Source organism: Legionella sp. PATHC039 (assembly GCF_026191275.1).
In the GTDB taxonomy this organism is placed as follows: Bacteria; Pseudomonadota; Gammaproteobacteria; order Legionellales; family Legionellaceae; genus Legionella; species Legionella pneumophila.
Window position 1 is genome coordinate 2072672 of sequence record NZ_JAPHOP010000001.1, and the last position, 57671, is coordinate 2130342.

Consider the following 57671-nt stretch of genomic DNA (forward strand, 5'->3'; position numbering starts at 1 on the left):
GGAGCCTCTGTGAATTACTGTATTTGCACCGATTTGAGTTCTTTGGCCAATTACAACTCCACCAAAGTTTGGTGCTTGTTGCCAGACACCATGTTCCTTGTAGCAATTAAACGGGGCAGCACCAACAATACAGCCAGAATCAATAATTACAGATTGGCCCAAAACTGTACCAGAATGAATTATTGCTCCAGAACCCAGCTGACTTCCTCTGCCAATCAGTACTGAAGATTCAATGGTCGTATTAGAACCAATAGATACGTAATCATCCAATTGTACATTTTCACCAATCACGCTGTTAGCGCCAACTGATACGTGTTGACCTATTTGGGCAGATTTGTGGATTTGAGCTGTAGGATGAATTCCGCAAACATTGGTAGCAAGGTGAGGCAGGATCTTTGCTGCTTTAAACATTGATTCTGACGGATTGGGAACTACAATATAGTTCACAGGACACCAATCTTTGTGCTCGGGCTTTAATAAAACAGCACCTGCTCTGGTAGAGTTTAAGACAAACTGCAATAAGGGATTATCAAAATACGCAAGATCCTTAGATGAAGCTCGAGCCAACGAGGATATACTAAAAATGGCGTGATTGGCATTGCCATGCCAGACGCCATTTAAATAGTTTGCCAGTTCCTCTAAGGTTAGCAACGCATCCGCCGAATTAATTAATTGCTTTGATAACTTTATCTGTTACATCAAGCGATTCGCTGCTGAAGGGCGCTGCATCTTTCTGAACAATAATATCGTACTTCTCATCCTTGGCAATTTTGGTAATGGCAGTACGAACCTTATTATACAAACCTTCCATAGCTTCATTATGAGCCGTGCTCAATTCTTGCTGATATTGTTGTCCATCACGTTCAAACTGTTGTTGTGACGCAACAATTTTCTTTTCCAATTCTTTCTTTTGGCTTGCGCTCATTATAGCACTATCACGCTTAAATTTTTCCATGTCGCTTTTCAAGCTTGCTTCCATTGCGACAAGCTTGTCTCGACGAGGCTTAAATTCTTTTTCCAACTTCTGTTGGATTTCCTTCATTTGATTTGAGGTTTGCATGATTTTTTGTAAATCAACTACGCCTATCTTTGCCCAATCAGCAAATACAGTCGTGCCGAACAAACCCAAAAATAATGCGACTAGCACCGCACCCAGACGTTTCATAATGATCTCCTAATTTAAAGTTTGAAATGCTATCACAATTCGAAAAAGGTTGCGATATATACAGCACTAGTTTTTAAAATACTAAAATCCGCTTACTCTAATCCATAATACCTCTAAAAACCTGATGAAAGAGCAAATTGGAAGAGTTGAGTCTGATCCAATGGCTGTGGATTCAATGCCTTAGCCAAGCTAAAAGACAATGGACCAAAAGGTGAGCGCCATTCTAATGACACACCAGCAGAATAACGCATCGGACCTGCCGGAGTTCCACGTAAAGCAGGAGGTGTCCCGGAAGCAAATACATTACCCGCATCAGCAAAAATAGTCGTTCTTACATTATCTCGACTCAATGGGTATGGTAGTATCAGGCCTACACTTCCATTCACAAGGAAATTCGCACCCATTGCATTCCCAAAATTATCTTGCGGGCCTAAAGAATAACTATCGTATCCTCGAACCTGGCCTGGTTGAACTGGACCACCGGCATAGTAGTTTTCAAAAAAGGGTAACCCGAAATTATCAAAAGTATTTCCATACCCCACATTACCCAGAACAGAAAAAATCCAGCCACGGGTTAGAGGATAATATAAATGCGCCTGATAAGAGCTCTTATAGTAAGATAGAGATTGCGATGTTGCTGGCAACGCGACCATAGCAATAGCTTGTTGATTAAATCCCTGGTTAGGATAAGGCATTTGATCATAGCTGTTTCTACTCCAACCGGATGTCAACCTTATTTCCTGAAAATGATTACCGTTTAAAGCAACAAAGTTGATTATGGGGAGTACGTAACCCACTGACTTAATATTGATATCTTGATAACCATATCCCAATTGAAAACTGCTTTTCTCACCTAACGGGAAGTTATAGCTGATGTCGCCACCATAGCGATTAGAACTGTATGTACTGACATTTAAATTTTTAGGATCAATCCTTGAATAATATAAGCTTCCTCCCCGGCCTACCCCAGTATCGGTATAGAACGGATTATAATAGTTAAAAGAGTAGTCTTGCCCCCATTGACTTGCATTGAAAGCAGCCCCCATGGAACGTCCACTTCCCATAAAATTGCGTTGGTTAACGGATGCATTAAATTGATAACCGTTTGTACCATATCCCATGGATGCGCTTGCTTCTGCTGAAGGAGCTTCTTCCACATTAACATCCAAATCGACCTGATTATTGGTTCCTGGAACAGGCGTCGTTTTGACATCAATATTTTTTAGATAGCCCAACATTCGTAACTGACGCTCAGATTCCTTGATGTTATGTAAAGACAGTAACCCACCTTCATCCTGACGAATCACATTACGCAGAACATAATCTCCTGTCTTTGTATTACCATGAAAATTAATACGTCTCACATAAACATGACGGCCCGGCTGCACTACAAAAGTAATAAATACTGTTTTATTATTTTCATCTATTCTAGGTTCAGCATTAATCGCGGGAAAACCATATCCTACATCCCCTAAAGCTAACCCTATTGCAGAGATGGATTCCGTAACCTTCTTACGAGAAAAAATATCGCCTTTCTTAACCTGGATCAGTGAATCAATTTTTTCTTTAGATAATATCGTTTTTCCAACCACATCATAACCTGAGAAATGATATTGAGGTCCTTCTTCTATATGAATATTGATGTAGACGTCTTTTTTATCAGGCGATAGCAAAACTTGCGAGGAGACAACATTAAATTTCAAATATCCCCTATCTAAATAAAATGAACGTAATGCTTCTAAAGAAGCATCCATTCCTGCTTTGGAATATTGATCTTTTTTAGTAAAATAAGTAAACAGATTGCTTGTACTTAACATCAATTCAGGCAATAACTCATTTGCTTTAAAATCATGGTTACCAATTATTTTTATTTCTTTAATCCGTGAAACTCGACCTTCTGATACAGTAATACTAATGGCTACTCTATTTTCAGTAAGAGGGGTTACTTTAGTTTCAATACGAGAATTATACTTCCCTCTGGCTGTATAGGCCTGTTTCAGCTCCTTCTCCAAACGCTCCAAGGAAGATCTTTGAAATACTCTGCCTTTGACCAGCCCCATTTCTTTAAGAAAAGCTTTCATTTTATCAGAGGGTATTTCCTTATTTCCTACTACGGTAATAGAGCCAATAGTTGCTCGCTCTACCACATTGACCACTAACACATTCCCTTGGCGTTCAAGCGAAACAGACTGGAAAAATCCTGTCTCATAGAGAGCGCGGATAATTTGAGCTGTTGAGCTGGAGCTGATTTCCTCACCCACTTGCACAGGCATATAGTTTAATACCGTACCTGTCGAAACCCTTTGTAATCCGTTAACTCTAATCCCTTTGACAATAAAGATATCAGAAGAAAAGGTTTGGGATGACCAAGCTAAAAGAGTAGAACAACAAACACCTAATATTAATTTATTACTGACTTTTTTCATTATTATTTTACGTCCAGCACTACGCGCACTTATGAAGTTAAAAACCATTCAATTGTACAAAAAATTGAAACCCTTTTATAGGAACTAGAAACTACTGTCAAGTTTCTTTGTCGCTAAAACATCATTTCATTCATTAATCATACAGAAATTAGAATTACTCTCGCCAAATCCTAACTGGTTAATCTTGATATATCATTACTAAGAGCAACAAACATTAAGGCAACCAACAGTAATAATCCAAAATAGATCCCGACAGATTTAGCTCCGTCCGATAATGGCTTTCTTCTTATGATTTCCAAGACATAATACAAAAGATGACCGCCATCCAGCATAGGGATTGGTAATAAATTAAGCGCTCCCAGGCTAATGCTTACTAAAGCCAGAAAAAATAAATAGGATACCAATCCTCCGCGTCCGGAGTCGCCGGCCCCCTGGGCTATACCGACGGGACCGCTAATACTGTTTAATCCCAATTTTCCAGTCACTAGTCTTCCCATTAAGATAAAAGTTGTGCCTGTGAGTTGTACTGTTTGCTTAAAAGCCGTACCGAGTGCTGAAATTGGCGGCTGTTGCTCCAGCCGTAGCCAATGAGCAGGCCAATCTACTTTCTGAGATCTAACTCCTATTACCCCCTCTAATTTTCCATTATTATCCTGACTTCCAGTGTGTACCGTTATCTTCAGCAATTTACCTTGGCGTTTAATATCCAAATTGATTTGAGAATTGGGCCTTTCCCTTACATAGCTGACTAAATACAACCAATCATTGAAATGCCGACCATCAACACTAATAATTTCATCCCCTATTTTTAAGCCTACTTTTTCAGCGGGAGAATCGGGAACCACTTCACCGACTATGGGTGGAATAGTGGGTATAAAAGGAAGGATGCCCAGGCTTTTAATAGGATCAGGCTTTTTATCATCCAACTGCCACTTATCCAAAGGCAAATACAACGTACTTTCTTCACCATTTATCATTGACTTTACAGTCAAGCTCACTGTTTCCTGGGAACCGATAAGAGGCATTATTTCATATTGAAAATCTCGCCAACTATTAATTTTAACTCCATTAAGAGCAAGGATTTCCTGCTTGGGGGCTAAGCCAGCTCGTGCAGCAATACTATTTGGTTTTACTGACTCTATCATCGGTGCCAAAGAGTGCATACCGATAACCAAAACCAACCACAACGCTACAAACGCAAAAATAAAATTGAATAAAGGTCCTGCCACTACAATAGCTATCCTGACAAGAACAGATTGATTATTGAATGCGAAAGGCTTTTCTTTTTCAGAAACTTCTCCTTCCGTTTCATCAAGCATTTTGACATAGCCACCCAAAGGAAACAAAGACCAGGCATACTCTGTTCCTTTCTTATCATAAAAACGGGCAAGAATCTTTCCAAAGCCAAATGAAAATCTTAACACTTTCACACCACACCAGCGCGCTACTTGAAAGTGGCCGTATTCATGTATGGTGACTAACAATACCAATGCTAATAAAAAGTACAGCAACGTTGAAAGCATATCGTTATCCAAAGATTGATACGACCAGAAAATTAAATTCCCAGTGGTATGTAAGTTAATCCAAAGTAAAACCATGGTAACGCGGCAATTAGACTATCCAGTCGATCTAATATACCGCCATGACCTGGAATAATATTTCCAGTATCTTTTAATTGACAACGCCGTTTTAATATACTGATGAACAAATCACCAAAAATTGAAATAACTACAGTAGACAATGCTAAACCAAACCATATATAAATTGAGTAAGGTATAAAGTAATAATAGCCCAAAGTCGCGACTATCATGGCTAAAATAACCCCACCTGTAACACCTTCCCAAGATTTACCAGGGCTAACTTTAGGGATTAATTTATGTTTTCCCCATTGTTTTCCAGTGAGATAAGCACCAATATCAGAAGCCCAAATTAAAAAAAGCAAATAGACAAGTAATTCCTTTCCTTGTTGTAAAAAAGAAATTTGAATAAGACTTTGAGTAAATAACGGTAGTAATATCAAAGAAGCTATGGCAACAACGATTGGATAACCCCAATAATTTTGTGAACGCGGATAAGTAAGAATTGCTAACCCATTTAATAACCAAACCAATAAGCCCACACTCAACCAATAGGGATAGAAATAGCCACAGGCCCAAAAGCACATCAATAAAAATATCAAAAAACAAGCCTGTACAGTTAAATTATCAACAGGAATCAATTTAAAACATTCCATTCCTGCAAGCAGGAGTATAACTAGAACAACGCCCCATAAAATCCAGGAAGGAGCATAAAAAATAGCTAGCAAAACCAGGGGCGCTAATATTAATGTCGTGATCAATCGTTGCATAAACATGGTTTTACCTTTATTCAGATTGTGAAATTTGCCCAAACCTTCTTGCCCGCTTGGCAAAAGAAGTCAATGCCAATTCAAACTCATGCTCATTAAAATCAGGCCAATGAACATCAGTAAAATACAGCTCAGTATAAGCTAGCTGCCAAAGAAAAAAATTACTTATCCTTAATTCACCACTAGTTCGAATAAACAGATCAGGTTCCGGCATGCCATTCGTATCAAGAAATTGAGCGAATACTGCCTCATTGATTTCATCATATGCCAACTTCCCGTCCAAAACCGTGCGTATTAATTTTCTAGCCGCCGTCACTATATCCCATTTCCCACCATAATTCACAACAACATTGAGAATTAATTGTTGATTATTCTTGGTAAGAGCTTCCGCATCACACATCTGCTTTTGTAATACTTGAGACAAAGGTTCTCTATCGCCAGTAAACTTTAACCGTATTCCATGCTGGTTTAAATCGTCTATCTCTTTTCGCAAAGCCTCCAAAAACAATTCCATAAGAAAATTGACTTCTGTCACTGGTCTTGACCAATTTTCAGAACTAAATGCAAACAGGCTTAAGCAGGAAATTTTTTTTTCCAGGCAACAATTGATGATCTTTTTAACTGAGTCAAGGCCCGCTTTGTGTCCCTCTACACGGGGCAAACCGCGGCTTTCAGCCCAACGCCCGTTTCCATCCATGACAACGGCAATGTGTTGAGGTAATTTATGATTCAAAACAACTTATCCGACTAATAAAAATGATGCATAGTCTAACCTCTTTGAGATAAAAATTTAAGTACTACTTAAGAAATCAATTGACCTTGTTTATGAAACACCTCATTATTAAACCTGAATAAATCTTCGTAACGAGTTGTCACTTTTCATCATGAATACCCAGAAAGGAGATAATTCCCATGACCTATAACGCTATAAGTCGTTTTTGGTTACGGTTATTTGTACAGACTCCATTAATACCTATGCATTATCTCGGGACGAACCAATGCATCAATATTTCATCTCAAATGTTATACAATACGCTATTTCTCACTAAACCCAATGATCAATCCCTGTTGATGAGGACATAATGAAAAAATCTATCCATCGATTAGTAAAGCCTCGGTTATTTGCAATGAGCATTAGCTTGTTGGCTTTTTCCTCTATAATTTATGGTGAATCGAACGGCAGTTTTGCTTTGTCCGAGCATTGGTCCATGGGGCAACAAATCAAACTACGATTTGACATAAATGAGGTTCCCCAATCGGGTGCTGTATTACATTTAAAAAATGGATTGGCACTAACAGCCGGCGATATCATAAGTCTGGGTGATCTGTATGGAATTGTAGGAAAACCAATTAGTCATGGCTTAACAAAACTGGAAAAACAAACTCGTTTTAAAGAGGTTTTCAACAGTTTTGCCAGGAATGTTATTGCAGTTAGTGAGGTAGAAGATCTTAATTCCGTTATCAGAGCAGAAATGCGCGAAGTCGAATCAGGGATTGCAAAAGGAGAAACTTCTGAAGCCATTTATAAACGAATTGGGAATGAAGTAGGTCGCCAAATCAACTGCATCACGGGAGGTGGTTGTAATAGCCTGACCTGGTGGTTAAATCCTGGCAGATATCTAAAACTAGCCATAGAAAACTATGATCACTTTACGCCAAATAATCTGATAGCCTATAAAAGTGGCCACCATGTCGCACTGCAACAGGCATTAAAAGCAAAACGAACAGGAAAACGCTCTGATTTGGAAATCGCCTATGCGATGGATGCTTTTGCCTGCCACTATTTATCAGATCACTTTGCTGCCGGCCATTTGCGCACTCCTAGAGAAGAATTATCAGCCATTATCACACCAACAGTCCTTGGTGCGTTGTTATCCAATTATATGCATAATGAAGAAAATAAGTACGGAATTCATGTGACGAATAATCTGGGAGAACAATGGATGGTTTATGGTGATTATTCTTACTTTAATCCTTTTAATCAAACCAACCAGCAGATGCTCTTAAAAGCCTTGCAAGCTTCCGCTGATGAAATATTTGAAGCTTATTACTCAGGCGTTCTACCAGAAAAAAATCAAATAGAGGACATGATTCCACACATCACCAAATTAAATGATGAAAATAACATGGATATTGCTCCTATGTTCTATTGGGATAAAGAAAACAAACAGTTGTTAAGAAGAACCAATTTGACAAATCCTTATGACAGGCATTGGACAAACAGTTGGTGGGGCTGGAGTACTTTATTATTGTTAAAAACGCAATATGGGATAACCTCGACTGTGCAATTGAGTTTAAGCAAATATTTGTCTCAATATGTACCGGAAGAATTGCAAGATAATCCTTTGGTATAGTAGCAGAACCATAACAAGAAACTATACTCTTATTATCGCATAATACGGGGCATAAAATTAAAAAGGAGTTCACATCATGAGTAGGGATACTAGAAACATGATTCTCAAAGCAATTATTTTATTTATTAGTTTAACTGCTCTTGTTAATCATGCCATAGCGTTCAATCTATTAGGGATAGGACCAAATCCAAAAAATCTACCCAAAGACAATGATGTAAGAGCCACTTTTAATCATTGTAAATCCTGTGATAAATCAACTACTCCTCCTTTAATTATTACAACTCCTGTACCTATTATTTATTACCCTGGGTGTCGACCGATCCAGTCATGCGATGCTTATGGTCACTGCGAACAAAAAGAAGATTGCTACTAAATTTAATAACAGCGAACTCTTACTGAAACTATATACCTCTTACTGCCGCGAAGGTATAATTATCATTTTAGCCCTTTCATTGTACAATTTAGGATTTAGGTCATGTCGCATAATGCTCCCCTGGTACTCATGATTCTTGATGGCTGGGGCTATAACGAAAATGATAGATACAATGCTATTGCAAAAGCCAATACCCCTCAGTGGGATGAATGGTGGCAAACCTGCCCTCATATTCTTTTGAAAGCCTCCGGCTTGCCTGTTGGTTTACCTGATGAGCAAATGGGTAATTCAGAAGTTGGGCATATGCACATTGGCGCGGGTCGAGTGATACAGCAAGATTTTACTCGCATTAATGAAGCGATAAATAACGGAAAATTCGCTAAAAATGCTGTTTTCCATGAAGTAATTGACCAATTAAAGAAAACAGAAAAATCTCTTCACATCATGGGGTTACTCTCTCCCGGCGGAGTGCACAGTCACGAACAACATTTGTTTGCTTTACTTGCCCTTTGTAATCAAAAAAAATTCAAATCCGTCCATCTGCATTTGTTTCTTGATGGCCGAGATACCCCACCACAAAGTGCTCTTGATAGCTTGAAATGCCTGAATGAAGAACTGGCTAAACACCCTGTTGCAACCATTAATTCAATTTGTGGCCGATATTATGCGATGGATAGAGACAAGCGTTGGGAGAGAGTAGAGCCTGTTTATAATTTGTTAACACAAGGCAAAAGTGAGCGCCAATTTCCTGATGCAGAAACTGCAATACATTTTTATTACAAAAATAAAATTTCTGATGAGTTTGTTCCACCTACTCTTATAGGGAAAGAGCATTCTATACAAGATGGTGATGCTGTCCTGTTTTTCAATTTTCGCGCTGACAGAGGAAGGCAATTAACCTCTTCATTTCTTGATCCTTTGTTTAAAGGATTTGAAAGAAAAACACTGCCAAAGCTGTCCTATTTTGTCTCCATGACCCAATATGATAAAAATTTATTTACCACGACAGCATTTCCACCTGTTCCTTTAAATAATACCCTGGGTGAGGTCTTGTCTTCTCATGGTCTCAGTCAATTACGCATTGCTGAAACTGAAAAATATGCTCACGTTACTTTTTTCTTTAATGGCGGATGTGAAAGTGTTTTTACAAATGAAGAACGCATTATGGTACCCTCTCCGCAAGTGGCAACTTATGATCTGCAACCAGAAATGAGTGCGCATGAATTAACTAAAACTCTAATAGCCGCCATCAATAGCCGAGATTATCATGTCATTATTTGTAATTATGCCAATGCTGATATGGTGGGACATACGGGAAATTTTGAAGCTACTGTTCAAGCTATTGAGTGCCTTGATCAGTGCATGCAGCAGGTTTGGCAAGCCCTTAAAAACAATGGGGGTAAATTATTGATCACTGCTGATCATGGAAATGCTGAGGAAATGTTTAGCGAAGCGACAAATCAAGCTCATACAGCACATACCAGTGAACCGGTTCCTTTTCTTTATGTAGGTGGAGGGTGGCACTTCACTCATTCCGAAGGAAGTTTAATCGATATAGCACCTTCTTTGCTTGCATTACTAGGGATAACCCCGCCTCCGGAAATGACTGGTCGTATCCTTCTGGAAAAAAACCATGCGCATGCCTAGCCTATCCCACTCTTTATCCGGTGCTTCTCTTGGTTTGGCACTTATGGTCATTCTATTTTTTTGTAATGGCCTTGAGGCAAAAGCTGCTCCAAATTCTATAACTCAAGCACAAACCAAACTAAAACAGTTAGATGCCAAGATTAACAAACTAAAGCAAGTTTTAGCCAATGCACAGGATAAACGGACTGTGCTAAACCACGAGCTGGGCAGCACTGAAAAACAAATTGGAGAAGGAATACGCAAGTTAAGAATCATACAAGCAAATATGTCCACAAAAGAAAAAAGCATTGCCGAACTGCAAGGGAAAATAAATCACTTAAATAAACGATTGCAATCTCAGCAGGAAATGCTGGCAAATCATGTCAGAGCACGTTATCAGATGGGGGAGTATCAACCTTTGAAATGGTTGATTAACCAAGATGAGCCTTTTAAGATCAACCGAATTTTAACTTATTATCAGTATATAATAAGATCACGTCAGCAGTTGATTGATGAAATTGCTCGAACCCGACAAAATCTTAACGACAGTAAAACCAAGCTTGGAAATGAACTTGCAGAAAACAAGCAGCTACAATTTAAGTTGTCACAAAATCAAAAACAGCTAGAACAAAATAAAAAATACCATAGCACACTGATTCAATCCATTGATAATGACATTCAAAATAATCAACAATCATTAAAAGATTTTCAAAAAGATAGAGACAGCTTATCTCATCTCATGAAGTCATTATCTCAACAAAGTGTAATTCAAAGCGGCAAACCGTTCACGGGAATGCGCAAAAAATTGCCGTTACCTGTCCAAACCACCCATAGATCTTTACGCAGGATGAATCAAGGAGTGACATTTTTTGCCGATGAAGGCTCCATAGTTACTGCCGTTTACCCAGGCAAAGTTGTGTTTAGTGATTGGCTAAAAGGTTATGGTTTGCTTCTGATTATTGACCATGGCCAAGGGTTTATGACTTTATACGCACACAATCAATCTCTCTTCAAACGCAAAGGACAAATCGTCCAACAAAACGAGCAAATTGCAAGTGTAGGCCATACCGGTGGAATTAAGCAAAACGGTCTATACTTTGAAATAAGACAAAGAGGAAAAGCGGTCAATCCGTTAGACTGGTTGTCTTAAAGCTTAGCCGCTGGCATTTAAATTGCATAAAAAAATACGCAGGTGGCTAATTTCATGGCCTTGCATCTGAGGAGATCGCTATGGTTATTAAGAAACTTTTTTCCAGTACTTTGGCATTGATTTATGCCCTAACTCTGATGCTGCCTTTGACCGCATTTTCGGCTGAAGAAACCAATTCAAATTATTCTAATGCAAAACGAATTCCGTTGGAAGATGTGCAACGGTTTTCCAATGCCATCGGTGAAATAAAGAAATACTATGTCAAACCAGTTGATGATAAAGAATTATTTGATAACGCAATTCGCGGGATGCTAACCGGCCTTGATCCGCATTCCAGTTATCTCAATGAAGAGGAATTCAAGGAGTTGCAAACATCAACCAGCGGTGAATTTGGTGGTTTAGGTATCGAAGTGACCATGGAAGAAGGTGTTGTTAAAGTAATCACTCCTCTTGTAGACACTCCAGCATTTAAAGCGGGAATCAAATCTGGGGATTATATTATTAAACTGGGTAAAGAGTCAGTTCAAGGTCTTTCTCTTAAAGACGCTGTCAATTTAATGCGCGGTAAACCAGGCACTACCATAGAATTAACTATCTTGAGAAAAGGTGTAAACAAACCTTTAACTTTTGACTTAATTCGCGAAGTTATTCAAATAAAAAGTGTAAAAAGCAAAATGCTAAGCGAAGGTTATGGTTACATTCGATTGACTCAATTTCAGGCTTTAACTGGAAAAGACATGATTAAAGCAATCGAACAATTAAAACAACAAGCAGGCGGCAAATTAAAAGGATTAGTATTGGATTTAAGAAATAACCCCGGGGGCTTACTTGATTCAGCTATTCAGGTATCTGATGCTTTTCTTGGCAATGACAAGGCTGGTAAGCAAGAAATGATAGTCTATACGGAAGGCAGGCTACCTGGCTCTAAATTCACTGCCCTGGCTAATCCAGGGGATGTGTTGGACAATGCGCCTATCGTTGTCTTAATCAATAATGGTTCTGCCTCTGCTTCAGAAATTGTCGCTGGGGCATTAAAAGATAATAAAAGAGCTATAATCCTTGGTACAAAGAGTTTTGGAAAAGGATCCGTTCAAACCGTGTTACCTCTTGATGGCAAAACCGGAATAAAACTAACCACAGCACTTTATTACACCCCATCAGGAGTCTCCATCCAAGCCAAAGGAATAATTCCTGACATTGTTGTAGAAGAAGTAGACGTTCCTAAAAATGCGGTCAAAAAAGACACTCTGGCTGGGTTTACTGAAGCTGACCTGAATGGGCACTTGATTAACAAAGACAATTCAGAAAACACCGAATCCAAAAATAACCAAGCTCAAACAGGAGATTTAATACACGAGGATTATCAGTTATATGCGGCACTCACCGTATTGGAAGGAATGGCGTTAGCTAACAGGTAATGACCAATTAGTCACTCCCACCTGAAATCATCGATTCACAATGAACTGATGATTTCAGGTTTTATTTTCTACCTAGACAGTATGAATCTCGCCATTTTTCACAGTTTTCACTTCAGATTTGGTAAATAAAGAACCCTTACTATCGAATACCATAGTTCCCATGACACCTGTTCCATTGGCAATGTCATGGAGTTGATGAACCACTTCCTGGCTTGTAGGAGAACCTTGTGTTCTTATCGCCATTACTATGCTTTTGTTCAAAAGCTGAAATAAATCAAACGCGTAACCCGCCTCAGTTACAGGATAATTTAAATAATTTTTTTTAAATTCATTAATAAAATCAGGCTGCATCTCATGAGAATCAACATACCATTGACCTTCAAATACCTTTACCACTTCTGGAGTAGCACGCTCAACTATACTGGTAATTGGTACATGTTGTTTATCTGCCTCCATTTGTTCTTGTATTAATTTAATATCCTCCGGTGATGCCATTACCAAATACATATCTGCATTTTTTCTTTTAATTCTATTAGTTAATCTTGAAAAATCCTTATTTCCAGGTTCAAAAAACTCGGAGGCAGCCACATCAATATGAGAATCACCCTGTAATTGTTTTATAACACTATGCGTCAAAGCGATTGAGGAAGGTTGATTTGCCGTAATAATTCCCAAGTGATGGACTTGCTGAAGTTTTAGCTCGTTAACCAAAACCTTGGCTTGGTCATAAACTGGACTCCAGACAATAAAATTATTTCTGCCGTCTGCAACTTTAGTATTGTTAGTCAGACTAAAATGAATCAAATTGTTTTTCTTTGCTATGGGAGCTGCTATTAACCCGGTTTCTTTACCTCCGGTCACCAACACATTGATATGATGGGTATCAATAAATTTTTGCAGCACAAGACCAGCATTCTTATTTTTAGGAAGTTGATCGAGAGTATAAAATGAATAATGAATATCAGAGGACTGTAACCGTTCACTGCCCATTTCCATTGCAGCCAGAATATTTCTTCCAATAAAAGCTGAATGACTGGAAAACGGAGCATAGATACCTATGTGAACATCTACTTTATGTTTATTTTTTGAATCAGTTTGAAATTCATAGGCATAGGAAAAATTTATAAAAATAAGTGCAATAACGAATACAAAAAACAAAGGCGCTGATCTTGTATAGAAATAGGGCATTTTTTTCTTCCATGTGTTAAACCTTAAAAACATTCTGCAATGAATAATAAAAAAATACAATCATTATCATTTCGTAAAAAATCATAAGAGATTGCATGATAAAACAGATATTCTGTTGGGAATCGTGCAAGATTATGAGATAATACCTGACCAATTAATGATCACATTGAAATTATGAACATTACCAAATCACTCGCATTTTTTACCAGTTTATTCCTTTTGTGCCCAATTTATGCCAGTGTTGATTCCTATTTTAGTCATATAAAAAAGGATTCCAGTGCCCTTTATGCCTTTTTTAAAACAATGCCCAAGGGTGGCGAGTTACATTATCATTTGGCTGGAGGAGCCTATCCTGAGACCATGCTGGCACTTGCCGCAAATGGCAGCTATTGCCTCGATAAACTCTCATTTGCCGTAAGTAAAGATTCTTCTCATTGTGAGGGAGTTAATGTTAAGGAGGTTTTTAACAATCCTGAACTCTATTCCAACATAATTAAAGACTGGTCTATGAAAGACTTTATACCTGGTAAAGAATCTGGCCACGATCATTTTTTCAATGGATTTGTCAAATATATGCCCATAGTTTTTGATTATAGGCCTCAATTGCTTGCCGATATTGTTCAGCGAGCAGCACAGCAAAAAGAGCAATACATGGAAATTATGATAATCCCGGACAATGCCCACTCATTAACTTATGGGGATTTAATCAAGGACATTCCATCATATGACCAGAAAAGGCGCCTGCTATTAGCGAATAAAGATTTTCAAAGCAACATAAAAAATACTGTTTTGGAAAGTGACCGAATTCTTACTAAAGCCTCTCAAGAATTAAGTTGCAAAGATAACCCTTCTTCCGATTCCTGCCTTGTAAAAATTAAATTTATTTATTATGTACTCAGAGAGCAGCCCGTTGATAATGTCTTTGCCCAAGCCTTGAATGCCTTTGAAGCCGTCTCCAAGTCTAAGGGGAACTTAATCGGCGTAAACCTCGTGCAACCCGAAGATGGAATTATTTCTTTGCGTGATTACCATAAGCACATGTCCATCTTTGAATATCTGCATCGAATATACCCGAATGTTCCTATTACTTTGCATGCCGGAGAATTATCACCTCAGGCAGTGACACCAGAAAATCTAAGTAATCATATTCGCGATGCACTGCTGATTGGGCACGCCCAAAGAATTGGCCACGGTGTGGATATCGGTTATGAAAACAATGCAGAAGATACCTTAAAATACATGGCTAACCATCACATACCCGTTGAAATCAATTTGATTAGTAATTTAAAAATTCTGAATATATCTGGCCGCAATCATCCTCTTAATTATTATCTTACTCATAATGTACCAGTCGTTTTATCCACTGATGACGAAGGAGTGCTAAGAACGGACTTAACCCAACAATATGTAGAGGCAGCCAAAGAGCATGGTCTTAATTATCAGCAATTAAAACAAATTAATAGAAATACATTAACTTACTCCTTCTTACCTGGAAAAAGCATATGGGCTAATGCGGATAAAGCTGAATTGATTTCTGATTGCCATAACCTTGGAAGCAAAAGCTGTCAAAAATTTATCGAGCACAACGAAAAAGCAACATTGCAATGGAGCCTAGAACAAAAATTAATCGCCTTTGAGAAAAATTACTAAATTAATTTGCAAAAATAATGAGCCCATATCAGGCGGAATGCGCAATAGCGTTTATTATGCACAAATATGGGCCTCATAATCCAAGGCTCTATTGATCCAAAAATAACATCAAGGCCTTTTGTACATGCATTCTATTCTCACTCTGCCTAAAAATGATAGATGACGCGCTGTCGGGTAAAGTAGCAGAAACCTCTTTTCCCCTTTCCATAGGCATACAATGCATAAACACCGAATTGGGTTTTGCATGAGACATTAATGTCTCATTAACCTGAAACCCTTTAAAAATCTTGCCCGCTTCAGGATTATCAAATCCCATACTTGTCCACACATCGGTATAAACGGCATCCGCTTGCTTCACAGCTTCCTCTGGTTTATCAAAACAATAAATCATTTGTTTCCCTGTCTTGCTTTGGGCTTCCTTAACAATAGCCTCATTAGGCTGGTTTGATTTTGGGCAACAATAATGCACAGTGACACCTAACTGCGGTGCCAAAAGCATCAAACTATGCAAAATATTATTGCCATCCCCTATGTAAGTGAGGGTTAATCCTTCCAAAGCACCAAATTGTTCTTTAAGGCTTAACAAGTCAGCAAGAGTTTGACAAGGGTGATGCAATGCGGAGAGGCCATTAATAATAGGGATTTTGGAATATTCGGCCATTTCTTGCAAAAAACTGTCCTCATGTGTTCTGACCATTACAAAATCAGCATAGCCATTTAAAACTCTAGCCATATCAGCTGGAGTCTCCTGCTTTCTTGAGTTAGCGATGCTTTCAATAACGATCCCCCCCATACTCTGAATCGCTAAAGCAAAACTCAAACGGGTTCTAAAGGAAGGTTTTTCAAAAATCATTACCAAACTTTTATTAGCAAGTGCCTGATTATATAATCCCGGGTTTTGTTTTAGAGAGCTAGCCTGGCTTAAGATAAACTGAATTTCCTCCCTTGCTAACTCTGTGCCAGTAAGAAAATGTCTTGGTTTGTATTCACCGGCAGGAAATGGAAAGCCTGTATTCTTATGAGAATCAAAATCAACAGCCTCACTACCCGTCTCCAGGCCAAAAATAGCTTGTTGTAAATTAATGACAAAAGTATTGGTCTTCACTTCATTAATTGCAGATGGGTTATTCTGAGATTGAATTTTTTCAAGGTCATCGTCTTGAATTTCAATTGGAGTCAAATTGGTTGAGGTGGAAAAAGACATTCTTAGCCTCCTTTTAATAATTCATTCAGGGAACATTGTTTTTCTATCGCTTCTGCAATCCATGCCCCAACTTGATGGTGTGCATCACGAAAAGGCATACCCTCCATCACTAATGACTCCAGAATGGCAGTCGCATCAAGGTAACCACTTTGAGCTTTGGTTTTCATTAACAGGGTATTAAAAGTCAGACTTTGCAAGAAAGGAGTTATCATTTGCAGGCAAACGATTATCGTATTAATCGTATCAAATAATCCTTCTTTATCCTCCTGCATGTCTTTGTTATAAGCCAGGGGCAATCCTTTCATTACCGTTAAAATGGCCATTAGATGACCATAAACTCGTCCTGATTTGCCACGAATCAATTCAGGAACATCGGGATTTTTCTTGTTAGGCATCAGTGAAGAGCCTGTAGCAAACGCATCATCCAATGTAACAAAATTAAATTCCTGGGTAGACCATAGAATCAAATCTTCACATAATCTGGAGAGATGCATCATAATCATTGCAGCAACACTACATAACTCGATGACAAAGTCCCTGTCACTGACTGCATCAAGAGTATTAGGAATGATCCCTGCAAATCCCAAGGATTCGGCTACCCATTCTCTATCAAGAGGCAAGGTACTTCCAGCCAATGCCCCGGCGCCCAAAGGAGAATAATTCATGCGTTTAAACCAATCTTCCAATCTGCTTTTATCTCGGCTAAACATGCATTGATACGCGTTAAAATAAGCCCCTAACGTAACAGGTTGGGCTTGCTGTAAATGAGTATAGCCTGGCATTAAATCCTGTTGATGTTTACTGGTTAGATCATCTAGACAATCGATAAGCCTTGTCAAAAGCTCATTAATCAGACAGCCTTTATCTCTGGTATATAAACGAAGATCCAAAGCCACTTGATCATTACGACTACGGCCAGTATGTAATTTCTTACCCAAATCACCTATTTTTTGAATCAGCAATTGCTCAATAAACATATGTATGTCTTCTTCATCACGTTCATTAAATGAATATTGGCCTTGTTTTATCTCGCTTCTGATTTCTTCAAGAGCAGAATAAATCGCCTGGCTTTCAGCTTCTGTTAAAATCTTCTGTTTAGCTAATTGCTTCACATGAACCTGACTGCCATTAATGTCTTGGTCAAAAAGCACATGATCAAAAGACAATGACGCATTAAACTGGTTGACACCGCTATCCAAAGATTTCTTAAATCGCCCTCCCCATGTCTTATTAGTCATAATTCCCCCCCTGATGTACCTGGCTATAGATTTTAGCGGATAAAGAAAAGAGGTTGATAAATCCTTCAGCATCCTTTTGGTTGTATACATTATCCTCTTCAAAAGTAGCCAATTCGGGATGATGCAAGCTATAGGGAGAATGCATACCGGCAGGGATAATGTTTCCTTTGAATAACTTTAACTTCACACAGCCCGTGACATGCTGCTGCGTCACATCAATGAATGCATCCAAAGCCTGTTTGGTTTGAGAAAACCATCTTCCTTCATAAACCAAATTGGCATAAGTTTGCTGCAAAGATTGCTTCAGATGTAACGTAGAACGAGTGAGACATAAACTCTCCAAAAGTTTATGTGCCTTATAAAGCACGGCAGCAGCAGGTGCTTCATAAATCCCTCGAATTTTCATTCCAACTAATCGATTTTCAACAATGTCCGCCACTCCAATACCATGCTGCCCTGCTTTTTGATTTAATGAATTTAAGAGATCCACTGGAGAAAGTTCTTGTCCATTTAAGGCGACTGGAACCCCCTTTTTGAAATCAAGAACAATCACTTCCTCTTCATCAGGAGTCTGTGATACAGGAGCAGTCATTAATAACACGTCATCCGGCATTTCCTGAGAAGGATCTTCGAGCACACCACCTTCATGAGAAATATACCAAATGTTATGATCTCTAGAATAAGGCGCTTTGGGAGTCACTGGTACCTCAATGCCATGCGCTTTAGCATACACAATTGCTTCCTGTCTTGATTTAATATCCCAAGTTCTCCAGGGAGCAATAATTTCAAGCTGAGGTGCAAGTGCCTTAATCGAATATTCAAAACGCACTTGATCATTCCCTTTACCGGTGGCTCCATGTGCAATGGCATTTACTTGCTCCGTCAAAGCAATTTCAACAAGCTTTTGAGCAATTAGTGGCCTTGAAATAGTGCCCAAAATGTACTGATCTTCATATAAAGCACCTGATTTTACCAAAGGCCAAAGATATTGAATGGCAAACTCATTCTTGACATCGACTAGATACGCTTTGGAAGCGCCGCTTTTTAGCGCTTTATTTTTTATGGCATCGAGATCTTCCTGTTGCCCTAAATCACAAATCACAGCGATTACTTCAGCATGCTCATAATGTTCTTTAAGCCAAGGGATCATGATGGAGGTATCCAAGCCACCTGAATAAGCTAATGCGATTTTTTTAATAACCTTTTTCATAATATTTCCCCTTGGTAAAACTGCTGTAGATATAAAATAGGATCAGACACCTCTTGGGTATTAAAGTCAGCAATTAGTTGCCCTTGCTTTACAACCAACAATCGCTCCGCAATATTGGATAAAAAAAACAAATCATGAGAAGCGATAAGCATAGTGATTTTTAGAGTCTTCACTGTATTTAACAAAGCAATGACATCATTAGTAGTCGCCATATCTAGACCAGAAGTCGGTTCATCACAAAGCAATAAATCCGGTTTCATCATTAAACTTCTAGCCAAGGCCACGCGTTGTTTTTGTCCACCAGACAATCCTTGTGGGTAAGAATGAGCTTTGTCTGACAAACCTAACATAGCAAGTAAAGTCCACGCGTTTGCTATATGATCAGCAGTTTTATCGTGAAGACTTGGTGCATAAATTAGGTTATTGAGTACTGTCATGTGCGGAAATAATTGAAAATCCTGAAACATAAATCCGCTTTTTCCTTCGCACTGGATAGAGCCTGAATCGATTGACTCCAATTGTTGTATGCATCTCAGTAAAGTTGTTTTTCCACTACCAGAAGGCCCTACTAAACCAACAATACTGTTTGCTTGAATACTTAAATTAATCTCATTAAGTACTTGGGCATTGCCGATTTTTTTCGATGCGTTAATGACTTGCAGCATAATGCCCCCTTTTTTCGATTTTTTTACCTAGCGCTTCAAGGAGTAAGACCAAACTGTAGTAATAGAAACCCGTGATACATAAAGGCATAAAGTAAGTAAATTGTTGTGCTGCCAATGTTTGAGCCTGGCGCATTAAATCCATGCCTCCAATAGTGGAAATCAAGGCCGTTTCTTTTAACAAGGCGATCATTTCATTGATCATTGCGGGAAAAATATTTCTTATCACCTGAGGTAAAATAATATCTTTCCATAAGTAAAAGGTAGGAATTTGCAGAGTAAGGGCTGCTTCAAATTGCCCTTTGGGTAAACTCTCAATTCCGGATCTTAAAATTTCAGCGAAATAAGCTGAGCTATTCAAACCAAAAGCAACAATTCCAGCCACTAAAATACTTGGTCGTATACCTAATAAAACAGGCACTGCAAAATAAATAAAACTTAATTGTAAAATGAGTGGTGTGCCTCTCAATATGGATATGAATCGGTTTATAACAAAGCAAGCTACTCCTTGATGTCTGCAAATTGACAAGAGAGTTCCAAGTAATATTCCAATCAGTATACCTCCTGTCAATAATTGCATAGTTAAAACTATTCCTTTGCCAATGAAAAACAGATTTTGCACTATCTCCGTCATATTGACCCCTTTATCCAAATAGATTCCAATTTTTGAATTTCACCCTTCGCTTTAAGATTTTCCAATGCGGAATTGATTTCATCCCTTAGAGGAGAACCTTTTTTTAAAACCAATCCATAACCGTCATTAACTTTCACCAGGATAGAATAAGACAGTCCTGGATATTTCTTGCTATAAACACCCCCTTGTGCTCCATCCATAAGGACCACATCAACATGACCTGCGATTAAAGCTTCTATCGCTTGGTTGTTATTATCCAAAGCCGTAATTTCAGCTTTAGGAAAGTTTTGATGAAGCCAAATTTCCATAACACTACCTAGCTGGACTGCTATTTTTTTTCCTGTTAATTGCGAGATTTCTTTCACGGGCTGTGAAGTATCAAAAACTGCAGCCATCCCTTCAAAATAATAAGGTTTGGAAAAATCAAAATTTTTCTTACGTTCCTCTGTAATAGTAATTGTGGCAATCGCAAGGTCATCCTGACCTGAATTCACTGCAGGCAAAACCGTACTAAACTGCATGTTGTCAAAAACTGCTTCTTTACCTAACTCTTTAGCGATCAATTTTGCCAAATCAATGTCAAATCCTTTTATTTCTCCGTTTTCAATATATTCAAAAGGTGGATATTCTGCTGAAGTAGAAAAACGCAGTGTATTTTGATTTTTTTGCTCACTACAACTGGATATAAATATAATTGAGCTAATTAACAATAAAATAAAAACTTTTCTCATTGAATATGTATCCTATATTTATCCATTTTTTGAATATACATGATCAAGATTTGTACTGTCAAGAAAAAATGGATATAATTTCAATTTCAGTAATATATATTCAACCAAATTAATAGCAGGGAGAAAGCAATTGACTCATGATGCCTTATTGGATGATTTGATTTTATCGATAGTACAAACTGAAAGTATTGCGGAACAAAGTGATTTGCAGAACAGCTTAAAAAAAAGAGGGTATGAGATTCCTCAAGCAACGCTTTCTCGTCGCTTAAAAAAAATGAAAATTGCAAAAGTATCCGGTTATTACAAAATCATTGATTACAATCAGCCTGGATTACCTCTGGTTCTAAATATCCAGAGTTCTGATTTTGGTCTAATCATTCTACAAACTCATCCCGGTAATGCAAACAGTCTTGCTTATTATATAGACCGTAAATACGTTTCCTTCAGTATAAAAGAGTCTTCGAACTCAGGAATTTTAGGAACTATTGCTGGAGACGACACCGTCCTGCTTATTATTAAAAGTAAGTTTGATCAACAAAAAGTCCATGATATTTTAATGAAAGAATTCCCATATTTATTTGCTTCGTAGCTACAATTTTAATTTTGACAAAACTTATGAAAAACCCAGGGTTGAGGCAAAAAATGTGTTTTAACGAAGAGTTTCATTTCCATATACAAGTCTTGTGTGAAGAAACAGCAATTTGCTAGGCTTGCTAGTGTAGTAACAGTGATAAATATCAACCTAACTATAATTTACTATAAATGGTTGCATCAAATTGTTAACGGGATCGTACTGATGGCGACCTGTATAATTCAAATTTTTTCCATAAACATGCAGTGAAATTGCTACATCACCTGATTCATTGATTACACTGTGAATATCATTGGGCAAAAAACCAATTACTCCGCCAGCAGGACGTATAATAGCTGTTTTGTCTCTTATGATCTTGGCATACCCTGGCCTTGAACCATCATCCACTCTTTTCCAAAAATAATTCTTTTCAATACCTATTATACTACCCACAACCCCCCAGGTCTGATGATCATGCGGAATAATTTCTCGTCCTGACTGCCAGGCAACTATATTAACTGCCAAAGTATGATCTTTTTCTTCATGAATTAACCAGGAACTAAACCCAATATCCGGGTCAACGTAGTAAAATCTTTCATCTAGCCATTCTTTCTCTACAACCCAGTGTGCTAAAATTTCTGATACGAGAGCAATATTAGTATTATCATCTTGTTGTAGAATATTAAGCGCTTTGAGTTCGGTTATAAAAGGAATCAATCCTTTGGGAGTTAGGTATTCCATAATTCACCATTTTATTGTGTAAACATTCAGATAAGAGATAATTTATCTTTTATGTACACTAACTTTAGCATGAAATGAAATTTAGCGATGCAAGAATTGCTTGCGGCCCCCAAGTAAATAGCTTGCTAAAACACAGAACAATAATACTTAAAAGGCGAAAAGTGTCATATCAAGAAATCCTTGCATGACACTCATAGTGGTTACAAAACTTTATCTTTGTATCAAAGAAAAGGACCTCGTAAAGTAATTGTTGAATCCCTTTCAGGTCCTGTTGATAGCATATCAATAGGAATTCCTAATATCTCTTCTATTCGCTTTAGATAAGCCCTTGCATTAGCAGGTAAGTCGCTCATCACCGTCACATCAGCAGTAGATTCCTGCCAACCAGGAAGCTCCTCATAGACTGGTAACAAATCGTTGAAATCATCAGCTGCCAGAGGAGGTCGAGATAATTCATTGCCATCCCTGTCTTTATAAGCCACAGCAATCCGTAATACCTCTAAACCATCAAGCACATCCAATTTGGTAACGCAGAGTCCAGAAATGCTATTTAACTCAATCGAGCGTTTTAATAAAACAGCGTCAAACCACCCACAACGTCTGGGCCTACCAGTTACTGCTCCGAATTCCTGTCCTCGTTCCGCAATGCGTTTTCCAACGTCATCAAGTAATTCAGTGGGGAATGGGCCACCGCCAACTCGAGTTGTGTAAGCTTTTGTAATGCCTAACACGTAATCAATATAGCGAGGACCAAACCCCGCACCATTAATTACAGATCCCACACAAGTATTTGAAGAAGTTACGTAGGGGTATGTTCCATGATCAATATCTAAATAAACACCTTGCGCCCCTTCGAATAAAATGTTTTCACCTTGTTTTCTATGTTCATGCAAACAGGCAGAAACATCGCAAACCATTGGTCTTAATTCTTCAGCCCATTGTAATGACTCATCCAATAGGGATTCCAAATCAACAGCTGGTTGTTTGAAATATTGTGTTAATACAAAATTATGATAATCCAATAACTCTGTTAATTTACTGGCAAATCGGTCTCTATGAAATAAATCACCTACTCTTAAAGCACGCCGAGCCACTTTATCCTCATAAGCAGGACCTATGCCGCGGCCTGTTGTTCCGATTGCAGACTTGCCCATATGTGTCTCACGAGCCTTATCCAAAGCAATGTGGTAAGGGAGAATCAGGGGGCAAGCCAGGCTAATGCGTAATCGCTCCCTCACATTAACGCCATTACCCTCAAGCTCCTTAATTTCACTAAGCAATGCCTGAGGTGATAAGACCACACCATTTGCAATATAGCAGGTTACGTTAGGGCGAAGCATCCCGGATGGAATTAAACGAAGTACTGTTTTTACTCCATTGATTTTTAATGTATGGCCTGCATTATGGCCCCCTTGATAACGGACAACCACTTGAGCATCTTGTGTCAGCAAATCAACAATTTTGCCTTTGCCTTCATCTCCCCATTGTGTACCCAAAACAACAACATTCTTACCCATGATTTACTCTTTGTTTGCATACCTGTAAAAATTAAAAATGCAGTTGCATTTTACGAGAAACCCAACTGCATTTATATTAGATGGATGATGCTAATAAATATTGAACCTGATTACAGCAAAATTTCACATTATAATTACTTTTTAGCCGCTGTACCATCATTTTTTGGCGTAGCTTGTTTGAAATAATCAAAAAATGAACTGCTTTGGTCCAGTATTAAAATATCTTTTTTACTATGAAAACTGGCTTCATAAGCTAGCAAGCTCTTGTATAATGCAAAAAAATCAGGATTTTGAGTGTATGCTTTGGAATAGATAGCCGCTGCTTCCGCTTCACCAACTGCTCTAATTCGCTGAGCATTACTTTTAGTTTTAGCCAATAAAACCGTGACATCAGCATCAGCTTTTGCCTGGATCTGTTCTGCGGCAGCTTGTCCATCAGCTCTATGTCTGTTTGCAATTTTTTGCATATCAGCTCTCATGCGTTGATAGATGGCATTACTGGTATTTGAAGGCAATTCAATACCTTTAATACGAACATCAACCACTTTAATACCTAATTCACCAGCTTGCTTCTCAGCAGCATTACGCAGTATTTCCATAACATCATCACGCCCTCCTGAAACAGCATCGGATATGGTACGCTTACCAAATTGGGCTCTGAGCAAGGTATTTAACTGTTGTTCTAGCAAAGTTTCAGCTTTAAATTCATTTCCACCTGTTGATTTAAAATACTGGGCCAAATCTGAAATTCGCCATTTCACATAATAGTCAACCATGACATCTTTTTTCTCTTTGGTCACAATACGGGTCGATTTGATATCCATGGTTTGGATGCGTGTATCGAATATGCGTACACTTTCGATAAAAGGGGTTTTAAAGTGGAGCCCAGGATTTAACACTTTCACTGCGTCAGTTTGAGGATCTTTTACCAAACGTCCTAAACGTAAAATAATACCCTGCTGTCCTTGCGTGACAGTAAACATAGTGGTAAACAAAAGCACTAGTACCAAAAAGATTAAGACACCCAATGTCGTTTTAAATGCATTCATTCTCAATCTCTCCCTTGACTATAAGTTGGTCTTGTGAGATCTCTTCCAGAAAGAATCAAGTTGTCCTCCTCATTACTGACATTCGCACCGTTTTTTATGGCTTTTAGATTTTCAGATTGCGGAACGTATTGATTACCAAGTAGTTTGTCTAAAGGTAGATACAATAAATTTCCTGCTTTACTGTCAACAATAATCGTACTGCTCTTATTCATTACTTTTTGCATAGCTTCAAGGTACATCCGTTTAGCCGTAACTTGAGGAGCCGCATTGTATTGAGGAAGTAAGGCTAAAAATTCCGCTACTTCTCCCTGTGCCCTTAAAACAACTTGCTTTGAATAAGCTTCTGCTTCCTGTTGAATACGACTCGCTTTACCTTCTGCAATGGGCACTACTTTTGCTGCATAAGCATAAGCCTGCTCCTTGAAACGTTTTTCATCTTCTTGAGCTTTAATCGCGTCATCAAAAGCATCCTGAACACTTTCTGGAGCTCTGGCAGGTTGGGGTGACACATTAACGATTAAAATTCCGGTCTTATAGCTTTCTAAAGTTTTCGTCAGAGTTTCTTGTACTCTACCACCCCAAACTTCTCGACCTTCAGTTATTATCTGATCCAGGGTTGTCGTGCCTACAACCTGCCTTAAAGCGCTGGAAGTTGCCTGTTGTAAGCTTTCCTCAGGATTTGCGACATTAAACAAATATTCACTCAAATCATTAATGCGGTACTGGACAGCCAAAGAGACCGATACTAAATTTTCATCACTGGTAAGCATTTGAGCAGAGTAGGAGTAATCTAGCACCCTATCCACATTCATAACAATCTTTGATGAGATAAAACGAGGAATCCAATGAGGACCAGGGCCAACTGTTTCTGCATATTTACCAAAGCGGAGTATCACAGCTTGCTCTGCAGGATCGACAATAAAAATACCAGAAAGAGCCCAAAGAATAAAAGCTATTAATAAAACTGTGACAGCAAGCAACCCGCCACTGGAACCACCTGACGAATTATTATTTGATTTGCCCGTGCCTCCAAAAAATGTTTTCTTCAATTTATCCTGGATACGTTTAAGAGCTTCATCCAAATCCGGAGGTTGATTTTTACCCGACCATGGATCTTTGCCCTTCTCTGGCTCATTCCACCCCATGTACTACTCCTAGCAATTTCAAATGAATTTAGGATTTTATGGGGTATATGAAGTTTAAGCAAGTAGATACTTCAAGACTTGTATACAGGGCAAAATCATACTTTGCCCTGAATTTGCCCAATCAAGAGTTCACTTCTAAATTTATCAGACCACATAGCCTTTTTTAATTTTCCCTTCATGCTATTTTTCTGAGGATGAAGTCGAGCCAGATTGAGTGCAAACCTACGAAGCAAGGCTAGATTTTCTGCTGCATTGTCTCTGCGTATTCTTGAGTCATCTTCTTTGTAGGTCACATCCAACACCCAGTGAGCTTTGTTTTCGACTGCCCAATGCTCTCTGATAGCATCTGCAATTTGTTTAGGCTCTAAGGGCAAGGAACTGATATAGTATTGTACTTCAGTGCCGGTTTTTTCTTTTATTTCACGTGTTCGCGTTACTTCAATTACGGTTTGTAATCCTTGCCAGTCGGCGTAACCTTCAATCCATGGACTAATTACGATTTGCCGGCATGTTCTTGTTTCTATGCGTCCATGGCCTGCGTCCACTTCTTCGAAGTAATTTTGTGACCAGATTTCTCGATGGTCTCTTTCCATGATATGAAAATAATCCTTAATTTCATTCAATAGTTTTTTATGGTTGTTTTTAACACAAAGCACATAGTCTCCGCCTTTATCATGTATTTTTTTAGCTATCTTCTTTTCTGTATTCATAGCATCGGCAGTAACAATTGCTCCCTTAAGCTCCAAGAGGTCTAGCATTTCTAACACACTGGCTTTTTCGTTTGCTTTTCCATTAGAGCGCATTTGAGCTAATATCAACCCATTTCGTTTACTCCATGCAGTAATGCTATGTAAGGCTGTGGTGCGGTCACCTGTATATGAGCGGCGTAGAGTTTTTCCATCTATTGCTATTTGTTCTCGACCATCTTTCGAACGAAGTTCATTCACCCAATTTACAAAACACAACGTGAACTGCTCTGAATCAAGAGCACTAATTACACGAGCTATGGTATCATCGGCTGGTATCCCATGCTTAAAATCCCGATATTGTCTTAGCCAATCAAGCTTTTCTTCTCCAAAATCCTTTATGTCTTTCCATCCCTCAGCTCCAGACATCACCGCAGTACCTGCTAAAAATAAGATATCTAGCAGATTATGGCGCTGATTTATTTCGCTACGAGGATCTTTAAGTATGGAAAAATTTTCTACAAAACTCATTTCTTGTCATCCAAAAAATGAGTATTTGATCACAAATCACTGAAAAATCATACTAAATGATAATTACTGGTCAAAAAGGTATGATCTTGCCCTGGACTTGTATATTGAAATGAAGCAAAAGACTATCTGTACTTGGCAATCATCTGGAAATACTCAAGATGTTTTATAAACCTTCGCAGACCGCCGAGGTGTCTGTCGAAGGTTCAAGATCAAAATATTGACATAAATTATTTTAGGACAACTCGTGGAGAATTCTGTTGAGACTCAATATCCTCATGTACCCTCGGTATCGGGTTAAACATTTCATTCAACACAATCCTGGTACGGCTCGTTGGATGATTTTTCGAATACCGAACTACTGTATCCCAATCACAATTTCCTTCGGCGATCATCCAGCGCATGGTACTCCAACGATTGGTAATCATTTGGCTATCATATGCTTGCGTGTATCGCCTGACAAATTCGGCATAGAGTTTCAGTGGGTTCCTCTCTGAACGTAGATTTTCCGTAGCAGTAGTTGATAATGACGAAACATTTTCGCTGGCAAAGGAAGGATCACTGTATTTTCTCGTTACTAACTCTTCAACAATAAGGGCCGCCTCACTGGGAACACCGAGTAAATGACGAATAGAACTCCCCCATGAATGATCGGCATAAACTATATTATGTAAAGCACTTTCTCGTAGATGACAACGCTCTACAAAAGCATCGACCAATTGAGGCTTATCTGCCAAATAGGTACTGACCGCTTTTAAGAAGGCAACCCGGTTGCTGCTTAATAAATTTCGCATTTTTTCATTACGAGGTGGTTCAGCGCCACGGCATATTAGCATGGCAATCCCACGAAGAGCATCTGCTTTATCATTCTCATTGGCCATGCGTTCACATAGCTCTTCCACTGCTGTATGGCCAGTTTGTTTGTCTTCGAATAAATGATTGTTTTCGGATTCAAGAGACAAACTTTGAGTTGGTAACTCCAGTAAAGCCGCCAGTGCATTTATTTTCCCCAAACGAGCGGCCAAAATGACCGGAGTGTCTCTCATGCTACCCAGGGGATTTGTCAATTGCGCCCCCATGCCGGCCAATAAGGTAATGCCCTGCGCATAATCCAAAACAACAGCCTGGTGAATAGGCTGGAAAGGAACATAGGCTGAGGATCTTAACGTTGTCGCGTGTACAATGGGATTCCTGGCTAAAATGGCAATTAATAATTCCTGGCGTTTGGTATCTAATGCCAAAGACAACAAAGTGCGCCCATAACCATCCCGTTTATCCACATCAAAAAAACATCTTTTAACGTGGTTAAAAGACTCTTCGATTTTTTTCCTTACTTTAGACAAAATACTCAAAACATCCGTTTTTTCACTCTCCTCGGGTGTGAAATTATTTTCATCCACTCCCAACAGATGGAGTGCCAAGGAAATTTTTCCAGCAACAATTGCCTGGTGCAAGGGCTCACCAACATTCACATCTTTAGCCTCGTGAAGGACAAAATCTATTTTGGCAAGCAAATCCCTATTTGCATCGTCTATACCAAGCTTAGGCTCAGAGTATTGTTCGATCAAATAATTTAAAACAGTCATTTGAGAACCATTCGGCAACCAAAATAACTTTTCTAAATAATTTTTATCTTCTTCCAGCTTCTTTTGAATAAATTCTTTAAATTGCTCTAATTCCATTTGTAGAATCTTATTCATTTCACTTACAAAATCCATAATGATACTTCCTTTATTTATAAACTATTTATAGGACACCAATATTACACAATGGACAATGGAAGATCAAAATATTGTTAACTCTTTTTAATCTTGTCAACCACTTCCTGATTCAAATTCTCAGCAATCAACCTCAACAATTTAGCTGTATTATCGTAATCTCTTTTATCAAATATCCCGGCATGTTGGTGTGCATATCGAATAGGGATACCTATGTTGACGACAGGAACGCCCATGCCTGATGCCTGAACCTTCGAACCATCTTCACCATATCCTGGCTCCACCTCAAGTTGTAGCGGGATATTATTTTTATTAGCAAGTTCCATTACCCAGTTAATTAACTCCTGATTGGGAATCATTGATTTGTCATAAACAAACAAGGATGGTCCCTTCCCCAAACCAATTCGACCTTTTCTATCAGCCAGCAGCATTGGATAATCATCAGCGATTCCCACTTCAACATTAATTGCAATATCTGGATGAGTCGCTTTATATACTGTACTGGCACCCCGCATGCCAACTTCCTCTTGCACTGCGGCAGCAAGATATAACTGATTGGGTTGTTGTTTTACTGCTCTCAGAGCATCACTAATGACAGCTAATCCTAGGCGATCATCCAAGGCCTTGCCTAAAAATCTGTTCTTGCTTAATTGGCTAAATTCACTTACTGGTGTGACTTCAAGGCCAGGTTGGATTGCAAATTCTTTCTGGGCTTGTTCTTTATTCTCTGCTCCGATATCTAAAAACAGGGCATTGATATCAGGGGACCCTAACATTTTCTTATCACCCAATAAATGCGGAGAATCCATGCCAGAATAAGCTAACACAGGTCCTTTGGGTGTTGAAACTGTCCAGCGTTGAGCATAGATGACCGAGTTTGCGATCCCGCCTAAAGGGATCACTTTCAAAAAGCCATCAGGTGTTATGGATTCCACCATAAACCCCGTTTCATCAAGGTGTGCCATGAAGAGTAATTTCGGTCCTTGCTGATTATCTTTCCGCTGGCCGATCAAATTACCCATACCATCGATCTTTAGCTCCGCCATATAGGGTTGCCACTGTTTTTGCACCAAATGACGAACATTTTTTTCGTACCCAGAGGCACCAGGTACCTCCGTCAATTGGGCTAAAAATGACATTTCAGCTGCTGAAGCTAAAAAGGAAACAATCAATCCGCTAATAAGAGTTGCATGCTTTATCATTGGTAACTTCCTTATTTTTTTATAAAAACCAAATCCCATACCCCATGGCCTAGACGCTCACCACGCTGCTCAAATTTTGTTAACGGCCTTGAGTCCGGGCGAGGTGAGTATCCGCCATCTTTTTGTTGGTTAAACAAGGCGGATTCTGAAGATAAAACATTTAAAATGTGCTCCGCATAATCTTCCCAATCAGTAGCACAGTGAATAAACCCCGATGGCCTGATTTTTTTTACTAACATTTGAATAAATTCGGATTGAATCAGTCGTCGCTTATGATGACGCTTTTTATGCCACGGATCGGGGAAGAAAATTTGAACCCCGGCAAGTGAGTTTTCTGGTATTTTGGTTTGTAATACTTCTACTGCATCATGCACTACTACCCGCACATTAGTTATCTGGCACTCATGCAAATCTGCTACCAGACTACCAACGCCTGCTTTATGTACTTCTATGCCCAGATAATTACATTGAGGGTTATTCATTGCCATGGTAAACAACGAGGTACCCATACCAAAACCAATCTCTACAATAGTATCCGCATCATGACGGCCAAATTCTTTTGCAAAATTCCAGGGAGTGGGACTATCAAATTTTAATTCATAGTCTTCAAGCCAAAGATCTAATCCTTGTTGCTGTCTGTTACTGATTCGCCCAGCGCGCAACACGTAACTTTTAATCTTACGTTGCATCACAATAACTCAATATAAAATTTCAGGATTATACTGATTTTGATTAAATATTCTACTTTTACCAGATACCTGTTTGGACAATAGCCCTGAAAAATCAGTTTTTAATGAAAACAAAGTAAAAATATTGCAATATTTGGGTTTTTTTGTTATAAAACCGCTCTTGTATTTCATATCTGGTTATTTTTTACAACGAAAGCCCGCCAAAATAAACACCACTGTAGTGCATTGGTAAGGGCTGTTAAAATTTTTTTTATCTTGGAGTAACACAATGTCTAGAGTATGTCAGGTAACTGGCAAGCGACCCATGGTTGGTCATAAAGTGTCGCACGCTAATAACAAAACCAAAAGACGCTTCCTGCCTAACATTCAGAATCATAAATTCTGGGTTGAAGAAGAAAATCGATTTGTCACCTTGCGGTTAAGTACTAAGGGTATGAGAATTATTGACAAGTTAGGCATAAAGGTAGTTCTGGATAAAATCAGAGCTAAAGGCGAGAAGATATAACAAGGGGATAAGCCATGGCAGCTGTTACAATTAAAGTGAAAATGGAATCCACAGCAGGAACTGGATACTATAAAACCACTACCAAAAATCCACGTAACCATCCTGAAAAGATGGAATTAATGATGTACGACCCTAAAGTACGAAAGCACGTGCTTTTCAAAGAGAAAAAAGTAAAATAAATTGATAGGCCCCTGTCTTTGGGGCTTACGTCCTATCATTATCCACTTTAAAAACCAATTTGTTATATTTCAAAACAAGCCTATCATTTTATTAAAAATATAGGTAATTCCATTACTTTTAAATTCAAATTAACGACCGTAAGCACTGGATAATCCTTGTGGATCGTTTAAACTGATAGTTAAAGACAGTGAAAAAAAAGAGGATTTGAATGAAACCGACATTGCAGATTGGTATTGGTCAACATCTCACGTTAACCCCACAACTGCAACAAGCCATAAGACTGCTGCAATTATCCACCTTTGATTTACAACAAGAAATTCAACTCGTTGTTGAATCAAATCCTTTGCTTGAAGCCACTCCTGTTGAAGAAAAAGAAGACGCCCAAATAAATACCAATCAGAACCATGATGAATATTCAGATTTTCAATGGTCGCAACTGTATAATAACTTCAACAAGCGCAATAATTTTGAAGAAAACGATTACAATTTCGATAATTTACACTGCACTACCACCAATTTACAAGATCATCTTAACTGGCAACTTGACCTGACGCCTATGAGCGATATTGACCGAGTCATTGCTACAACAATTATTGATGCGATAAACGATGACGGCTTTTTAACTATACCCGTTGCTGAAATTCACTCCAGCTTAAATAGCGATGATTTCCCTCTGGATATAGAAGAAATAGAAGCAGTGAGACACAGGCTTCAATTATTTGACCCCGTAGGATGCGCATCTGTTAATTTAGCAGAAACACTCGTTTTGCAATTGGAACAACTTCCACTGGAACCCAAGCTTTTGGCTACTGCCAAGAAAGTCATTCTTGAAGACATTGAGTTGCTCGGGCAACATAACTACAGACAACTCATGAAAAGTCATCAAATAAGTGAAAAAACAATTCATGAAATATTACAAGTCATTCATAAATTAAATCCAAAACCAGGAAGTTTGATCCATCAAGATAATATTGAATATGTTATTCCCGACTTAACTGTTAAAAAGATAGATAATCAATGGAAAGTTTTTTTGAATCAAGATATTCTTCCCAGGCTGAGTATCAATAGCCAATATGCCGCTTTAATCCAACGCGCAAACAATAGCCTGGATAATCAATTCTTAAAGCATAATTTACAAGAAGCACGTTGGTTTTTAAAAAGCATTCAAAGCCGTCAGGAAACACTTCTAAAAGTAGCAACCTGTATCATGGAATACCAACATGGATTTCTGGAACTTGGTGAAGAAGCGATGAAACCATTAATATTGAATGATGTAGCTTCTGCCTTGGATATGCATGAATCAACGGTATCAAGAGTGACAACTCAAAAATTTATTAACACTCCTCGAGGTGTTTTTGAGTTAAAGTACTTCTTCTCCAGCCATGTCAATACTGATAGCGGAGGAGAATGCTCTTCCACTGCAATCCGAGCGGTAATAAAAAAATTAATTTCAGCAGAGAATAGAAAAAAACCTTTGAGTGATAGTAAAATTGCCCAACTAATAGGTGAGCAAGGCATTAAAGTAGCAAGACGAACTGTTGCCAAATATCGCGAAGCAATGGGGATTCCCCCATCCAATGAAAGAAAGGTTATTAGTAGTTAATTAATCGGTCAACGAAAGGAGGTTTTATGCAAATCAACATTACTGGACATGGTATGGATGTCACTCCTGCACTAAGAGCATTCACTGAAGAAAAATTTGATAAGCTTGAGCGTCATTTTGATCACATCAGAGCAATTAATGTAGTATTTGATGTCGAAAAAGTAAGGCAAATAGCAGAAGCGACCGTATTGGTTACCAAAGGTGAGTTGCATGCCAGTTCAGAATCAGAAGACATGTATGCTGCTATTGATACTTTGGTGGACAAATTAAATCGACAACTGATTAAACATAAAGAAAAAATTTTAGCCCATAGAGACAGGGATTAAATGTTATTTTAAATACAAACTCTTTTAATTTAATTTAATATCAACACCTTCTCAGTGCTCATGTAAGCTGACATAAAACAAATAAACGTTTTTTAGATGAGGTCATAGCACTGAGAAAGAGGGTTGATTACTAAAATCACTTATTTAATCACTGTACCTGATGCCAGAGTCATGATACATTGTATGTGCTATGATCAAGACCAAAATAAAGATAATCAACAGACTCGGTTTACATGCTCGTGCCTCAGCGAAATTTGTCTCAACAGCAGCAAAATTTCAAAGCCATATTGATGTAACCAAAGATACTCAGACCGTTAATGGCAAAAGCATTATGGGTGTGATGATGCTTGCTGCTAACAAAGGTAGTGAGTTGACGTTGGAAATTGACGGTCCAGATGAAGAACGCATGAATGAAGCTTTAGTCGAATTAATCAATAATCGATTTGGGGAAAGTGAATAAAGAATACTAACCAACGCTGTTTACCTCTGCTCCATATCTTTTTGCGACACCCAGAGATTCCTGTTCTCCATCAATCTTCCTCTCAGTTCTTGTAACATCTTTATTATGATCAACCTGTGATTCAATAAACCAACCTAAGATCTCAATACACCATAATTGATACTAATCTGAAGAAATCTACTGTTCACATGTCTGGGCCACAGATTTACATAATAATTCATCAAGAAAGACCAATCCATGTCATTTGCTCATATTTCTTCTTTGTTTCCTCATTTTATGTAATGAAATCACCGTCAACATAGGGCCTGACAAAGCATAAATACCTGAACTTGCAAAAAGCACTATTGAAGGATTTGCAGCAATTGCAACAAACAAAAGAATCATCACTAAAACATATAAAAATGGAACCTTACCCTTATAATCTACTTCTTTAAAACTGTAATAGCGTAAATTACTCACCATCAATACGGAAACAATCAAAGCCAGGACAGCTGTAAATAAAGATACAATCAAATTTGCCCATTCATTTTGAAAACAGATCCAAGCAAAAGAAGCCATTACTGCTGCAGCCGGTGGGCATGGGAGGCCCTGGAAATAACGTTTATCTGATTTTCCAATCTGAGTATTAAACCGAGCGAGACGCAACGCAACAGCCGCTGTATAAATAAATGCGACCAACCAGCCAAATTTTCCTAATTGATGCAGAGTTAAATTATATAACAGCAAGGATGGCGCTACTCCAAAAGTAACCATATCAGACAAACTATCGTATTGAGCACCAAACTCAGTTTGTGTATTGGTTAACCGGGCGATCCGTCCATCAAGACTGTCAGCGATCATTCCTATAAACATAGCGACAATAGCAGCCTCATATTGTCCCTTTGTGGAAGCCACTATTGAATAAAATGCCGCAAATAAACTGACAGTCGTTAATAAATTTGGTAACAAATAAATCCCAGAATGATTTTCTTTATTCATTCGCAATCATACCTCATTCATTTTTAAATCAAGGACATGCTATCATAAGTAGAACTAAATCTACTATGGAAACTTATGCTTAGTCATAAAGACAGCATGCAATTTTGACTAATGATTGGCAATGACTAAAGCGAAACAGCTATTTATTGCAATAAAATAATTAATTTTCCCTGCAGGCCCAGCATGATGATGATATAATTATCATACTGTATTTAATATGCATAGAGTTATGTCTAATCGAAAAAATAAAACTATTGTCATTGAGGGTGTTACTTCACAAGGCAAAACATTTCGCCCAAGCGACTGGGCTGAGCGTATGAGCGGTTCTTTAGCTGTTTTTAAAAATAGTAGAATTTATTATTCTCCGCTCTTGCAGCCAAGTGTTAATAGTGAGGGTTATAAATGCGTTTTACTTGATCCCAAACTCAAGGAATCAAGCCCACAAGTTTATCAGGCAATTATGGATTTTGCTAAAGCTAACAACTTGAAAATCTGTGGTGAAGAAGACTTATAACATTCCAAAGGATTGCCCTCCAGTTTTATTTTCTCAGGACTTAGGAAAAACTAGAATCCCGCTGCGGCTTTTACTGATAAGGTTGCTTTGACAAAATAATCTAAAGCAGAATTAATCATGGCAATCGTATTATCAAAATTCATTGCAAAAACGCCTGCAATAAGAAATACCAATCCTTTTAGCCCTTGTTGAGTACCTGGCTGGCTAGAATGAGCGACAAGTACACATCCACGTATAAACCACAGAACACCCGCCGTGCGAATTAAAAACCCCATTGAACTGTAGATATTGGCGGGATTATAATTGGAATAAGTTAATACATTACCGACACCAAAAGCGGTGTTTGCCATAAGATCCATACCCGAAGGCAAGTAGATTAAAAGTGCCCCAACTAATAAATACATCATTGGAGTAAACATTTTTTCCTGCGAGGAGGATTGAGCCCGATGATCCCCGATTTTTTTTAACTTGCCAATTGCCGTTAAAAAAAATAAGACACCCAATATATAAGCTCCTCCTGTGATAAGTTTTTGCACAGGATAAAGGGATTGGCTAATATTACCTAATATAGTGATTAAATCTATCGTGTTCATATGTTAATTATATGCGCTTAGCTCTTGCAATGCATAATTTTTCCCCTATATTAATCATTTTAGAATAAAAGTTGATATTCCTTATGCAAATAAATACTTTCCCCATCACTCTAGAAGAGTCTTTCATGATTTCTCCCAAGGTAAAGCACTTTATATTCAATTGTGAATTATCACCCCCTTTTGAATATTTACCAGGACAATTTATCACTATTCATTTTGAGCATGATGGAAAAAACTTAAAGCGTAGTTACAGTATTGCCAATGAACCCAAAAAGGATAATCGCATTGAATTTGCTGCCGGGTATTTCGAAGGAGGGCCAGGCACAGAACTACTCTACAATTTAAAGCCAGGTGATGTGATCCACATTAATGGACCTTTCGGTCGTTTGATTTTTAAAGATGAAACTCCAGGAAGATACATATTGGTAGCGACTAGTACTGGTACCACACCTTATAGAGCCATGCTTCATGAGCTTGGTCAAAGAATAGAAAAACATCCTGATTTGCAGGTAGTCATCCTTCAAGGAGTGCAACGCAGCGAAGAGATTCTCTATCCAGATGATTTTCAAGCCTTTGCAAAAAAATATCCTCAAGCAAGTTTTCGTCCCTATTTAAGCCGTGTGCAAAAACAAGACTTGAAAAATAATGAATACAGTGGTTATGTACAACATGCATTTCCAGAGCTTAATTTAAATCCAACTCGCGATATGGTTTATTTATGTGGAAATCCAGGTATGATCGACGAGGCATTTAATTATTTAAAAGAACATGGTTTTTCCATGCAACATATTGTACGTGAAAAATATATTTCACGCTGAAATATCGCATCAAAAACCATTGTTAATCAGTGTTATCCTTTCGGTAAATAACCCGGATTTGACAAAAGATGACTGATCGTTATTTAAATTTAATAGGTGCCAAACCACTTCGAAAGGTCGACACCCGATAATTAGGAGATAAACACGCTATGAGTTATGAAGAATTATCAAATACCATGGAGCAAATGCTGCATGAAGGAAAAGGTATTTTAGCTGCAGATGAAAGCAACAGTACAATTGGCAAGCGCTTTGCGTCAATCAATACAGAAAATACCGAGGAAAATCGAAGAGATTATCGCTTGTTACTAGCGACCACTCCTGATTTAGAACAGTATATCAACGGCGTCATTTTATTTGAGGAAACTTTTACTCAAACTAATAAGCATGGAACACCAATTCCTGAGCTTTTTGCTAATAAAGGCATTATTCCTGGAATTAAAGTAGACAAAGGGCTTGTTGATTTAGCCAATACAGAACATGAAAAAGTCACCCAGGGATTAGATGGTTTAACTGAGCGTCTGCTTCATTTTAAAAAATTAGGTGCAAAATTCGCAAAATGGAGAAACGTTTATTCAATTTCTGAATACACTCCCAGCCTAACTGCAATCAAAACAGGAGCTGAAAATTTGGGCCGTTACGCTGCTGCTTGTCAATCAGTCGGCATCGTTCCAATTGTTGAGCCCGAAGTATTAATGGATGGCAACCATAGCATAGAACATTGTGCTGAAGTCTGTGAAATGGTTCTCCATGAGCTGTTTCATACCTTGTTTATCCATCAAGTGGAGTTGGAGCATATTATACTTAAACCGAGTATGGTTACCTGTGGTAAAGAAGTGACCCCGTTTAGCGATCCTGAAGAAGTGGCTGACTACACCATTAGTGTATTTCGTAATAATGTTCCAGCGTCAGTACCTACTATTAATTTCCTCTCTGGCGGCCAAACACCCCAACAGGCTACCGCTAATTTGAATGCAATCAATCAAATTGGCCACCAACCCTGGTTATTAAGTTTTTCATTTGGAAGAGCATTACAAGAGGATTGCTTAAAGGAATGGTGTGGAAACAAAGCAAATATTGCCAAAGCGCAAGAGGCTTTAATTAAGAGAGCCCGCTTAAACAGTATGGCTTGTTTGGGTGAATACCAAAACGACATGGAGTAAAGTTGCAATAGCGACAGAACCTTCTCTCGACCAGGAAGACTGTCGCTTTAATCTTAATCATACAAGGCTTACTAAAAACCCCAAGGTCAAGGCAAAAAAATTTTAAATGAGGGAGTTGGAATAAACCAAATGACCGCATTAAAAATCTTTTCAATAAAGAGACTGGAGGTAGCCCTGTCATAATAATTCAAAACGTGCATACAAGGGTAAATGATCAGATAACATCCGCCAAGGTTTACCCTGTAAACAAGCAACCTCTTGAACTTTCATCCCGCGAAAATACACCCTGTCGACACACAAAGCAGGTTTTATGGCAGGAAATGAACGGGCATGTTGTCCTTCAAGCGCGACAAAAGCTTCTTCAATCCCTAAGTTTTCAGCAAGGATTTTAGAAATAACATGACGCCAATCATTAAAATCTCCTGCCATTATCAAAGGCTCATTTTTAGGCACAACATCTTTAATACGTTGTATCAATGCCTTACATTGCTCAGTACGCTCTGCCTTAAATAGGCCTAAATGAACACACAAAAGATGAATAATATTATTCTCCAATTTTAATTGGGTATGAAGTATACCTCTTGATGCTCTGTTCATGTTTGAAAGATTAATACTTTCAAAACTCTCGAACGGGTATTTGCTTAAAATAGCATTTCCGTGGTGACCAGATTGATATACTGCATTCTTTGCATAAACGTAATGTGGCCATATATTCTCAGCAATGTACTCACATTGAGGGGAATCAGGCCAACTGACAATTCTTTTTTCGCGTTTTCTATGTTTACCTTGCACTTCTTGTAAAAAAACAAAGTCCGGATTTAATCCAGCGATAGCATCTCGCATTTCTGGAAGCAAAAACCTTACTGCACCTACTCCAAAACCTTTATGAATATTATATGTTATCAGCGATACGCTGCGCGCCTCGGGTTGCATAGATACTCTATCTCTCATTTAGGTTTCTATAATCAGTATAATGGTAATAGGATTAATGTATTGCTTTATAATTATAACCCACATTTTGAAAAGAATTTGTCATTAAACATGATTAGCTCGGACTCAGAATTATTTTTATTTATCATAATATTGGCCCTTCCTCAAAAACCTGTAAAGCCACTTATTTTGTGATCTTTTATAGTTTGTTACAAGTAAACCCAATAGTCGACTTACTTTATTGCTTTTTGTCTATTTCAATTACTATCAAGACTCGCGAAAAAAACCAAGATCAAAGCAAAAATTGTTTTTAAATAGGGAGTTTAAATAAACTAAATAACCGGATTAAAAGCATTTTTTGGCGAAGAAATTGTTTTTTTCGCAAGTCCTGACTATTTTAAAAACTGAATTTACATCCCTGTGTATAAAGTAATAAGCTATAACTATTACCTACAAACCAAAGAAAATTGATGAAAACAAAGATTTTAAGTATCCCGGGACTATCTATAGCATGCAAAGTATGGGGAAATCCTGACAATCCGCCAATTCTTGCCTTGCACGGGTGGTTAGATAATGCTAATAGTTTTGATGATATTGCCGAACATTTACAGAATGATTACTATTTTATAGCCGTAGATCTGCCTGGACATGGTCATTCTTCACACTTACCCCCAGGGTGCATATATCATTTTACTGATGGAATATTTACTGTTGTTGAAATTATTAATGCCTTGGGACTAAATAAGCTTCACTTGCTAGGGCACTCTATGGGAGCCTGCTTGGGAAGTCTTGTAGCAGGGGTTGCACCGGATCGTTTTCTTTCATTAAGCTTAATCGAAGGTTTAGGCCCTTTTTCTCACCCGGCAGAAACAGCATGCCAGCAACTGTCAAAATACCTGGACTATCTATCACAAAAACAATCAAAAAAAGCAAAAGGCTACAATAAGTTTGAACATGCTGCTCTTGCCCGCTCCGTTAAAGGATATGTTTCTCTGGATATTGCCAAGTCACTTTGCGAACGCGGAATTCAACAAGAAAATGGTCTATATTATTGGAGACACGATCGCAGGCTATTAGCCCCATCTCCATTACAAATGACTGAAACCCAAGTTCTGTCGTGCCTTACAGAAATAAAAGCTCAAACTTACCTTATTTGGGCCAGCAAAGGATTTTCATTTGATTCGGATAAGATGAAAGCAAGGATTCAAGCAGTAAAAAATATTAAAATTGAGAGGTTAGATGGTGGACACCATATTCATATGGAAAAGCCAGAAGTCATCAGTCGACTTCTGGCTAAATTTTATCAATCAATAAAATGAATTAATCGACATAACAAGATTGATAATTTATAGTCACTTCGCTCAATGACTTCTTAATATCATCGAGATTGTAACCTAGGTCTTTAGCAGCACTCAACATACCGCAACCACCCTCATCAAATGTTGAATAAGGCGTCCAATAATCCATATTGGCTTTCACCATGACATCAAAAGCCATACGAAGATTCCAATTAGGTTGATTGGCTAATATGTAGAATAAATGGTTGTACACTCCACTAGAGTAATGAACATCTAACCCGCCATAATAATCATCAGCTACATCAATAGACATACCATCACGGCTTGGTTTATCCATGTAACGCAATGCGTCATAACCACTGTCTTCTTTCATTATTTCCGGGCCGATCTGCCAGCTGTTTTTTCCAACTGAATAATATTCAGCAGCTTGAGCAGCCATATCTGAAAACGACTCATTCATGCCACCAGACTGACCGAAATATTCAAGTCCAGAATGTTGTTCAGTGAATCCATGGCTAACTTCATGACCACCTACACCAAGAGAAACCAAAGGATACATCATGGTGTCACCATCACCAAAGGTCATTTGTTTGCCGTCCCAGTAGGCGTTTTCATAGCCTTGACCATAATGCACTCGCATAACTAATTGCATTGGCGATCCATCTGATTTAGTCAAAGCCTCTACACCATACCAATCGTGGTACATGTGTTTAATAACATAACCAGCATACAATGCGTCATTGGTAGGAGAAGCGGCTCCATTATCTCTATCATAACCATCAGCCGAATATCCGGTATAATAAGTTTTAGTAGATTGAGTATCGGGAGTCTCTTTACAAGTAAATTGCATAGGTTTGTTATTTGAATAGTACTTATGTCCCATGTCCACTACTTTAACATCGGTATTTTCCATAAAGCACATTTCAACACTTGAATCACGTGTGATTTCTAATAATGGCAAGTCCTTGCCAAATTGATATTCACCAATTTTACGATTTCCACCAAAGCCCATCCCTTTTGCTTGAACTTTTTCCGTTTTTACATCATCCCATTGAACAAAAGGCTTATTGGTTTCTGCATCAATAATTGCTGTTGGTCGCTCAGGAATTCTATCGTCATGGATAACTAAAACGCTGACTTTGTAAGCCCAATGAGCTTGATGTTTTTCATCAATATAAATCATTGGGGTTACTTGATCTTCACTAATTTGTTTGTTCGCGTATTTATCCTTAAATTGTTGTAATGCCAAAGAAGCATTTTTCACAAATGAAGGTTTAGGCTGGCCTAATTCTGCTTGCAACCCATCATAAATCACACCATTCATTTTCACATCAGATTTTGCCGTCGCTAAACCAGGAGTGGCATTCTTACTGTGCAGGATAGCGTAACCACCAAAAACTGGAAACCCAGCATATTGTTGCTGCATACGAACATGCGTCACTTTATTCCCGTCAGTATGCTGTCTTATAAACTGCAAACTATTCGTTGAAACTACAGCACCTTTCATAACACCAGGCAAAGTCAACTGAAATTTTTGTGTGACTTCAGAAAAAGATGACTTTTGTAAAGGGATCGGGTCGGCTGCCTTCACAGGTGAAGCAATCCCTAATGCTATAGCTACAGCTAAAGGTGACAAATAATAATTTGGGTGCATTGATTCTAACTCCTTAAACTAAATTCTCATACAGCAACTCTTCCTGGAGTGCCCAGGTTTGTTATATTCCCCTATAATTTTTCAGTTAATTTTTTAGCGTAGACTAATGCTCAACTGCAAAATTAAGGATGATCCAAATCGGGACAATACTTAAGATAATAAAAAAGCATTTTCCTTTTTAATTCAATTATTTGGATAGTATCCTAATATTTCTAGGCATATAACCAACTACCATTTTCAAAATGCAAGAACTCTTTTCCAAACTTTTCCAAACTAGCACAAATTTATTATTTTTGAAAATACTAATTTTGCTCAAATGCAAAACTTGAGTTTATCCGACATTTTGAAAAGCCACAGACTGATGGACTTGGGCTCTCTAAATAATTTCCAAAAAAATTGACCTAAGTGGTGCAATTTTAACCTAATAAAATAATAAAGCAATTTCTTTTTAAACCTAAAAGGTTTCTAATTAACCTTGTTGTTATTTTTAATAACATAAAAATTCTTACATAATGTTGGAATAGGTAAAAACAAGTAGTGAAAATAATACACTTAACTACCCGTTAACTCACCTCCACTCTGATTAATACTTGCCCTGGAGTCACTTTGTCTCCCTTTTGACATAATATTTCTGCAACCACCCCATTTGCAGGTGCTTTTATTTCTGTCTCCATTTTCATTGCTTCAATAACCAGTACAGCTTGCCCGGCCTTGACTTCATCACCAGCAGAAACATGAATTGCAATAGCCTAACAAATTTTGACCTCTTTACAGCACAGAGAGTTGAGTATTCGGTAACACTTGGCGAAGTTGACGCAATCTTGAGCAGGGATCTTCCTTTAAAAATCGCAAATAGGCATCAAAAGTAGCGCCTCCCCAGACTTCCATAGCCCAAAATCCTACATCATCCATTTTATTACAGATTGGCAACATATCTTCAGTGCGCATTCTTGTAGCGATTAAGCATTGATAGGCATCACGCAAGGTGACATCTGTTATAAACGTTTTAGACATAAGCTCTTCCTGGCTCAAGAAATAAATAAAAATATCATAATCCTAAAATTGCTACACTCTTTAAGTACAATCCTTTGCTTTTTACCAAATATAAAATTTCTTGCTAAACTTGCGGAGATCTTGCCGATATCCTCGCAGATATATAGACATGTTCATAAAGTTCAGGCAAAATCTGCAAATCTCAGACTATACTGATGTGTAATGAAAAAAATTCTAGTATTACATGGTCCTAATCTAAACCTTTTAGGCTCCCGAGAACCGTCCGTTTATGGACATGCTTCGTTAACTCAAATCAATGGTGATTTAATCCAGGAAGCAGACAATGCAGGGATTCGACTCAGCTGCTTTCAAAGCAATGCTGAAGCAGAGTTAATTCAAGCTGTCCATCAGGCTGGAATTGATAAAATCGATTACATTATCATAAATCCTGCAGCATTTACTCACACAAGCATTGCTCTTAGAGATGCCTTAAGTGCGGTTGCCATCCCATTTATTGAAGTTCATTTAAGTAACATTTTTTCCCGTGAAACTTTTCGTCACCATTCCTATTTCTCAGATATTGCCGTTGGTGTCATTAGCGGTTTGGGGACGAAAGGGTATTTACTGGCCTTACAAGCGATTATCAAAGAATTAAAGTAGAGAGAAAAAACAAATGGATATTAGAAAAATCAGAAAACTTATTGAACTCCTGGAAGAAACTGGTATTTCAGAGATTGAAATCAAAGAAGGAGAAGAGTCGTTAAGACTAAGTCGGCATAGTAATATAGTAGCAGAAACAGCTCCTCAAATTCATTATGTGGCTCCTTCTGCTGTGAAGCAACCGGCCCCTACTCCTTCTTCCAATACTTCCACCACCGAACCTCATGTGATTGAAAATAAACAAGTTACTTCAGCCTCCTCAGGTCATAAAATTCGTTCACCAATGGTTGGAACAATGTATACAGCGCCATCTCCTGAAAGCCCACCTTTTGTAACAGTGGGACAATCTGTTAAAGCAGGAGATACTCTATGCATTATTGAAGCAATGAAAATGTTCAATGAAATTGAAGCCGATCGTGCTGGGAAAATTGTTGAAATCTTGGTAAAAAACGGGGATCCTGTTGAATATGACCAGGCCTTGTTTATTATAGAATAGAGGGGCCTGTTTATGCTCAGTAAAATAGTTATTGCTAATCGAGGCGAAATTGCGCTTCGTATACTGCGTGCTTGTAAAGAACTCGGCATTCAGACTGTTGCTGTTCACTCTGATGTCGACAAAGATTTATTGCACGTTCGCCTGGCTGATGAAACCGTATGCATAGGCCCTGCACCTGCCCAAAAAAGCTATCTCAATATTCCTGCAATTATATCTGCGGCAGAAATTACTGATGCAGTAGCGATACATCCAGGTTATGGGTTTTTATCAGAAAATGCAGATTTTGCAGATATTGTTGAGCAAAGCGGTTTCCGTTTTATTGGCCCACGCGGCGACTCCATTCGTCTTATGGGAGATAAAGTTTCCGCGATTGCTGCCATGAAAGCGGCGGGAGTACCCTGTGTTCCCGGTTCAGACGGTCCTTTAGGAGATGACGATAACAAAAATCTGGAGTTGGCGCGAAAAATTGGTTATCCAATCATTATCAAAGCGGCCGGAGGCGGTGGTGGACGTGGCATGAGAGTCGTTCATAGCGAATCCAATTTAATTAGTGCTATTGCGTTAACCCGAAGCGAAGCAAAAGCCGCTTTCAATAACCCGATAGTTTACATGGAAAAATTTCTGGAAAATCCTCGCCATGTTGAATTCCAAGTCCTTGGTGATGGGAAAGGGCATGCTATACATTTGGGTGAGCGTGATTGCTCGATGCAAAGACGGCATCAAAAAGTCGTAGAAGAAGCCCCAGCTCCAGGAATCACTCCTGAATTAAGGGAAGAAATTGGCGCGTCAGTGATTAAAGCTTGCAAAGAGTTACAATACCGAGGTGCTGGAACCTTTGAATTTTTATTTCAAGATGGTTGTTTTTATTTCATCGAAATGAATACGCGCATTCAGGTTGAGCATCCGGTAACTGAAATGATCACTGGTATTGATTTAATTAAGGAACAAATCAAAATTGCCAGCGATATTCCTCTGACATTAACCCAAAAAGATATTAAATTACACGGCCATGCTATTGAATGCCGAATCAATGCGGAAGATCCGAGGAATTTTATGCCCTCTCCTGGAACCATAAAATTACTTCATCAACCAGGAGGCCCAGGCATTCGTTTTGATTCTCACATCTACAGCAGCTATGTTGTTCCACCTAATTACGATTCCATGATAGGAAAATTAATAAGTTATGGGGCAACAAGAGCAGAAGCGATTGCCAGGATGCGTAATGCTCTTGATGAAATTATAATTGATGGCATAAAGACAAATATTGAATTACACCAACGTATTCTTCATGACAAATCTTTTATGGAAGGTGGCACAAACATTCACTATCTAGAAAAAATGCTTAAGGATTCATAGCGTGTGGTTTCAACTAAAAATAGAACATTGTCCTAATGACAAGATTGAAGAAATAACCGAGGAACTCGAAGAATACGGTGCCTTGTCCATCACACTCACGGACAAAAATGACAACCCCGTTCTTGAACCAGAGCCAGGGACAACGCCTTTATGGCCTGAAGTAATCATTCATGCCCTATTTGCCCAAGCAGAAGAAGCGCAATACGTAAGAGAACAATTGGTTGCTAAAAGACCATCTCTGCATTGCAGTTTGGAACTGCTCGCTGATAAAAATTGGGAAAGAGCCTGGATGGATGATTTTCGACCTCAACATTTTGGTAACCGCTTATGGGTCTGTCCTACTTGGCTCCCTCCCCCGGAACCTGATGCAGTTAATTTAATCTTAGATCCTGGGTTAGCATTTGGTACAGGCACACATGCGACAACTTCCCTATGCCTAACCTGGCTGGAGCAGGCTGATTTAAAAAATAAATCAATAATAGATTATGGTTGTGGTTCAGGGATACTCTCACTCGCGGCAATCAAGTTAGGAGCTAAACATGTCTATGCTGTTGACATAGATAGTCAAGCGTTACAAGCCACTCAAAGTAATGCGCATGCCAATCATATCACTGAGAGCCAACTCTCTATCAGCTCCCCAGAAGCATTGCAAAATCCTGTGCATTTAATTATCGCAAATATTTTGTTGGCCCCATTAATCAGTTTAAAGGAACGTTTTCATCAACTACTCCCGTCAGGCGCGCATTTGGTAACATCAGGAATTCTGGAAGAACAAGCCCCTTTGCTGATTGACGCTTATGATTCCGCATTCACTCATATTGCAACTGAATATTGTGAAGGATGGTCGTTGCTGGTTTTTACAAGCAAATAATAACTATATCACTAAGGTATATGTAAATGGCGAAAAAACAAATTTACTCTTCTTTCAAACCACGACGAGCGCTACTCAGTGTTTCCGATAAAAGAGGAATAAGAGAACTCGGTCAGGCCTTACATGACCAAGGAGTGGAATTGATAGCTACAGGAAACACAGCTGTGATCTTAAGGGAACATAAATTACCAGTTACCGATGTCAGTGAGTGCACGGGATTTCCCGAAATAATGGATGGAAGAGTTAAAACCCTTCATCCAGCTATTCATGCTGGTTTATTAGCCCGCGGAGAACAAGACAGCCCAGTTTTAAGACAACATGGAATAAAACCTATTGATTTGCTGATTGTCAATTTATACCCCTTTGAACAAGTCATTAACCACCCGGACTGCGATTTTAATAAGGCCATTGAAAACATTGACATTGGTGGACCAACAATGGTGCGAGCTGCAGCTAAAAATCATGCCCATACTTATGTCATCATTGATCCAAATGATTACTCAAAATTAATTCATTATTTACAAGATCAGAAAGCACCTTCCCATTGGAATTTTGCGTTAGCTAAAAAAGCATTTGCCCATACTGCAGCCTACGATGCCGCAATTGCAAATTATTTAACTACTTTGGGTAATGATTATGTTCCAACTGGATTTCCCGACACACTAACTTGCCAATTTAATAAAATTACTGATCTTCGTTATGGTGAAAACCCCCATCAGCAAGCTATTTTTTATGCTGATAAAAATTCACATCCAGGCTCTCTAAGTACAGCAACCTTATTACAGGGAAAACAATTATCCTATAATAATATTCTTGATGCCGATGCAGCTCTCGATTGTGTGAAATCATTTTCCAATGAAAAGTCGGTTTGTGTCATTGTAAAACATACCAACCCCTGTGGCATTGCGCTATCCGACACATCACTTGATGCTTACTTAAAAGCTTTTCAAAGTGATCCAATATCCGCTTATGGTGGAATTATTGCTTTCAATGGAACTCTGGATAGCGATACGGCAAAAGCAATATTAGAAAAACAATTTGTTGAAGTGATTATTGCACCTGATGCCAATGAAGAAGCAAAAAAAATTCTGGCTGCCAAAGAGAACATTCGTGTTCTTCTAACCGGCTTTTGGCAACAAGGTAACAATTTTAGATTAAGTATGAAGAAAGTCGATGGTGGTCTATTAGTACAAGAACACGATTCTCTTTCTCTGGAATCATGTGAGTTACAAATCGTTACCCAAGTAAAACCCACCGATGAACAACTACAAAATTTAATGTTTGCTTGGTTAGCAGCCAAACATGTCAAATCCAATGCCATTGTATACGCTAATGATTTGGCCACTATAGGGGTTGGCGGAGGACAAACCAGTCGAGTAATGAGTGCTCGTATTGGCTTGTGGCAAGCAGAGCAAATGGGGTTTGATCCCAAAGGCGCTGTTATGGCCTCAGACGCATTTATCCCTTTCCCTGATACTATTGAAATAGCTGCGAAGGCTGGTATATCCGCAATTATTCAACCAGGGGGTTCTATCAGAGATGAAAAAATTATTTCTTGCGCCGACCAACACAAGATAGCGATGATTTTTACAGGAGTGCGACATTTTAAACATTAATGTCAAGCATGTATTAATTCTAAGCTTGACTAACTTGAACAAAGAGTCGTATATAACGTATCATCTTCTTTTTAATTGAAGCTTTTTGATTAGCATAAATGGACCTTTTCTTGTAGGACTGATGGACTTGATATTAGAACAAGGAGCAAGTATTTCTAGAAGCAGATTTTACCTATAGAATAAATAAGAATTATAGGAATACTTACTAATTAACTGGCAATCACGCAAAAGACAAAAATGCTACTGAAGGTCTAATGCGTCACTGAAACCCATGGAGTAATATAATGACAACTGAGCAATACCCGTCCTCACTTGTCAATCGTCTTGCAATCACAGAGCTTTCGTTGGTTCCTAGTGGATATTATCGTTCGAAATTATTTATTGCCCCATTTTCTACAAATGTTTTAGTAGCAGCGGCCGGACCAATACTGTCTTTACTGGAAAGACTTTGTTTAAGTCCTTCTTTACCTCCAGTAGAGGATATAAGAGAAAATATACAGCATGAATTACGCGCCTTTCACAGTAAATTAGACGCTTCTAAATATCCGTTGGATATTATTAGCATTGCTCAATATTTATTATCAGCTACCATTGATGAAATATTAGGTAAAAGTTATCTAAGGGTCTATAACCTGACGACGGAGTTCAAATCATTTACTCCCTTATCAAGTGATGGGGCACAACCCCAGCAGCGCTTTTTTGAAATATTGAATTACATTAAAGAGAGGCCAAATCAATTTCTCGATTTAATTGAATTAGCCTACTTTTGCCTCATTGCCGGATTTGAGGGTGAGTACCATCTGAAAGCAGACGGGCGACAATGTCTTGATAATACTATTGAAGATTTATATCAAATCATACAAAAATACCGTTTTAATAAACCACATCGCTTGTTTAATGAGAATCCTCTTCCCAAAACTGTTAAAAAAAATTATAAAGCAACGTGGATAACAACTATTGCTGCTGTAGGTATTGTAATTCTAGCTTTTGTTACTAGCCATGTTTTATTAGAAAACAAAGCTAAAACTGTTTTATTTGGACATACCCAACTTGCTATGCTGGAAAACTAATGGACAATTCATTACGCGCATTATGTGATGCTATAAAAAAAATTCTCTCTCAATTAAAACCACAAGCTAATCAATTATCTTTTATTGTCATCACCGGAAAAAACGCCCAAGGCAAATCGGCACTGTTAAAGCAAAGTAATATGGAAGAAATGCCCGTATTCAGCGAAGAGCATGCCAAACTGTATTTTAATCAAAAGGGAATCATAGTAGAGCTTGGTGAAAATTGGCTTACTAATAGCAAAACATTATTGCTCACAACACTTAAACAATTAAATAAATGCAATCGTCATCTCAAAATTACAGGCTTGATTTTATGTGTGGATGTCAATGATTTACTGATCGCCGAACCAGCACAATTCACTGAACAAAAAAAATCTCATTTGCAACTTATTCAACGATTAGGTGTTAACCTTGGATATCAGGCTGAATTAGCTTTAATATTCACCAAAATGGATACCTTGGCTGGCTTTTCTGAATTTTATCAAATGGATCATGTCAATGATCTATCCAAACCTCTTGGTTTTTCCCTTGATTGTGTCAATCAATTAAGTAAAAAAATTGAAACGTTTTCCCTTCAATTCAATCAATTAATTGAAGCTTTAGGACAGCAAGTTATCAATAAAATGCACCCGGCACGTTCTACTATTAAGCGCAGTTTGATACGCGAATTTCCTTTGCAATTAGCCAGCTTGAGAGCCCCAATTCAGTCGTTAATTCAGGGGATTTCGCCAAAATTATTCCACGTTCACTCTATTTTTTTCACGAGTGCCGAGCAAGGTGGAGTCAGTGTAGATAGGCTAAACAAAAAAATTCAGCATGAATACGCTCTGGTTGTTCAGGATACTTTCCCTCAAGCGACCAATTTCAGATCCTATTTTGTAGAAGGTGCACTGCAAACAATCCAGGAACAATGTATCCAGGTACCACAGACTACAAAATTTTCTCAAAAACCATTCATTGCCGTTGCAGTAAGTTTGGCCGGGCTCAGTTTATTAACGCTGATTTATAACCACTACAAAACCTCTCATATTCTTGATGAGGCTAGTAAAGAATTGCTTGCCTATGAAGCACTGAATAATCAGGGTACTAGCGGTGCACAAGCGCTATATCACTTATCACAGGCTGCAAATAAAATGAATCACATTACATCAAACTCCATATCACTGCCTACTGTGCACCAATTAAAATTAAACCTTCACAACAATGCTCAAAATCGTTTACAAGGAGAATTTCTTCCCTCCTTAGCCAATGAGTTAGAACAAATCATCACAAGTCCTGGCAACACCCCTATCACTCGTTATAAGGCTTTAAAAATTTATTTAATGTTAGGAGACTCAAAATATTTTTCATCCCAACCCATTCTGGATTGGTTTCAACAACAATGGCAGGGACGTGCACCAGGCACTACGCAAAAACAATTGGCTCTTTTAAAACAAACTCTTAGTAATCCTCCTCAAAATATACCCATCAAATCACAAATAATCAGTGATGCGAGGAATTATCTTAATGCACTTCCAACAAGCTATTTATATTACTCTATTGCTAAAGAATATTTCCCTCAGGAAAAACAAAAGATTGTGATCGAAGGTTTTTCTATACCCACGGATGAAGTGCCAACCTATTTTACTAAAACCGGATTTACGAAAATTATTAACGAATTACCTAAAATTACCAACACACTTCAATCAGAAAACTGGGTACTTGCGAGACAGGATTTGTCTCAATTACACAATATGCTGATTCAGGCTTATTGTTTTGATTACGTGACTTGGTGGCAAACGTTCATGAAGAAATCCCAACCATTACGTTATCAGGATTATCAGCAAGGCCGTCAATTAACAAAATTAATACAACAATCCAATTCGTTTTATAAATTCGCTAATCTTATTCAGCAGGAAACCAAACCGGATTTAACCGAAGGCATATCCACGTTTAATCAATTCATTGCCAATCAATTTACTGATTTAAATTTAACAACTTTATCCAGCATCAAGGAATTAGATTTTAGAATTTCTGAATTAGAACGATTTATTGCAACTTTATCTGTTGTAAATGATGGAGGTAAAACAGCGTTTACCATTACACGCTCGCGTTTTCTCAATGAAAATTCCTCTGACCCTGTGAGTTTGCTCTACAGCCAGGCACGACAATTACCTGAACCATTGAGTTCGTGGACAAAGCAAATAGCTGGTGACACTTGGGTTATACTGATTAGAGATAGTCGTCAATACATTAATAATCAATGGCAAAAAACCGTCTATAGAGAGTTCGAAAACTCTATTGCCCGGCGCTATCCTTTTGACTCGTCACAAACTGCAGAAATAGATATTGCAGATTTTAATCGCTTTTTCTCAACACATGGCCTATTGAACACCTACTCTGAACAATACATTAAGCCATTTCTTGACACTTCATCTCCAGAATGGAAGCCTAAAGCTGTGAATGATTTCATCTTGCCTATTTCAAATGAAGTAATTGATGAGTTAATTCGTGCCAATATCATTACTAATATGTTCTTTCCTGATCACAGTGATGAAAGCAAAATTGATTTTAGTTTGCAAAAAATCTCTCTGGATCCTGTAGTTTCTAACCTAGTCCTTGAAATTGGCGGCACTAAATTGATGGATAATCAAACTAGCGATTCACTAATTCGTTTCACCTGGCCTCAAAACAACGCTAAATTGGCTCTTGATTCTATTGAAGGAAATCATTATGAACTCGCAGAATATGGAACCTGGGCAATATTTAAATTACTTGAAAAAGTTAATGTGCTTGTGGATGAACAAGATAGTTCCAGCCTCCAAATACTTTTTGAAGTGAATAGCAACTCCGGCCGCTATTTATTAAAAACAAACAACCAAATTAATCCTTTTACTCCAGGAATTCTAAATGGGTTTACCTTAAACGATCATATTGCATAATTATGAAGCAAAATACCAAACGCAGCATTATTGCTGGATTATACGGAAATACTTTGGAGTGGTATGATTTCTTGCTCTATGCCAGTTTTGCCCCTGTTTTTGCTGAAATTTTTTTCCCTTCAAAAATCCATTTTGTTTCTCTTATAGCAACATTTAGCTTATTTGCTATAGGATTCATCATGCGCCCAATTGGTGGGCTTTTACTTGGGCACTATGCTGATCATGTAGGACGGCGGAAAGCATTAATACTATCTATGTCAGTAATGACCATTTCTACCTCATTAATTGCGGTATTACCTGATTTTAATTCGTGGGGAATTATCGCCCCACTTTTATTTTCTATTTTACGGCTCATTCAGGGTCTTGCAGTGGGAGGCGAACTACCTGGCTCGACCACCTATTTGATTGAGCATATGTTTCAACAAAGCCGGGGGCTCGCTGGAAGCCTCGTGTTAAGTAGCGCTTTTTTAGGTATTTTTATTGGAGCGCTTACCGCATCAATATTCAGCACATTATTTACAGGTGATTCTCTATTAAATTGGGGGTGGAGGTATGCGTATTTGTTAGGTGGTATTTTAGGAATTTTGGGCATTTATTTACGTATTAAAAGCTTTGAATCACCCACATTTCTAAAGGATAAGCATACTGCTGTACTTCCTGCAAAAGTGGTATTCACCCGATTTAAACAGCAACTTTTTTTATCTGTTATAATTACTAGCATTCTTGCTATGTCTAATTATGTACTTATCGCCTATGTCACAACTTTTTTAGTCAAATCAGAGTATTTCCTTTTGAAAGATGCGTTATTAATCAACTTAATTGCCCTTGCTCTTTTGACAGTTTTAATACCGCTGATGGGATTTCTTTCTGATGTTGTGGGACGCAAGCCTATTTTTTTAATCGGTTTGTTTTCTCTTTGCATATTAATTTTCCCATTTTTTTGGCTCTTATTAAGTGGCAGTTGGTGGGAAGCATTATGCAGCGAATTATTACTAGCGATAGCTTTAGCCCCAATCAATGCGACAGTACCCACTATTATTGCAGAAATGTTTCCAACCAGTGTACGGGCGAGTGGGATTTCCATATCCTATAACATTGGCCAGGCTTTGTTTGGCGGTACCATGCCTTTGGTTGCGTTTACCCTGATTGAATTAAGTAGCAATAAAATGGCTCCGGCTTGGTACCTGTTCCTATGGATCCTTATCGTGATACCAATAACTATTTCCATTCGTGAAAGCTATCAAAAAGAACTTACTTAAAACATTAGATTGAGACAAACCGACATAATTTCTATCGATTGAATAAGCAACAATAGATTTAAATCAGTTTTTTAGCGGAAAAAATTCAGCATTAATAGCCAGAAAATAAGTGCATTGAGACATACTAATAAAAATCTTACCTGCTTCAACCTACTTTTGCAGGCAAGCTTTTCACGTTGGGATCTTTTGAATAAGCATCAAGAATATCATTCACCAATTGGTTAATCATTCCCTCTCTCTCATCATCTTCAATTAACCCAACTTTTTGCTTCATGCTTGCTAATCGAGCCTCCAATTCTTTAGTCACTGTACCATTTGGGAACAGTGCAGCTAAAAGCCGTCGAGCTTCACTTGGTCCCAGATGCCTATACAAAAGATTTCGTACTGTGGCATCTTCTGCAGTAGTACTAAATGCCCATAATTCCACCGGCCCCAATGTTAAGGTTAATAATTGTACGTTGATGCCTGTTTTAGTAGCAAACTGAGCAAGGAAAGTAGCGCCACCTTGTCTAGGACCATGAACTCGAGTACGTAAAGCAATCTTGGCTGTTTCAGAAAGTCCAAAAATTTGACTGGTTTTCTCGACAGCTTGAGATGGTCCTGCATCCATAACATAAATAGCGGTAGCAAAATCAATCATTACTGGATCAAAGTCATCTACTGCTTGTGATAATAGGGAAATTTGCACTTTCCATTTTCGGCCTTCACGCATATCAATAATAACTTGCTCACGAACAGCAGACGATTTTGACGTGCGATGGAATTCATCATAAACAATACGCTTATGATCTTCTCGAATCTCTAATACTCTCTGTTTGTGATACTCTTTATATTGTTCCGGTACATTATTCAAACTTTCTTCTGTTAAATAATAGTGTCTTGCCAATACATATCTGGCTAACATATACATAACCGCTGTTTGTCTATCTGCCGCATCACCACCACTTTTCGCTACTTCATCCAAATCAAGAGACACTACTCTTGCGTCACCAATATCAAAACTAGTGACCCGCGATAAAATAGGATATTCGCGAACAGCAGATGAAATCATTCTTGAAAAAGCATTAATTAGTGATTCACCAGTTGGCGCTGTAATCTTTTCATACAAATCCTCAATTGATGGTGTTCTACAGATAGAAGCAGCATCCGCTAATAACGGCATTGCATATCTTTGCGCCAACATCGCTTCATGGACAAAACCTGCTGAATAGAGCGAGTCAGTCACTTCCCACCAGGTTGATTTGGCATCTCGGACAAAACCTATTTCCTCCAGGATGCTATCAATAAATTCCTCTATTCCTGGAGCATAAGGTGTCGGATTGAATTCATCAGCCATGCTTTTATATAATTCATCTACCACCATACCCGCCAAATCGGCCATACCGTCATATGGCTTTGCAGCACCTAATGGCGTAGTTAGCAAGGTCATGAAGTTGACTAAGAATGATCGTTCCAAAGCAGTTGGATAACGACATCCCAATTGGGTATCAAAGGGATTAATGGAATAATCTGGGGTCATCCTTAATCTATGATAAGCAACCAAATGACGTTTGGATGCAGGAAGAGCCTCTTTTAGCAATGAAATCAAACCACTACTTGAGGGGCCTATATCAATAATTGCAATGCGCGGCAAACGCATTAAACCACCTGAAAGACAAAGAGCTAAATTCAGTGCATTTGACAACACAGATTTACCAGAACCAGGACGAGCGTAAACCAGATCAATCCAGGTAGTTTGTTCAGTTGAGCCTGGTTGAAATGGCCACGGTTTACCATCTGGTGTTCTAAAAAGCAAGGCTCCTGTTTTCCAGGGAGATGCTGGTCTTGTAATAGGCAGCATTGAGATAACGTCTGACAAAGGAGCTACTGATGCTACTGCTGAGCTGTTCAAAGTAGTTGCTAGCATACTTGACACAAAGCCTGCAAACGGATCCCCACAAATCTCTGATACATCAGTAGAACCCCAACCTTCAATAGCCTTTACTAACTCAGAACTTCTTCGCCGCAACAAGGGAATATTGCCTTCTGGGGCCCAGGTTGTTGCAACGACGCGTAGTCTGACAATCGCCTCATCCGTATTGAGTTGTATATATTTCAGCAGATTAACTGAATCACTAATTAAACGATTCTGTGCGGAGCTAAAGCTCAATATCGCTGCCAAGAGCCCCTTCAATTTAATTGTGCTTAATCCTTCGCTTTCTAACAAAAAAGAAATTTTCCAGGGCACATGTGAAGGAAGAATACGAGAAAATAAACTAATAAATGGTCTTACATCCTTTGGAAACAAATCAATATAGGTTGAAGCATAAATTTTATCGCCCACTCGGACAGTGCGTAAATCAATAATCTCTGCATCTCTTGGCAAAACCTGTTTGGACAACGGCGGCCATAATAAATCAGAAGGATCCCCCTCAAAATTATTCAGCTCACGAACAGGTATTTTATCTCCAGGTAAAGTTGCGCGCCAATCATCTGCAGTATAATCAGGATCACCTGTCATGCGAATGGCATGTACTGCATCGTGTACCTCAAGCAACTTAGCTATCACATTCAGGGCATCCAAATCATTTAGAATTGCACGCACATAAGCATCATGTGTATCTCTTATTTCCGGAACAGCCGCAAAAATCGTTTGTGTGTTTTTAAATGGGGGAGCTTTTGTATCCTTGATCATCTTCATTTTTGCTTTGTTCGCAGCTTTTAACTGATCGCTCGCCAAGTTAAATGGTCTCGTATACAAAACAAAATAAACACGCTCCTCTGCACAATATTGTGATAAATAATTGACCCGCTCCTCAAATAAATCTCTTAAATTAAGTTCAAGACGACTTGCTGTTGCTTCCGCAGGGTCATAAATATCCTTGATCATTTTTACTATGTTTTGCTTATCATGGCTAAAATAAACTTGTAGCGCATGACCAGGTCTACCCATAGCAGCTTGAAATGAGTTGGCTAAACCTTCAACGAGTCGTTCAAATTCTTCAGGGCCTGCCAATCCAGTAATCCCTTCAATTTTTAATATCGACAGTAATGATCCATCATGATTAACTAATACGGTAGGGCTATCTGCCGTTTCCAAATCTATATAAGACTCTGTAGTTTGCTTCAAGGAAGTACTTAACCAGGCAAAGAAAGTATCGACGCCTTCAAAAAACGATTCTGACCAATTTGCCATCGTTTGTCCTCAATTATTAATAGTACTTTTACTGTTTAATCTGCAATTTCTTCTAAAGCACTGGCAGCCCATTTCTCTATTTGCTTCCTGAATTTTGCCCTAGAGGGTAATAGCCTTATATTTTTAAAAAGTTTCTCTCTTATCTCTTCACTATTCACACCAGAATCAATCATTAATTGCCCAAATATTGCAGGATCACTTGTGCCCTCACCAAATTTTTCTTCAACAGTTTGCGAGCGAAATTTAAAGCTTCTATAAATATTCTGTGCACTGGATTTGTATCCGGTATCATTGGTAATAGCACAAAAAAGAACATGGCATAAGCTATTTAGTTCAGCTTGGGTCAGTTCTGGCAGGTAAATCAAAGTACCTCCACCATAACCACCAACTCCTACTGACTCAACAAAAAAGCATTGCGCACAAAAACAACAAGCTGTAACTAAATTTGATAACCTATTGTTTGTATAATCACCATCCAGATTCACGATGTCTTGGTATAATCGGGCTTGAAACCCGCAAAATTGACAAGTATACCTATCTCGCTGAAAGATTTTTTGCTCATAGGATTTGAATCGCTCATCAATTTTTCTGGCAGAATATAAACGCCAGGAACCTGGTGAAGCAATTAGTTTTAGCTCACATCGTTGTTGATTATCTGCCATATTTTGGTTCACATTCAGTCAATTTTCAAAAAATTATGTGTTCTATCATTAGCTACTGACTAAGGCAGCTTAAAGATATTTGACCATATTAATAGAGACAATCATTTAAATTTACTATTTAACACAATAAAAAGCCTATAAATTAAATTGGGTAAAGCGGTATTCTCTTTACCCAAATAATATAAATAATCTCTCTATTAATTAGTCTTATATATTGTTCCAGTAGGTCCAGCAGTTTTACCGCCGCTACCACCGAACATAGTTACTCCGGCCACTCCTAAAATAGATGGAAGGAATAATAATGCCGCAGCGATAAATATCAAAGCTATTGGTGTTCCAATTGGAATTTGA

General features: G+C 38.3%; 53 protein-coding genes and 1 pseudogene (2 of these 54 running past the window's edge). 24 read left to right on the forward strand and 30 right to left on the reverse strand.

From position 1 onward, the window contains the following. From lpxD to uppS, 6 genes are all read right to left on the reverse strand, one after another. Positions 1-651, reverse strand: partial view of a UDP-3-O-(3-hydroxymyristoyl)glucosamine N-acyltransferase gene (gene lpxD, locus OQI99_RS09345; RefSeq protein ID WP_061513217.1) — the 5' portion only. Its footprint begins 369 nt before the window's first position; only the first 651 of its 1020 coding nucleotides appear in the window; it begins with the start codon at positions 649-651; its stop codon lies off the left edge, out of view. A 13-nt stretch (positions 652-664) separates the two neighbouring features. Continuing rightward, on the reverse strand, positions 665-1165 hold the full coding sequence (locus OQI99_RS09350; protein ID WP_010946255.1) for an OmpH family outer membrane protein: 501 nt from the start codon (positions 1163-1165) through the stop codon (positions 665-667). A 113-nt stretch (positions 1166-1278) separates the two neighbouring features. Further along, positions 1279-3591, reverse strand: coding sequence for an outer membrane protein assembly factor BamA (gene bamA / locus OQI99_RS09355; protein WP_265731772.1), 2313 nt, complete (start codon positions 3589-3591; stop codon positions 1279-1281). A 170-nt stretch (positions 3592-3761) separates the two neighbouring features. Continuing rightward, the gene (rseP, locus tag OQI99_RS09360) at positions 3762-5114 is read right to left on the reverse strand and encodes an RIP metalloprotease RseP (protein ID WP_061513262.1); all 1353 of its coding nucleotides are present in this window, start codon (positions 5112-5114) and stop codon (positions 3762-3764) included. Positions 5115-5146: 32 nt separating this feature from the next. Beyond that, a complete protein-coding gene (locus OQI99_RS09365; RefSeq protein ID WP_027224209.1) occupies positions 5147-5944 on the reverse strand; it encodes a phosphatidate cytidylyltransferase in 798 nt (265 codons plus the stop codon). 10 nt (positions 5945-5954) lie between these two features. After that, positions 5955-6671: a polyprenyl diphosphate synthase gene (gene uppS / locus OQI99_RS09370; protein ID WP_014841050.1), complete on the reverse strand. Its 717-nt coding sequence runs from the start codon at positions 6669-6671 to the stop codon at positions 5955-5957. 349 nt (positions 6672-7020) lie between these two features. Here uppS and OQI99_RS09375 point away from each other — a divergent pair, with 349 nt between their 5' ends. The 5 genes from OQI99_RS09375 (at position 7021) to OQI99_RS09395 (ending at position 12859) form a co-directional block, all read left to right on the forward strand. Next, complete coding sequence (locus tag OQI99_RS09375) at positions 7021-8292, forward strand: hypothetical protein (protein ID WP_061513216.1); 1272 nt, start codon at positions 7021-7023, stop codon at positions 8290-8292. 76 nt (positions 8293-8368) lie between these two features. Beyond that, positions 8369-8665 carry a hypothetical protein gene (locus tag OQI99_RS09380; RefSeq protein WP_061513215.1) on the forward strand — a complete coding sequence of 99 codons (297 nt, stop codon included), beginning with the start codon at positions 8369-8371 and terminating at the stop codon, positions 8663-8665. Between the two features lie 102 nt (positions 8666-8767). Beyond that, on the forward strand, positions 8768-10312 hold the full coding sequence (gene gpmI / locus OQI99_RS09385; protein WP_265731773.1) for a 2,3-bisphosphoglycerate-independent phosphoglycerate mutase: 1545 nt from the start codon (positions 8768-8770) through the stop codon (positions 10310-10312). After that, positions 10299-11441: a murein hydrolase activator EnvC family protein gene (locus OQI99_RS09390; RefSeq protein WP_061513213.1), complete on the forward strand. Its 1143-nt coding sequence runs from the start codon at positions 10299-10301 to the stop codon at positions 11439-11441. The genes gpmI and OQI99_RS09390 overlap by 14 nt, the downstream gene beginning before the upstream one ends. A gap of 80 nt (positions 11442-11521) precedes the next feature. Further along, entirely contained in the window at positions 11522-12859 is a 1338-nt protein-coding gene (locus tag OQI99_RS09395; RefSeq protein ID WP_061513212.1) for a S41 family peptidase, read from the forward strand. 72 nt (positions 12860-12931) lie between these two features. Here the strand turns inward: OQI99_RS09395 and OQI99_RS09400 are convergent, their stop codons facing one another. After that, entirely contained in the window at positions 12932-14047 is a 1116-nt protein-coding gene (locus OQI99_RS09400; RefSeq protein WP_061513211.1) for an ABC transporter substrate-binding protein, read from the reverse strand. A gap of 174 nt (positions 14048-14221) precedes the next feature. Between OQI99_RS09400 and OQI99_RS09405 the strand changes: the two genes are divergently transcribed. Next, a complete protein-coding gene (locus tag OQI99_RS09405) occupies positions 14222-15697 on the forward strand; it encodes an adenosine deaminase family protein (protein ID WP_265731774.1) in 1476 nt (491 codons plus the stop codon). A gap of 88 nt (positions 15698-15785) precedes the next feature. Here OQI99_RS09405 and argF read toward each other — a convergent pair whose 3' ends face one another. From argF to OQI99_RS09435, 6 genes are read right to left on the reverse strand one after another with little or no spacing between them, the layout of a single operon-like run. Next, positions 15786-16901, reverse strand: coding sequence for an ornithine carbamoyltransferase (gene argF, locus OQI99_RS09410; RefSeq protein ID WP_080447284.1), 1116 nt, complete (start codon positions 16899-16901; stop codon positions 15786-15788). A gap of 2 nt (positions 16902-16903) precedes the next feature. Continuing rightward, the gene (gene argH / locus OQI99_RS09415; RefSeq protein WP_061513209.1) at positions 16904-18139 is read right to left on the reverse strand and encodes an argininosuccinate lyase; all 1236 of its coding nucleotides are present in this window, start codon (positions 18137-18139) and stop codon (positions 16904-16906) included. After that, positions 18132-19349, reverse strand: coding sequence for an argininosuccinate synthase (locus OQI99_RS09420; protein ID WP_061513208.1), 1218 nt, complete (start codon positions 19347-19349; stop codon positions 18132-18134). Before OQI99_RS09420 ends, argH begins: the two co-directional genes overlap by 8 nt. Beyond that, the gene (locus tag OQI99_RS09425; RefSeq protein WP_265731775.1) at positions 19346-20014 is read right to left on the reverse strand and encodes an amino acid ABC transporter ATP-binding protein; all 669 of its coding nucleotides are present in this window, start codon (positions 20012-20014) and stop codon (positions 19346-19348) included. The genes OQI99_RS09420 and OQI99_RS09425 overlap by 4 nt, the downstream gene beginning before the upstream one ends. Then, a complete protein-coding gene (locus OQI99_RS09430; protein WP_061513206.1) occupies positions 19998-20645 on the reverse strand; it encodes an amino acid ABC transporter permease in 648 nt (215 codons plus the stop codon). Before OQI99_RS09430 ends, OQI99_RS09425 begins: the two co-directional genes overlap by 17 nt. Then, complete coding sequence (locus OQI99_RS09435) at positions 20642-21376, reverse strand: ABC transporter substrate-binding protein (RefSeq protein WP_265731776.1); 735 nt, start codon at positions 21374-21376, stop codon at positions 20642-20644. Before OQI99_RS09435 ends, OQI99_RS09430 begins: the two co-directional genes overlap by 4 nt. Positions 21377-21506: 130 nt before the next feature. Here OQI99_RS09435 and OQI99_RS09440 point away from each other — a divergent pair, with 130 nt between their 5' ends. Beyond that, the gene (locus tag OQI99_RS09440) at positions 21507-21965 is read left to right on the forward strand and encodes an arginine repressor (RefSeq protein ID WP_061513204.1); all 459 of its coding nucleotides are present in this window, start codon (positions 21507-21509) and stop codon (positions 21963-21965) included. Positions 21966-22118: 153 nt separating this feature from the next. Here OQI99_RS09440 and OQI99_RS09445 read toward each other — a convergent pair whose 3' ends face one another. The 8 genes from OQI99_RS09445 to trmB all read right to left on the reverse strand — a co-directional run bounded on the left by OQI99_RS09445 (position 22119) and on the right by trmB (position 31222). After that, entirely contained in the window at positions 22119-22688 is a 570-nt protein-coding gene (locus OQI99_RS09445) for a cupin (RefSeq protein WP_265731777.1), read from the reverse strand. Between the two features lie 221 nt (positions 22689-22909). Then, positions 22910-24205, reverse strand: coding sequence for an adenylosuccinate synthase (locus tag OQI99_RS09450; protein WP_265731778.1), 1296 nt, complete (start codon positions 24203-24205; stop codon positions 22910-22912). Between the two features lie 134 nt (positions 24206-24339). Next, the gene (gene hflC / locus OQI99_RS09455; RefSeq protein WP_265731779.1) at positions 24340-25254 is read right to left on the reverse strand and encodes a protease modulator HflC; all 915 of its coding nucleotides are present in this window, start codon (positions 25252-25254) and stop codon (positions 24340-24342) included. Positions 25255-25256: 2 nt separating this feature from the next. Then, positions 25257-26399: an FtsH protease activity modulator HflK gene (hflK, locus tag OQI99_RS09460; RefSeq protein WP_014843369.1), complete on the reverse strand. Its 1143-nt coding sequence runs from the start codon at positions 26397-26399 to the stop codon at positions 25257-25259. Between the two features lie 95 nt (positions 26400-26494). Continuing rightward, positions 26495-27616: an ISAs1 family transposase gene (locus OQI99_RS09465; protein ID WP_061514717.1), complete on the reverse strand. Its 1122-nt coding sequence runs from the start codon at positions 27614-27616 to the stop codon at positions 26495-26497. A 227-nt stretch (positions 27617-27843) separates the two neighbouring features. After that, positions 27844-29331 carry a Dot/Icm T4SS effector AnkC/LegA12 gene (gene ankC, locus OQI99_RS09470; protein WP_061513201.1) on the reverse strand — a complete coding sequence of 496 codons (1488 nt, stop codon included), beginning with the start codon at positions 29329-29331 and terminating at the stop codon, positions 27844-27846. Positions 29332-29408: 77 nt separating this feature from the next. Next, a complete protein-coding gene (locus tag OQI99_RS09475) occupies positions 29409-30533 on the reverse strand; it encodes a M42 family metallopeptidase (protein ID WP_265731780.1) in 1125 nt (374 codons plus the stop codon). Positions 30534-30544: 11 nt separating this feature from the next. Next, a complete protein-coding gene (trmB, locus tag OQI99_RS09480) occupies positions 30545-31222 on the reverse strand; it encodes a tRNA (guanosine(46)-N7)-methyltransferase TrmB (RefSeq protein WP_265731781.1) in 678 nt (225 codons plus the stop codon). A 268-nt stretch (positions 31223-31490) separates the two neighbouring features. Here trmB and rpmB point away from each other — a divergent pair, with 268 nt between their 5' ends. From rpmB to OQI99_RS09505, 5 genes are all read left to right on the forward strand, one after another. Continuing rightward, on the forward strand, positions 31491-31727 hold the full coding sequence (gene rpmB / locus OQI99_RS09485) for a 50S ribosomal protein L28 (RefSeq protein ID WP_061513200.1): 237 nt from the start codon (positions 31491-31493) through the stop codon (positions 31725-31727). 14 nt (positions 31728-31741) lie between these two features. After that, entirely contained in the window at positions 31742-31906 is a 165-nt protein-coding gene (rpmG, locus tag OQI99_RS09490; protein WP_003635328.1) for a 50S ribosomal protein L33, read from the forward strand. A 209-nt stretch (positions 31907-32115) separates the two neighbouring features. Next, a complete protein-coding gene (locus OQI99_RS09495) occupies positions 32116-33510 on the forward strand; it encodes an RNA polymerase factor sigma-54 (protein WP_265731782.1) in 1395 nt (464 codons plus the stop codon). 26 nt (positions 33511-33536) lie between these two features. Then, positions 33537-33836, forward strand: a complete 300-nt coding sequence (gene hpf / locus OQI99_RS09500; protein WP_061513198.1) for a ribosome hibernation promoting factor — start codon at positions 33537-33539, stop codon at positions 33834-33836. Positions 33837-34026: 190 nt separating this feature from the next. After that, positions 34027-34296, forward strand: coding sequence for an HPr family phosphocarrier protein (locus tag OQI99_RS09505; protein WP_010946224.1), 270 nt, complete (start codon positions 34027-34029; stop codon positions 34294-34296). A gap of 240 nt (positions 34297-34536) precedes the next feature. Here OQI99_RS09505 and pssA read toward each other — a convergent pair whose 3' ends face one another. After that, positions 34537-35274, reverse strand: a complete 738-nt coding sequence (pssA, locus tag OQI99_RS09510; protein WP_265731783.1) for a CDP-diacylglycerol--serine O-phosphatidyltransferase — start codon at positions 35272-35274, stop codon at positions 34537-34539. 229 nt (positions 35275-35503) lie between these two features. Between pssA and OQI99_RS09515 the strand changes: the two genes are divergently transcribed. Next, entirely contained in the window at positions 35504-35788 is a 285-nt protein-coding gene (locus OQI99_RS09515; protein WP_011945638.1) for a DUF3579 domain-containing protein, read from the forward strand. 50 nt (positions 35789-35838) lie between these two features. Here OQI99_RS09515 and dotV read toward each other — a convergent pair whose 3' ends face one another. Then, positions 35839-36381, reverse strand: coding sequence for a type IV secretion system protein DotV (gene dotV / locus OQI99_RS09520; RefSeq protein ID WP_010946221.1), 543 nt, complete (start codon positions 36379-36381; stop codon positions 35839-35841). Positions 36382-36464: 83 nt separating this feature from the next. Between dotV and OQI99_RS09525 the strand changes: the two genes are divergently transcribed. Together OQI99_RS09525 and OQI99_RS09530 are read left to right on the forward strand one after the other, a co-directional pair. Continuing rightward, a complete protein-coding gene (locus OQI99_RS09525) occupies positions 36465-37199 on the forward strand; it encodes a ferredoxin--NADP reductase (protein WP_265731784.1) in 735 nt (244 codons plus the stop codon). A 149-nt stretch (positions 37200-37348) separates the two neighbouring features. Continuing rightward, the gene (locus OQI99_RS09530; RefSeq protein WP_265731785.1) at positions 37349-38359 is read left to right on the forward strand and encodes a class I fructose-bisphosphate aldolase; all 1011 of its coding nucleotides are present in this window, start codon (positions 37349-37351) and stop codon (positions 38357-38359) included. A gap of 177 nt (positions 38360-38536) precedes the next feature. Here the strand turns inward: OQI99_RS09530 and OQI99_RS09535 are convergent, their stop codons facing one another. Next, positions 38537-39292, reverse strand: coding sequence for an endonuclease/exonuclease/phosphatase family protein (locus OQI99_RS09535; protein WP_265732359.1), 756 nt, complete (start codon positions 39290-39292; stop codon positions 38537-38539). Between the two features lie 467 nt (positions 39293-39759). On the opposite strand from OQI99_RS09535, the gene OQI99_RS09540 reads away from it, so the two are divergent. Next, a complete protein-coding gene (locus OQI99_RS09540) occupies positions 39760-40608 on the forward strand; it encodes an alpha/beta fold hydrolase (protein WP_011214717.1) in 849 nt (282 codons plus the stop codon). Position 40609: 1 nt separating this feature from the next. Here OQI99_RS09540 and proA read toward each other — a convergent pair whose 3' ends face one another. The 3 genes and pseudogenes from proA to OQI99_RS09555 all read right to left on the reverse strand — a co-directional run. Further along, positions 40610-42241 (reverse strand): zinc metalloprotease ProA, encoded by a 1632-nt coding sequence (gene proA / locus OQI99_RS09545; protein WP_265731786.1) that lies wholly within the window; start codon positions 42239-42241, stop codon positions 40610-40612. A gap of 563 nt (positions 42242-42804) precedes the next feature. Further along, complete coding sequence (locus OQI99_RS09550; RefSeq protein WP_154694777.1) at positions 42805-42987, reverse strand: biotin/lipoyl-containing protein; 183 nt, start codon at positions 42985-42987, stop codon at positions 42805-42807. A 25-nt stretch (positions 42988-43012) separates the two neighbouring features. Next, a pseudogene (locus tag OQI99_RS09555) lies at positions 43013-43255 on the reverse strand (pyruvate carboxylase subunit B); the annotation flags it as partial. A gap of 201 nt (positions 43256-43456) precedes the next feature. Between OQI99_RS09555 and aroQ the strand changes: the two are divergent. The 8 genes from aroQ to OQI99_RS09595 all read left to right on the forward strand — a co-directional run bounded on the left by aroQ (position 43457) and on the right by OQI99_RS09595 (position 53483). Then, positions 43457-43894 carry a type II 3-dehydroquinate dehydratase gene (gene aroQ / locus OQI99_RS09560; protein ID WP_061513192.1) on the forward strand — a complete coding sequence of 146 codons (438 nt, stop codon included), beginning with the start codon at positions 43457-43459 and terminating at the stop codon, positions 43892-43894. A gap of 13 nt (positions 43895-43907) precedes the next feature. Next, positions 43908-44390 carry an acetyl-CoA carboxylase biotin carboxyl carrier protein gene (gene accB / locus OQI99_RS09565; RefSeq protein WP_265731787.1) on the forward strand — a complete coding sequence of 161 codons (483 nt, stop codon included), beginning with the start codon at positions 43908-43910 and terminating at the stop codon, positions 44388-44390. Between the two features lie 12 nt (positions 44391-44402). Beyond that, a complete protein-coding gene (gene accC, locus OQI99_RS09570) occupies positions 44403-45746 on the forward strand; it encodes an acetyl-CoA carboxylase biotin carboxylase subunit (RefSeq protein ID WP_265731788.1) in 1344 nt (447 codons plus the stop codon). Position 45747: 1 nt separating this feature from the next. Next, on the forward strand, positions 45748-46617 hold the full coding sequence (gene prmA / locus OQI99_RS09575) for a 50S ribosomal protein L11 methyltransferase (protein ID WP_265731789.1): 870 nt from the start codon (positions 45748-45750) through the stop codon (positions 46615-46617). A gap of 26 nt (positions 46618-46643) precedes the next feature. After that, on the forward strand, positions 46644-48233 hold the full coding sequence (gene purH / locus OQI99_RS09580) for a bifunctional phosphoribosylaminoimidazolecarboxamide formyltransferase/IMP cyclohydrolase (protein ID WP_265731790.1): 1590 nt from the start codon (positions 46644-46646) through the stop codon (positions 48231-48233). A 284-nt stretch (positions 48234-48517) separates the two neighbouring features. Further along, complete coding sequence (gene icmH / locus OQI99_RS09585; protein ID WP_265731791.1) at positions 48518-49303, forward strand: type IVB secretion system protein IcmH/DotU; 786 nt, start codon at positions 48518-48520, stop codon at positions 49301-49303. Then, a complete protein-coding gene (gene icmF / locus OQI99_RS09590; RefSeq protein ID WP_265731792.1) occupies positions 49303-52224 on the forward strand; it encodes a type IVB secretion system protein IcmF in 2922 nt (973 codons plus the stop codon). Before icmH ends, icmF begins: the two co-directional genes overlap by 1 nt. Before the next feature lie 2 nt (positions 52225-52226). After that, positions 52227-53483 carry an MFS transporter gene (locus OQI99_RS09595; protein WP_265731793.1) on the forward strand — a complete coding sequence of 419 codons (1257 nt, stop codon included), beginning with the start codon at positions 52227-52229 and terminating at the stop codon, positions 53481-53483. Positions 53484-53628: 145 nt separating this feature from the next. Here OQI99_RS09595 and icmB read toward each other — a convergent pair whose 3' ends face one another. From icmB to icmD, 3 genes are all read right to left on the reverse strand, one after another. Beyond that, complete coding sequence (gene icmB, locus OQI99_RS09600) at positions 53629-56658, reverse strand: type IVB secretion system protein IcmB/DotO (RefSeq protein ID WP_061513186.1); 3030 nt, start codon at positions 56656-56658, stop codon at positions 53629-53631. Between the two features lie 35 nt (positions 56659-56693). Further along, positions 56694-57320 (reverse strand): type IVB secretion system protein IcmJDotN, encoded by a 627-nt coding sequence (icmJ, locus tag OQI99_RS09605; RefSeq protein WP_265732360.1) that lies wholly within the window; start codon positions 57318-57320, stop codon positions 56694-56696. Positions 57321-57517: 197 nt separating this feature from the next. Continuing rightward, a protein-coding gene (icmD, locus tag OQI99_RS09610; protein ID WP_265731794.1) for a type IVB secretion system protein IcmD/DotP crosses the window boundary here: on the reverse strand, positions 57518-57671 show its 3' end. Its footprint extends 245 nt past the window's final position; only the last 154 of its 399 coding nucleotides appear in the window; its start codon lies beyond the right edge, outside the window; it ends in the stop codon at positions 57518-57520.

What these genes read in the sequence shown, in the direction of transcription:
- trmB (WP_265731781.1), bottom strand. Translation starts at nt 31,222, where the DNA reads ATGCAACGTAAGATTAAAAGTTACGTGTTGCGCGCTGGGCGAATCAGT.
- icmH (WP_265731791.1), top strand. Translation starts at nt 48,518, where the DNA reads ATGACAACTGAGCAATACCCGTCCTCACTTGTCAATCGTCTTGCAATC.
- pssA (WP_265731783.1), bottom strand. Translation starts at nt 35,274, where the DNA reads ATGAATAAAGAAAATCATTCTGGGATTTATTTGTTACCAAATTTATTA.
- hpf (WP_061513198.1), top strand. Translation starts at nt 33,537, where the DNA reads ATGCAAATCAACATTACTGGACATGGTATGGATGTCACTCCTGCACTA.
- OQI99_RS09530 (WP_265731785.1), top strand. Translation starts at nt 37,349, where the DNA reads ATGAGTTATGAAGAATTATCAAATACCATGGAGCAAATGCTGCATGAA.
- OQI99_RS09365 (WP_027224209.1), bottom strand. Translation starts at nt 5,944, where the DNA reads ATGTTTATGCAACGATTGATCACGACATTAATATTAGCGCCCCTGGTT.
- OQI99_RS09525 (WP_265731784.1), top strand. Translation starts at nt 36,465, where the DNA reads ATGCAAATAAATACTTTCCCCATCACTCTAGAAGAGTCTTTCATGATT.
- OQI99_RS09595 (WP_265731793.1), top strand. Translation starts at nt 52,227, where the DNA reads ATGAAGCAAAATACCAAACGCAGCATTATTGCTGGATTATACGGAAAT.
- OQI99_RS09475 (WP_265731780.1), bottom strand. Translation starts at nt 30,533, where the DNA reads ATGATAAAGCATGCAACTCTTATTAGCGGATTGATTGTTTCCTTTTTA.
- icmF (WP_265731792.1), top strand. Translation starts at nt 49,303, where the DNA reads ATGGACAATTCATTACGCGCATTATGTGATGCTATAAAAAAAATTCTC.
- OQI99_RS09425 (WP_265731775.1), bottom strand. Translation starts at nt 20,014, where the DNA reads ATGCTGCAAGTCATTAACGCATCGAAAAAAATCGGCAATGCCCAAGTA.
- OQI99_RS09400 (WP_061513211.1), bottom strand. Translation starts at nt 14,047, where the DNA reads ATGCCCTATTTCTATACAAGATCAGCGCCTTTGTTTTTTGTATTCGTT.
- OQI99_RS09390 (WP_061513213.1), top strand. Translation starts at nt 10,299, where the DNA reads ATGCGCATGCCTAGCCTATCCCACTCTTTATCCGGTGCTTCTCTTGGT.
- OQI99_RS09535 (WP_265732359.1), bottom strand. Translation starts at nt 39,292, where the DNA reads ATGCAACCCGAGGCGCGCAGCGTATCGCTGATAACATATAATATTCAT.
- accB (WP_265731787.1), top strand. Translation starts at nt 43,908, where the DNA reads ATGGATATTAGAAAAATCAGAAAACTTATTGAACTCCTGGAAGAAACT.
- dotV (WP_010946221.1), bottom strand. Translation starts at nt 36,381, where the DNA reads ATGAACACGATAGATTTAATCACTATATTAGGTAATATTAGCCAATCC.
- argH (WP_061513209.1), bottom strand. Translation starts at nt 18,139, where the DNA reads ATGACTAATAAGACATGGGGAGGGCGATTTAAGAAATCTTTGGATAGC.
- icmB (WP_061513186.1), bottom strand. Translation starts at nt 56,658, where the DNA reads ATGGCAAATTGGTCAGAATCGTTTTTTGAAGGCGTCGATACTTTCTTT.
- OQI99_RS09420 (WP_061513208.1), bottom strand. Translation starts at nt 19,349, where the DNA reads ATGAAAAAGGTTATTAAAAAAATCGCATTAGCTTATTCAGGTGGCTTG.
- argF (WP_080447284.1), bottom strand. Translation starts at nt 16,901, where the DNA reads ATGTCTTTTTCCACCTCAACCAATTTGACTCCAATTGAAATTCAAGAC.
- OQI99_RS09375 (WP_061513216.1), top strand. Translation starts at nt 7,021, where the DNA reads ATGAAAAAATCTATCCATCGATTAGTAAAGCCTCGGTTATTTGCAATG.
- OQI99_RS09350 (WP_010946255.1), bottom strand. Translation starts at nt 1,165, where the DNA reads ATGAAACGTCTGGGTGCGGTGCTAGTCGCATTATTTTTGGGTTTGTTC.
- OQI99_RS09540 (WP_011214717.1), top strand. Translation starts at nt 39,760, where the DNA reads ATGAAAACAAAGATTTTAAGTATCCCGGGACTATCTATAGCATGCAAA.
- aroQ (WP_061513192.1), top strand. Translation starts at nt 43,457, where the DNA reads ATGAAAAAAATTCTAGTATTACATGGTCCTAATCTAAACCTTTTAGGC.
- purH (WP_265731790.1), top strand. Translation starts at nt 46,644, where the DNA reads ATGGCGAAAAAACAAATTTACTCTTCTTTCAAACCACGACGAGCGCTA.
- OQI99_RS09380 (WP_061513215.1), top strand. Translation starts at nt 8,369, where the DNA reads ATGAGTAGGGATACTAGAAACATGATTCTCAAAGCAATTATTTTATTT.
- icmJ (WP_265732360.1), bottom strand. Translation starts at nt 57,320, where the DNA reads ATGGCAGATAATCAACAACGATGTGAGCTAAAACTAATTGCTTCACCA.
- OQI99_RS09435 (WP_265731776.1), bottom strand. Translation starts at nt 21,376, where the DNA reads ATGAGAAAAGTTTTTATTTTATTGTTAATTAGCTCAATTATATTTATA.
- hflC (WP_265731779.1), bottom strand. Translation starts at nt 25,254, where the DNA reads ATGAATGCATTTAAAACGACATTGGGTGTCTTAATCTTTTTGGTACTA.
- hflK (WP_014843369.1), bottom strand. Translation starts at nt 26,399, where the DNA reads ATGGGGTGGAATGAGCCAGAGAAGGGCAAAGATCCATGGTCGGGTAAA.
- OQI99_RS09450 (WP_265731778.1), bottom strand. Translation starts at nt 24,205, where the DNA reads ATGGGTAAGAATGTTGTTGTTTTGGGTACACAATGGGGAGATGAAGGC.
- OQI99_RS09405 (WP_265731774.1), top strand. Translation starts at nt 14,222, where the DNA reads ATGAACATTACCAAATCACTCGCATTTTTTACCAGTTTATTCCTTTTG.
- OQI99_RS09495 (WP_265731782.1), top strand. Translation starts at nt 32,116, where the DNA reads ATGAAACCGACATTGCAGATTGGTATTGGTCAACATCTCACGTTAACC.
- rseP (WP_061513262.1), bottom strand. Translation starts at nt 5,114, where the DNA reads ATGCTTTCAACGTTGCTGTACTTTTTATTAGCATTGGTATTGTTAGTC.
- gpmI (WP_265731773.1), top strand. Translation starts at nt 8,768, where the DNA reads ATGTCGCATAATGCTCCCCTGGTACTCATGATTCTTGATGGCTGGGGC.
- OQI99_RS09505 (WP_010946224.1), top strand. Translation starts at nt 34,027, where the DNA reads ATGATCAAGACCAAAATAAAGATAATCAACAGACTCGGTTTACATGCT.
- accC (WP_265731788.1), top strand. Translation starts at nt 44,403, where the DNA reads ATGCTCAGTAAAATAGTTATTGCTAATCGAGGCGAAATTGCGCTTCGT.
- rpmB (WP_061513200.1), top strand. Translation starts at nt 31,491, where the DNA reads ATGTCTAGAGTATGTCAGGTAACTGGCAAGCGACCCATGGTTGGTCAT.
- OQI99_RS09445 (WP_265731777.1), bottom strand. Translation starts at nt 22,688, where the DNA reads ATGGAATACCTAACTCCCAAAGGATTGATTCCTTTTATAACCGAACTC.
- ankC (WP_061513201.1), bottom strand. Translation starts at nt 29,331, where the DNA reads ATGGATTTTGTAAGTGAAATGAATAAGATTCTACAAATGGAATTAGAG.
- OQI99_RS09430 (WP_061513206.1), bottom strand. Translation starts at nt 20,645, where the DNA reads ATGACGGAGATAGTGCAAAATCTGTTTTTCATTGGCAAAGGAATAGTT.
- OQI99_RS09465 (WP_061514717.1), bottom strand. Translation starts at nt 27,616, where the DNA reads ATGAGTTTTGTAGAAAATTTTTCCATACTTAAAGATCCTCGTAGCGAA.
- bamA (WP_265731772.1), bottom strand. Translation starts at nt 3,591, where the DNA reads ATGAAAAAAGTCAGTAATAAATTAATATTAGGTGTTTGTTGTTCTACT.
- OQI99_RS09515 (WP_011945638.1), top strand. Translation starts at nt 35,504, where the DNA reads ATGTCTAATCGAAAAAATAAAACTATTGTCATTGAGGGTGTTACTTCA.
- proA (WP_265731786.1), bottom strand. Translation starts at nt 42,241, where the DNA reads ATGCACCCAAATTATTATTTGTCACCTTTAGCTGTAGCTATAGCATTA.
- rpmG (WP_003635328.1), top strand. Translation starts at nt 31,742, where the DNA reads ATGGCAGCTGTTACAATTAAAGTGAAAATGGAATCCACAGCAGGAACT.
- OQI99_RS09395 (WP_061513212.1), top strand. Translation starts at nt 11,522, where the DNA reads ATGGTTATTAAGAAACTTTTTTCCAGTACTTTGGCATTGATTTATGCC.